This is a genomic window from Streptomyces sp. NPDC001415, from assembly GCF_053597395.1.
In genome coordinates, this window is the sequence record NZ_JBSFIE010000012.1 from 115,343 (window position 1) to 171,727 (window position 56,385).

The window sequence follows — 56,385 nt, forward strand, 5'->3', positions numbered from 1 at the left end:
TCTACCGAACCCGAAGCACTCGGCGCCGCCCTGCCCGATGCGGCCGCGGCATGGCAGACCGCGGTCGACGCCGTCTACCTCACCGACGCCCTCGTCGACCTCGCCGAGGACCTCGACCGCGGCCATGTTCCGCTGCCCCAGGAGGCCCTGGACGAAGCCGGCGTGCGGCCCGCGGACCTGTTGGACCGGCGCAGTACCCCGGCCTTCGAACGCCTGGTGCGTGACATGGCGGACCGGGCCCGGGCCTGGTTCGACCGCACCCTCCTTCCGCCTGTGCTGCACCCGGCCGTCGGTATCGCCCTCGGCACCTACACCAACCTGTACCGGCTCCGTCTGACCAGCCTGGCGCGTCACCCCGCCGCGCTGCTGCACCACAGGCCGGCACTGCCCCGTCCGGCCCGCATGCGGCTGCTGGCCCCCGCCCGCGCCCGCGCCGCACTGGCCTGCAGCCTGTATCCGTTCACCCTGACGGCCGGCCCGGCTGCCGCCTCCCTGCCGTCGCCGTCCGACCCGGTCCGCGGCCTGGCCGCAGAGGTGAAAGCACGTGCCGCGCAGCGCCCTCCGGTCACCGCACCCACGCCCCACCCATCCGGCGCCCGCCCACCGAAGGTGCCTGCCCCGGCCATGCCGCGCCACGTCGCGATCGTGATGGACGGCAACGGCCGCTGGGCCACCGCCCGCGGCCTGCCACGGACCGAGGGCCACCGCGCCGGCGCCGATGCCCTGATCGACATCGTCCACGGAGCCCTGGAAATCGGCCTCAAGTACCTGACCGTGTACGGGTTCTCCACCGAGAACTGGAAACGACCCGCCGCCGAACTGCAATCGCTGATGTACGAGATCCCGCAGGTCCTCAACCGCCTGCACGACGGCAGTCAGCCCCTGGACGTGCGCGTACGCTGGTCCGGACAAAGCTCCCGGCTGCCGGCCGACGTCATCGACACGCTCCTCGAAGCCGAACGGGCAACCAGCGACTGCACCGGACTGACCCTGACGGCCTGCGTGAACTACGGCGGCCGCTCCGAGATCACCGCTGCCGCGGCGCAACTCGCGCGCGAGGCTGTGGCCGGACACGTCGACCCGGCCTCAATCTCTGAGTACGCCTTCGCCCGCTACCTGCACGTCCCCGACCTGCCCGACGTCGACCTGCTCCTGCGAACCGGCGGAGACCAGCGCACGTCCAACTTCCTGCCCTGGCAGGCCACCTACGCCGAACTCCTCTTCCTCGACACTTTCTGGCCCGAAACAGACCGCCGCGACCTCTGGCGAGCAATCGAACAGTACGCACACCGCACCCGCCGCTACGGCACAATCCCCCGACCCCCCTCCCCGGCGCCCGCGTAGACAGCGTGACCCTGCCTGGTGTCGTGCCGGGGCGTCGTGCTGGTAAACGTCAGTGGACCCGCGCCTCCATCACCGGTACGCGGCCAGAGCCATCCAGGGCCCCGCGCATCAGGGTCCACGGACTGTGCGGGTCGCCCTCACCGGCCAGCACCAGCCGGCGCAGCGCATCGGCGTGGGCCACCCCTGCGCTATATGAATTGCGGATGAGGGTCGACGTCGCGTCCGGGTCACTCCACCACAACGCGAGGCACCCCCGGGGCACAGGGTCCGCAGCGCGGAGCGGACGGCGCGTGCGGGGTCGGTCCAGTGCCAGGACTGGGCGTAGGTGACGAGGTCGAGCGAGCCGTCGGCCAGCGGCAGCCGGATACCGTCGCCGCGCACCAGCGGGACGCCGGGCAGCTCGCGCCGGAACTGCGCCGCCATGCCGGCGCCCGGCTCCACGCCCACCACCAGGGCCCCGCGCTCCTGCAGACTGCGGGCGGCGATGCCTGTCCGGTGCCCACGTCGGCCACCGCGGCCCGGCAAGCCGCAGCCCGCTGAACTCCTCCACCGTCTCGAAAACAGCCGCGGGATACGACGGCCGGTGCACGGCATACGCACCCGCGTCCCGGCCGAAAGCCAGACCGCGTTCACGGGCAGGCAGCTCGTACGTCATGCACCGGCTATTGCGCAGACAGCCACCTCGGACCAGGGCGCTCCCTCGGCCACCGGCGCGGGCCAGCAACCAGGTGCCGGAAGGAATCACGGACGTACGCGATCTCCCGGACGCGTCCCGTCCAGCGGGCGACGGGCGGCGGGTGGTGTGGGCCGGTCTGGGTCGGTGGGGTTGGGGCTGGGGTTGAGGGCGGTGGTGAGGTGGCGGCGGAGCAGGGGGCCGAATTTCTGGTCGACCAGGCGGTTCAAGGCGGCGGCCAGCAGTAGGGAGAGGAGGAGTCCGAGAGCGATGGAGGGCAGCAGGCCGAGGCTGGGGAGGGTTTTGAGGATGCCGCGAGTGAGGGGTATGCCCAGGCTCTGGTGGACTAGGTAGAAGGGGTAGGTGAGCGCGCCCGCATAGACGAGGGCTCGCCACTTCAGGTGGCGCAGCGGGCCCGGGCCAGCCAGGGCGAGCAGGACGAGGAAGGCGGTGAGGACGGTGGCGCTGATGGGCCAGCTGGAGTTGGTGTGTGTGGCGACGCGGTCGTCCAGGACGGTCAGGGTGTAGCACCAGGCGAAGCCGGCCAGGAGCCACAGGAGCAGGTTGGGTCCGAAGCGGTGCATCAGGTAGAGCGCGATACCGGTCACGAAGAGTCCGGCGTACTGGCTGAGCAGGAACTCGTCCAGGACGGTGGAGTGCAGTTCGCGGCCGATGCAGGCCAGGACGAGCCAGAGGAAGCCGAAGGCTATGGCACGCCGGTAGGTCAGGCCGATCAGCAGCAGTACGCCCATGAGCAGGTAGAAGCGGGCTTCCACCCACAGTGTCCAGGCGACGCCCGCGGTGAAGTCCAGGCCGAGCGGGCTGGGGATCATGGTCAGGTTGCCGAGGGTGGTGCGCAGGTCGGTGGGCGCTCCCGAGCGCTGTCCGGCGAGCACGGTGACTGTCCCCATGACGACGATGATCAGGACGACGGCCCAGTACAGCGGGAAGAGCCGGGCGATGCGGGAGACGGCGAACTGCGCGGAGGTGCGGTCCCAGCAGCTCATGCAGATGACGAAGCCGCTGATCAGGAAGAACGCCTCGACGCCGAGCCAGCCGTAGCCGCTCACCGCATGGATGAGCGGTGCTGCCTGCGGCAGGTCGTATGCCTCGCCCCAGAAGCGGGGGGTCGGGGTGCCCAGGTAGTGGTAGGCGGCTACGGCGGCTGCCGCGAGCATCCGCAGCCCGTCGACCGCGGCCAGACGCCCGCCCCCGGCCGGCACACGGGAAGTTCGCTGTCTGACGGCTTGGACCAGCCGGGGCAGGATGCGGGCGGCTGGGGTGCGTACGGACACGGGGAGACTCCTGTGGCCAGGCGGCCGGTCGAAGAAGGCCGCCTTGTAGAGGGAACTGGGGAATGCCAAGGTCGGCATCGTCGGCCGTTCCTCGTCCGCGGGGGCGAGTTGCTCAGCTTCAGCTCCTGCGTCTTTGGGCATGGCGACATGGCCTCCTGGCGCAGGGGCTGAATGGGGCTGAAAAGAGAAGGAAGGAAGCGGAGGGTCAGATTCTGCGGCGCAGCAGCAGGAGCGTGGCGACGATGAGCAGGACGGCGAGGCCGCCGAAGAGGGCGGTGTCGATCCACTGGAACGCCCAGTAGTCGCTTACCGGGCTGGCGTCGTAGAAGCGGGCGACGTAGCCGTGCTGGGCCATGCACTGCCGCAGTTCAGGGCCGGAGGGATAGGCGCAATTGAGGACGTCCTCGCGTCGGCCGGAGGCGGTGAGCAGGCCGTAGTGGCCCGTCGACCATTTCGCTCCCATATCGGGCTTGGGTTGTGAGCCGGTGCTGATGTAGGTGTGGGGCGGCACGAGCAGGCGTGTCCGGTGCAGCCATTCGACGAGGGCGGTCAGCAGGGTGGTGGCCAGCAGTGTCAGGGCCATGCCGGACAGCACCCGGCGCACGAGTAGACCGGCCAGGGTGCCGGCGGACAGGCCGAAGAGTGCGGCGGCGAGGGTGCGCGGTCCGGAGCCGCTCAGCGCGACGGTCTCGTACCAGAAGACGCCGTAGCTCCGGTCGGCGGCCGGCTGCCACCACCAGGAGAACAGCAGGGCGAGGAGCCCCGAGATCACGACGGTGCCCGCGGCGGCCAGAGCGAACCGTCCGGCGAACCACTGGGCGCGGCTGATGCCCTGGGCCAGGACCATGCGGGAGGTGCCCAGTTCGCGGTCGCGGCCCAGCAGGGGTGCGCCCCAGAACACGCCGATCAGGACGGGCAGGGCGATGTTGAGCACGCCGAGCGCCTGAAGGGGTCCGACGTCCAGCTTCAGAGGCATGCCGTCGGCTCCGGAGCAGTACAGCGGGCCCGTTTCGCAGTGGTCGAACAGGCCGCTCTCCAGGCTGGACACCATCCCGGAACGGGAGAACACCGCTATCACAGCGGCAGCGGCCAGGACGAAGCCGGCGCACACCAGGAGCGTGCGCTGCTGGCGCCACGCCAGCCACAACGAGCCGTTCACGCCGCCACCTCGGCATTCCCGGAAGCGGTCCCACGGGCCTCGTCGCCGGCTTGGAGGTATCCGAGCAGGATGTCCTCGAAGCTGGGCTGTCTCACGCGCCAGGCGGCGTCGACCTGGCCGTGGCGGCGGATCAGAGCGCTGAGCTGCCTGCCGCTGGTGCGGGCGTGCACCACGGTGTGGTCGTTGAGGGATGCGGCCCCGTCGCGGTGTCCGGTCACCACGCTGTGGGCAGCGCACAACTCCTCGGCGTCCTCGCTCAGTTCGACGCGGCCGTCCCGGAGCATCACCACCCAGTCGCAGGTCTGCTCCAGCTCGGGCAGGACGTGCGAGGACACGACGATGCTCACCTCGCGCTCGGCGACCTCCGCCATCAAAGTGGCCATGATCTGCCGGCGCACCAGCGGGTCGAGTTCGGCCAACGGCTCGTCGAGCAGCAGCAGTTCGGGGCGCTTGCCCAGCGCCAGGGCGAGGGCCACGCGGGTGCGACGGCCCGGCGACAGCTCACCCACGCGGGCAGTGAGGGGGATGTTCCCCTCGGCCACGACGCGCTCGGCGGCGCCCTGGTGCCATGCGGCATTGAGCTTGCTGCCCATGCGCAGGGTGTCCGCCACGGTGAAGCGCGGGTAGAGGGGCTTGTCCTGGGTGAGGAGTGCGACCTTGCCGCGTGCCTCGGCCGTGCCCGGCACCGCGCCGAGAACCCGGACCTCCCCCGCGGTCGGGCGCAGCAGCCCGCCCGCCAGGTGCAACAGCGTGCTCTTGCCAGCGCCGTTGTGTCCGACGAGCGCGGTAATGCGGCCTCTGGGCACGGTGATCTCACAGTCCCGCAGGGCCCAGTCGCCCCGCGCGCGGAACCGGTGTCCCAGCCCCGTGGCACGCAGCGCGCACTGCGCGGTCGCGCCGGTCATATGTCCTCCTGAATGTGCTCCCGGTCGCCCGGGATCTGCTCATGTTCCTCAAGGGCGGCGGTGACCAGGGCGAGGATGTCGGCCCGCTCCAGTCCCGCCGCCCGCGCCCGTGCCGTCCAAGCGGCGAGCTCCCTGCGCAGCGGGGAGTCCTCTTGCACCCCCGGCCGCTCAAGCGACCGCCGCACATAGGTGCCGAGACCACGACGCGCCTCGACCAGACCCGCACGCTCCAGCTCGCGGTACGCCTTGAACACCGTGTTCGGGTTGATGGCAGTGGTCTCCACCACTTCCTTGGCAGTGGGCAGCTTGTCCCCCACCCGCAACGTGCCCATCCGCAGCGCCTGCTCGGTCTGCTGCACGATCTGCACATAGGCCGCCACCCCGCCGCCACGGTCTATCCGGTACTCAATCACGTCACCTTCCATGCTTTCACTAATCGAGTAGTGAAAGCATGGATAGAGGGGGCCACCAATGTCAAACAGCGGGTGGGGCTGCACCGGAGTCAGCTGCACCGGCCGACCTGGCCGGGCCGGCGCCGGGGGGCAAGGCCGTACTCAGCACGGCTGGGCCCGAGACACGGGCCGTGCTTACCGGCAGGCCGAGGCGTTGCGTGCCGACGTCGAGATGATGGCGGGCAGGGCTTGGGAGACCTGGAGGGCGTAGCCCTGTGCTGAGGGGTGGCAGCCGTCGTCGCTGAGGAGTTCGGCGGGCCGGGCGAGGAGGTCGTCGAGCGGCAGCTGGACGGTTTGACCGCCTGCCTTTTGCACGGCGGTGTTCTGGAGCCGGGCCAGGCGTTGGGAGCGGCGGATGGCGGTTGGGTGGGTCCAGGGGGGCAGGCCGGTGGCGGCCCGGTAGTCGGGGCAGGTGCCCACCAGGACCGACCAGCCACGGCGTGCAGGTCGGCGACGTGTCGGCCGAGCCTGCGGGCGGACCTGGGCAGGGAGAGGGGAAGGACGACGTCGTTGGCGCCGATCATGATGAGGGCTGTGCCGGGCGGGTGAGGAAGGCGGCGTTGCTGGGCCTTAAGGGACCAGGTGGTGGCGCCGGCGCGGGCTGCCACCTGGAGTTGGATCGGTTGGTCGAGTCCTGGGCGAGTTGGGTGGCGATCAGGGCGCCGACGGTGTGCTCGCGGCCGGTCACACCGACGCCGACGGCGAGCGAGTCGCCCAGGAGCAGCAGGTTGAGGGCAGGTCCGTCGTCGGGGCCGTAGCGGCCGCTGGGGTTGGGCACCCGCCATGCGTCGGGCCGGGTCGGCCGGGTCATCAGGAGGGCCATGTACGAGCGGACGGCGAGCGAGAGCAGACGTTTACGCAGACGGCGCCACCAGGGGCGGCGGGTGGGGGTGGTGTGGACGGGCAGCCGCTGCCATCCGAGTACTGCGCCGATCATCGCGACCAGTGCGGCGACGAGGGCTGCTCGTGACATACCTGTACAGAAGGCGTCGGTGGCGGCGTGGAGGAGGTCCGCTTGCCGACCGGACAGCGCCTGTGCTGGCGGTGCCATGCCGTGCGTGACGGCCGTCAAGGCGGCGGGAGCGTGCACCGTGTTGAGGGTGTTGTGGAGGCGGTCGGTGTAGGTCTGGGTGAGGACGGAGCCCTGGACGGCTACCCCGAGGGCGGCGCCGACCTGGCGGGTGGCGTCGTTGATGGACGAGCCGAGGCCGGCCTGTTCGGGTGGGAGGGCGGCCATGACGGATTCGGTGGCGGCGGCCGCGGTCAGGCCGCCCCCGACGCCGGCCACAGCTGGGAATCCGACCAGGTGCGGGTAGCCGGAGTCCGGTGTGGTGCGGGCCAGGAGAAGGAAGCCTGCGGCGACGATGGCCAGGCCCGCAACGACCGGCAGCCGTGGGCCGCTTCGGGTCATGAGCGGCACCGCCGCGCCTGCCCCCAGGGCCAGTCCTGCGGGCAGGGGCAGGGTGCGCAGCCCGGCCTGCCAGGGAGCACGAAGCGTTCTGGGCCATGGCCAAGCATCAGCTGGGTGACAGCGAGGGCACGACGGCCCTGGTCAGGGTTCTGCTGCTGCACCGCCATCAACAGCATGCCGACGTGTTGGCGGGACTTCGCGCCGCCGTCGAGCTGGGCACCTGCAGCGAGGATGTCGTCGCGCTGGAGGCCCGCAAGGCCGCCCAGGCGGCCGGCCGGGGCCCCACCGTCACCGCGACACCAGCCTCTCCGGCCCCACCAGAGCCGCCCGGACCGGAGCCGCCGCAGGTCAGCCACCTCACCTCGCGCCGCCTGGCCCAGCCGCTGCCTACTGACGGCCGACCCCCGCCCCGCCTGGAGCAGTGGGACGAGCTGCTGCACCTGCGCCGGAAGGATTCGCCATGACCACCGCCCACCACACGCTGACCGCCCAGGCCTCCGACGCGGCGATCGACACCGCCTGCCGGATGCTGCGGCTGCCCACCATGCGGGCCCAGGCCGCCGACGCCATCGCGCGCGCCGAACGCGAGGGACTCTCCTACGCCGGGTTCCTCGCCGAGCTTTTGATGGCCGAGTGCGAGGACCGAGACCGTCGCAGGGCCGAACGCCGCATCCGCGCCGCACCCTTCCCCCGCGATAAGTCTCTGCGGGAGTTCGACTACACCGCCAACCCGAATGTCACTTCGGCGGTCATCCACGGCCTCGCCGGCTGCGAGTGGATCGCCAAGGGCTACCCGCTCTGTCTGATCGGGGACTCCGGCACCGGAAAGTCGCACTTGCTGATCGCACTGGGCACCGCGGCCGCGATGGCCGGCTACCGCGTCCGCTACACCACCGCCGCGGCCTTGGTGAACGAGCTGGTCGAGGCCGCCGACGACAAACAGCTCGGCAAGACCATCGCCCGCTACGGACGCGTCGACCTGCTCGAAATCGACGAGCTCGGCTACCTCGAACTGGACCGCCGGGGAGCCGAGATGCTCTTCCAGGTTCTGACGGAAAGGGAGGAAAAGAACAGTATTGCCATCGCCTCGAACGAGGCGTTCACGGGCTGGAGCAAGACCTTTACCGACCCCCGTCTTTGCGCGGCGATCGTGGACCGGCTCACCTTCAACGCCACCCTCATCGAGACTGGCACGCAGTCCTACCGCTTCGCCCGCACCAAGGCCCGACAGGAGAAACCCGGTATGCAGCCTTGAGCCCGACAACTGATGCCGGGCCCGCGCACCTTGGGGTCACGGCGTCAGCTTCGCAATGTGGCCCAGGGCCACGAGACCGATACCGATGACGAGAAGTGACGGCGAGCCGGCACTCCAGCTGGCCACCATGAAGAGGGCGCCTGCACCCCACAGGCGAGGGTGACGGACCCTTCGTTGGAGCCATCTTCCTGGCATCCGGCCGAGAAGCAGTCCATGCACGCCGATGCTGGCCCAGGCAACCGCCAGCACCAGCATTGTGAGCAGCATGGCTATCGCCAGTGCACCGAACATGATCAGCCCCCTGAGTCGCAGTGGTTCCTATCCAACCCGAGGGCCTCGGACGCATCATCACTAGCCCCTGAAACGGTCCCACTGCAGGTCGCCCCCCGGGGCCGCTTAGTGGTCAGCTCCGTAAATCCTTCGGGGGTTGATCACGCTCCCGGCGCGACGGAGGATTCTTCCTGGTGACCGGTGGTGTGCCGGTCGAGTCTGGCCAGCAGATCGTCCAGGTCGGAGGCGGTGACCTTCCACGGGAACGGCTGTGCCGTGGCGTTGTAGCGGTCCTCGAAGGTTCGGAGCCGGTCCCCGACCTCGGTGAGGTCGGGGAAGTAGTTGGGCGAGACGACCTTGCGCTGCACGACGGAGAAGAAGATCTCCACCTGGTTCAACCAGGAGGAGTGCACTGGGGTGTGGACCATGACCACGTTCGGGAATCCGGCGGTCAGCCGGTCTGCGGCCTTCTTCCCGCGGTGGGAGGAGCCGTTGTCGACGATCCAGAAGACGCGCTTGGCGCTGGCGTACGGTTCCTGGCTCATGACCTGGGCGGCCAGGGCCATGAACGGGTCGATACCGGTCCGAGCCTCGGTGCGGCCGAATACCTTGGCCTGGTGGACGTCGTAGGCGACCAGGTAGGCCAAGGCGCCGCCGCGTCCGTAGGTGTGGTTGACCCGCATGGCGCGGGCCTTGCCGGGAGCGAGGGTGGGGTGGCAGCGGCAGCGGGCCTGGATGGAGGTCTTCTCGTCGGCGCTGATGACGTACTCGTCCTCGCCGAGGGGTTGGCCCTGCCAGGTGCGGGCGTACAGGTCCAGCACCCGGGTGGCCTTGGTGCGGAAGCCGGAGTCGGTGATGAAGATCCAGGAGCGGTGCTGCCAGGGCTTGAGCGCGTCCTCGGCCAGCCAGCGTCGCACGGTGGAGGGCGACACTGCGGTGACGATCTGGCGGGTGATGGCCTCGCGGGCCAGTTCCGGGCACGACCAGCGTGAGAGCGGCACTCCGGTCTCGGCGGGCAGCCGGCAGGCCAGCGCCTTGACCTCGGTGGCCTGCAGCGGTGTGAACGAGGCGGGACGGCCGCAGCGTTGACGGTTTTTGAGCCCGGGCAGGCCCGCCTGAGCAAACCGGCCACGCCAGCGGCGCACGGTGTCCAGGTGCAGCCCCGTCTCCCGGGCGATGCGCGCGTTGGAGCGTCCGCGCGCGGCGTGCAGCACCACCTGCGCACGCACCCGCAGCCGGTGCTCGGTCTTGTGGCCGTAGGCCATCTTCTTCAACCGCATGCGGTCGGCGGCGCTCAGGGCTATCGGGCAGGCAGTGCGGACGGGCATGGCGGCGAACCGATCGGCTGAAGTGGATCACTGGCAAGCCACAGCCTGCCCCGCCCGCCGCGGGGACGGCCGATGCTCCTGTCCTGTTTCAGGGCCGGTAGATGCACTCCGCCAGCGTCGTGTGCTTCTTCCAGCCCAGCGTCTCGTACAGCGCGCGCCCGGCGTCGGTCGCGCCGAGAACGCCGAGGACCGCGCCTGCCTCCAGGGCGTGGTCGGCAAGCGTACGCATCACGAAGTTGCCCAGCCCGCGCCGCCGATGAGCCTTCTCGGTCATCACCCGGTCCACGACCACGGCTTCCCCGAGGGATGCCATCTGCCCCTGGGCCGCCTGCTCGCCCGCCGCGTCCAGCACCCGAGCGTAGGTGACGGCCCCAATGGCCTCCACGGTCACGGTGTACCCCTCAGGCGCGACCGGGTCCGTGGCCATCAGGTCAACGGCCATCAGATGGCCGGTCTCCTCCCAGGCCACCACCCACCCCGGGGACAGCCAGGACTCGATCTCCTCCGGCTCCGCGGGCATCTTCATCCAAGTCCGCGGCACGGACACCGAGGCCGCGGCGCTGCGGACCAACGACTCCTCGGCCTCGGGCAGGACATGGCGTCCCACTTCGTCGGCGTTGCCGGCCACTTCGATATAGAACCCCCACGGCTTCGCGACAGGCGGGGGCGTCCGCCGGGACACGGCCCAGCCCGCCACCCAAGTCCTGACTATGTCCGCAACCATCAAGCCCTCCCGAAGCTGCGGCCGCACCAACGGCCAAGTAATAGACAGCACTCGGGATCACACATTACGTTGCCGTGCAGCCCGCGGCATCTGTTTTGCCCGGGTGCAGCTCCTGAAGACCGGGGTCAACCCCCGAAGGACTTCCGGAGCCGACCACTTAGCGACGCCAGATCATCGCCGATTCCACACCAAATGGGGCCAGTTGAAGTCGCCTCGGTGGGGCCGCTAGTGAACGCCCTAGCCAGGCGAACAGGTCCCCAGGATGGCGATGCGCCGCATGCTGACGGACACGTCCTGCCCCGCGGGTTATCTGCCCGCTGCGCAGGTGTCAGACGAGAGCTCGTGGGAACCCGTCCCGGCGTGGGGCTCCCACGCGGTGCCGCCCGGACTCCCGCCTCGGGCGGCACCGCATGGTCGAGACGGCCCGGCTGCACTCAGAAAGGGGGAGCCGTGCGCGGTCGGGCCCGCACACTCAGCATGCTCCCCAACTCCCCACACGTACAGACAGGTTGCACACGAAGCGTGAACGACCCAAACCCTCCTGAAACACCAGCGCACCCCCTGGAGCAACCGAGGTCCAAGAGGCTTCACAACGTGACCGGACCTCCGGTCTCTCCCGGCACCGACCAGACGACGCCGCCCCCACGGACACCGTCCATGTACCGGCGCAACAACACGCGCGCTCGCGCACCGACCACATCGCGCCGGTACGCGAAAAGTACGGTCCAGGTATTCCCCGCGTGCCGCCCACAGCTCGGCCACCGCGGATGAGCACGTCGAGGATGCCTGAGCTTCTCCGCTCGACGGCGATCCCGTGACGACCGTCTACGAACTGAGAGTCGCACGGCTGGTCCACCACGAGAGCGTCCATCTCGACGGCCTGCTCCATACCGGCCGCACGCGGACCGGCACGGCCCCCGCTGCCGACTCACCGAACGGTCCGTTCAGAACATCATTTCCGACCTCGAACCCGGCGGGTACCTCAGCCGCACCCGCGAGGGGCGCTCCAACAAGGCGCAGTCGCCACGCTCGGGGTGAAGTCGGCCCCACTGAGCTCCTCTGAGCTCCTCGTGACCTCAGTCGGCTCGATGCTGTTCCTCCACACCGCCTCCGACCTGCGCGGCTATGCGCAGGCAGATCGCGGGAAGCTCGGGAGCACTGCGCACCCAGTCCCCGGGGCCGACACCGGCCACCACCCCCGCTGCCCACAGGGTCGCCAAAAGGCGGGTGGCCAGATCGCGCTCTACACCGGTGACTGACGGAGCCTCGCGCCGGACAGCGACGGTCGCCTGCTCGATCAAGGAGGGCTCCAGCAGCCAGCGGATCCCCGCCCCGGCCTCCACCAGGAAGCCGGAATAGATCGCCATGAAGATACGCGCGGTGTCGGAGTCATTCTCCAACCCGGCCCGGGCCTGCTCGGTGAACTGGGCCACCAGGCCCAGATGGTCGCCCAAATGACTCGACGGAGTATCCCGGCCCCGCCGCCGGCCATTGACCATGTCGGCACCCTCCCGTCCGGCTCGGAGGTCAGGACGTCGTCCGCCCCGTCTCGGGCCGGTCCCGTCCCCGACCCGCGGTGTCGTCGCCGGCCAGAGCCTGTTCCACCGCGTCATGGACCGACAGCACCCCGTCCAGACCCACAATGCGCAAAACCGCACGAGGCCACCTGCGGGAGGCCACCACCCGCACCGCAACCCCACACTCGGCGGCTTGTTGCCGGAAGTCATCCAGCACCGCGACCCCGGCCATGGTCAGGAACGGAGCAGCCGCCCAGTCCACCACCACCGCGGACAGCCCGTCCCGCGAAACGAGGCTCAGCAGGGTGCGGCAGATGTCACGCAACTCCTGGCGCAGCGGTTCAGCATTGCCGATGTCCACTTCTGCGGGCATCTCCACTATCAGGCACCCCCGCCTGACGGACGTTTGAAGCGTCATCGCGACCGCCTCCATACAGCCAACTCGACTACAGACGACGCCACTTCAAGGGCACATCAGCAGTATGCCCAGCCGGTGGCCGGGCTTCACCCCACTCCACCCATCCCGCGAACCGAAACGTTCAGCCACGCCTCCGGAACAGGAACTCGACCACCACGTGGCCCGACACTCATGTTTTCGCCGCATGCCCCGGGGCACCCGGCCACCCATGGAGAGGCCCCCGCTTGATCACGCCTGGTTGCGCGGAGCTGCCTGCGTCGGCGAGGACCCCGAGCTGTTCTTCCCGGTCGGCCGGGCCGGCCCGATGCTGACCTAGGTGGCGGCCGCCAAGCGTGTCTGCGGGCGCTGTCCGGTCAGCCGCCAGTGCCTGTCGTATGCCCTGAACTCGGGTCAGGCAAGCGGCGTGTGGGGCGGCCTCGCCGAGGAAGAGCGGGCCCGGCCAGCACGCGGTTGACGGCCAGGAGACTCGCGGCCCGGGCGAGGCCCCGGCCCAGGTTGGCGGCGACGAGGCCGCGCGCGGCGCGGGGATCGGCACGCCACGTCGGCCGGAATCCGAAGGCGAGGAGCCGGGGCAGCTGTCTCAGTACGGTGCGCAGGTTCAGGGCCAGATAGGCCTCCTCGTGCTGGGACCAGCCAGTGTCGTAGCGCAAGGGGCCACCGGACAGGAGCTGTTCGGACTCCGAGGTCGCTGCGCGTCCCGGTCGGGCGCGGTGGCCGTGCGGTCGTGGCGTGGTCGGCGCATGCGGGGTCAGCCGGTGACGGAGGCGGCGGTGAACACCAACGCCGGGTAGGCCCCGATGAAGGCGAAGACGAACGTGGTGAGCCCCATGGTGAACGCGATGCCGAGGTGCAGGGCCGCGCCCGCGGCGAGGAGCCCCCAGCGCGGGGGACCCGGCAGGACGAGTGCCAGCCAGAAGGTGACCTCCAGCAGCATCACGCCCCATGCCATGAGGGCGCCCACCAGGGGGTGGGACCGCAGGAACGCGGCGATCGTGGGCGAGCCGTAGGAGTCGGTGGAGAGGATCTGGGCGAGGCAGGAGCCGTCGCGCCAGCTCGGCGAGACCAGTTTGGCCACCCCGGCGATGAGATAGCTCAGGACCAGCTGGCCGGTGAGGAAGGCCAGGAAGAGCCGGCCCACCGTGCCGCCGACGGTCAGGGTGGCGGCGGCGGTGAGCAGGGCTAGGGCCGCCATCTGGTCCGCTCCGTCGGTGCCGTAGTCGTTGCGGTGCAGGCCGAGGAGCAGGGTGGTCAGCAGGACGCAGGCCAGTACTGCCGAGCCGGGTGCGGACAGCGGGGCCACGACCGGGGCTGCGAGTCCGGCGGTGCACTGCACCGCGAGCACCGCCCAGTAGCGGTCCCGCACGAAGAGCGCGCGCACCGCCGAGGGGCAGCGGTGCGGGTAGGCGCCGACCACCGCCCACGCCAGAGCGCCGCCCTCGCCGAACTCGTGGCGCTGCCGCAGGTCGCGGCCGGCCGACACCGCGAGACCCGCGCCGCACACGGCCAGGATCGCGCGAGCCGTCTCGGTCTCGTTCAGCATGGAGTCCCCTCCCGCGCAGCGCTCGGGCTCGGCTCGCAGGGTGCCACCGCGCCGTCCGCCGCGCCTTTGAGGCGGTGCACGGCGGACACGAAGACCACCTCGGGTTCCTCGTCGCGCCGGCTCGCGTGCGCGACGACGAACTCGAAGCTGACGGCGGTGGCGTCGTGCGGCGCGGTGGCCGCTCTGTTGAGGAGGAGCAGATACGGCGTGCTGATCATCAACCGGGCGTCCCTGATCCGGGCGTCGGGCTCCTCCTCCCAGCCCGCGGCCGCCCGCCGCAGCAACTGTGACGCCGCGTCGAACAGCGCCTTGCCGGGCCTGCCCCTCGCCCCTCCTTCCGGCAGGACGAGACGCAGCGGGCCGACGGTGTCATTGGCGAGGATGTCCCGGTACATCAGCACCTTGTCCTTCGTCGCCGGATTGGGCGCGAAGAACGTCCAGGCGGGCAGGAGCGGCGCGAACCAGTCGGGGACGTGCCGCCGGGCCGTTTTGCCGATCCGGGGCAGCGCCGCCACCACGGTCAGCAGCAGCCACGCCGCCAGCACGACGGCTACCAGGAGGGAGACCACGGGGCGGTCCGCTAGTAGGAGAAGTGGCGCCGGCGCGTGGTGAGCAGATCTGCCACCGAGGCCGCGGGCCCGCCCGGCTCGCCCGCGATCTCCGTGATCTCGCTCTCCGAGAGCGTCGTCGTGCTCTCGTCCCGGGCGTATCCCCCACGCGCGTGCTTCTCGCGGACCGCTTCCTGCGCCGCCCGCCCGATGCCGTCGGTCAGGGCGTCCATCGCGGTCAGGGTCTGACACGGCTGGGGCCTCCCCATGTGGACGTGGCGCTGCTCGGGGTCCATGCCGTCGAGCAACTGCCGCTCCAGACGCGTCAGGTGGGGCGCCCGGCGCATCAGCAGGTAGGTGGCGCGGACCGCGGGGGCGCCACGGCCGGTGTGCTCGACGATCCCGAAGTCGGTGTCCCGGATGGGGCCGCCGGTGTAGGGGAAGGTGAGCGTCCTGAACGGGACTCCTTGCGGCAGGGCCAGGTCGCGCACCATCACATGCCCCGCGCAGACCAAGTCGAAGGGGATCGACGCGGCTACCAACTCGGCACCATTTTTGGGGCGTTGGGGAATGGGGGTGTCCCGGACGGCCTTCCAGTCGCCGTCGAGGGCCGCCGCGCGCAGCTGTTGCCACTCGGGCGCCGAAACGTCGCCCACATAGATCACCACGGATCCCGCCGGCGGCAGCAGGCCGCCGTCCGTCACCCCCGCGGCGTCGGGCGGCACGGTCACCACCTGCACATTCTTGACCGCGGCCGCCGTTGTCGAGGCAAGCATCATGCCGTCTCCTGTCCCAGGCCGAGCCCGAACCAGCGCCGGTCCGGGGCTGGTCGCTGTGAATTCGCTGTGAACCCGGCGACCAGTCTTACGGGGCGCCCACGCCCTCGACACCCCCCGAATATTGGGGGGTTGGCGCGTGCTTTCGCACCGCCTTACCTGAGTTGCGTACGAGTGGAGAGGCCCGGCAGTCCGGGCGGAGGCACCACTGGACCGAGGAAGCGAGGAACGGCCGACATGGCTGAATCGAAGCGGGACATCAGGGAACCGGGATCGCACCAGCCGAACAGCCCCTCCCGGAGCGCCTATCTGCGCCTCCTCGCGCTCCACCGTGCGGGGCAGCCTGTGGCGCCGGAGGCCGCCGAGGAGGCCGGGCAGCGGCCGGAACGGCTGGAGCGGCAGGCGATCGTCGACGAGCTGCGGCCCCCGGTACGCATGTGGCCCGACTACCCGGACTTCTGGGTCGAGAGCCCACGCGGCGGCGGCCCCTGGCACGAGCGGTTCGGAGACAAGGGGCCGCGCCGCTCGGGACTCGTCTCCCGCCGCGGCGGCCAGGAATCGGCACCGGCACCGAGCCGGCTGAGTGTCAGCGAGGCGTATCTGCGGCTGAGGCTGGCGCTCGGCGCCGAGCCCGCATGAGCGTCGACGTCTCCCCGGAGCGGGGAGAAGTAGGGGCGGGGGCGCCTGAGCCGGCGCCGCCCTACCTCCAACTCGTCGTCAAGGTCTCGAAGTTCTGCAATCTGCGCTGTCGCTACTGCTACGAGTTCCCGTCCCTCGGTGACCGGACCGCGATGACGGTGGCGCAGGTCAGAAACATGATCCGGCACGTCGGCGAGTGGCTGTCCGACCAGCCGGGCAGAACGGCGGACTTCGTGTGGCACGGCGGCGAGCCCCTGCTGATGCCCCCGGACTTCTACCGCGAGGTCAAACGGGCCCAGGAGGAGTTCCTGGAGCCCGCCTCCATTCCGTACGGCAACTCCGTCCAGACCAACCTCTATCGGCTCACCGACGAGGACCTCACCCTCATGAAGGACGTCTTCGACGACGTGGGCGTCTCGGTGGACCTCGTGGGCGGCCAGCGGGTGAACGTCGCCGGCCGTCAGGCGCAGCCGCGGGTCCTCGCCCATATGCAGCGCCTCATGGACGAGGGTCTGAACTTCGGGTGCATCACCGTGCTCTCCCGCTCCACGGCCCCCCATGTCGCGGAGATCCACCGCTTCTTCGAGGACATGGACCTGGGCTTTCGGCTCCTGCCGATCTACCGGACGGGCTACCCGGGACAGCAGGCGGTGCACGAACTCGCGGCGGAGGAGATCGTCGACGCGTTCAAGACGCTCACAGACCGCTGGCTGATCTCGGACAGCTTCATCAACGTCGAGCCCATCGAAGGCTATGCGGCTCAGGTTGTCCACGCCCTGTCGGGCGCGGACAACCGCCGTTACTACGACAAGGAGCTCTCGGAGACCATCCTCGTCATCGACACGGACGGTTCGGTGTACTCCAACGGCGACGCCTACGATCCGGCGCTGTGCCACGGCAACATCTTCACCCAGTCACTGTCCTCGACGCGCCGCTCCGCCTCCTTCGCCGAGGCGCTGCGCCAATCGCGGCAGCGGGTCCGCGAAACCTGCACCGGCTGCCGCTTCCACGGCTCCTGTTCGGGCTTCTTCGCCGCGGAGTCCACGCCGGAGCAGCGGTGGCGGGACCCCGCGACCGGCCTGTCCGTGTGCGGGGTGGTGCTGCCCGTGCAGGAGTACATCGAGGAACGGCTCACGGCGCTCGGACTGGTGGACGACGTGACCCGTCGGCTCGACCGCGCGCTGCTGGAACGGCGGGCGCTGGACTGAAGTACCGGGCACGAGAGAACCGGCGGTCGGCACTCGGGGCAGGATCTCCGCGAGAGCACGGTCCTGCCCGGCGCGCCGACGTGTGCTACTGCCGCAGCCCGGCGATGAGTTCCTCGCGGCCGCCCGTGCCCGTCTTGCGGTAGACCGAGCGCAGATGGCCGGAGACCGTGTGCGGGGACATGCCGAGGAGCCGGGCGATGCGCTTGGTCGCGAGGCCTCCCATGAGGCACTCGACGATGGCCTGCTCGCGCGGTGTGAACCCGTACCAGACGAAGATCGCCGGTAGGAGCTGGGAGGCCGGGGCGGACTGGAAGGTGATGACGATGTCCCCCTCCTCCCCCTCCTTGCCGTCGAGCAATTGCGCATGCACCGCGACCCACCCCCCGTGGGTCGGGATCCTGCTGAGCGCGGTGGCGCGGGTGCGCCGGGTGAAGGACGTGATGCCCCAGAGCAGATGGGGCAGTTCGTCGTCCTTCGCCGGCGGGGTCTCGGGGAGGAACTCGTGCAGCCAGGTGCGCGCCGTCGACGACATGCCCTTGATCGTGTCGTCCGGGCCGATGACGATCACGCCGGGGAACAGCCCGCGCCGGCCCGGGCGCAGCGGCTTCCCGGCCACGTACTGCCGCAGGGCGGCAGCGAGCGGGCCCGCGAGCCGCTCGGCGCACCGGGCCTCCGCCGCCGAGAACGGCGGGCCGTCGTCCCCCCGCAGCAGGACCAGGCCGCCCCACACCCTGCCCCGCAGGCTCAGTGCGAGGGCCAGCTCACTTCCGGTCCCCTTGGACGGCCGGAAGTCGTGGTGGAGGCAGCCGACGCCGGTGAGCGGATCGAGGCCGGCCAACGTGTAGCCGTCGTGCGGCAGGAAGCGCTCCAGCCGGCAGGAGAGCTCAGTGGCAAGCTCGGCGACGGTGGTGGCCCGGGCCGCGGCGGCCAGCAGGCCGTGCCGGAACTCTTCCGTCTGGGTGACGCTCCCCCGGGCACCAGGCATACCCCACTCCCCCGGATTCCGGGATTCCCGCGTCCCGCGGGAGTCGCTCCGTATAGCTCTCCCGCCCTGCTCGGCCCATGCGCCGCTCCACTCATGTGGGCGACGCCGGATCAGGACAGCTTCCCGGTGACCTCGACCCGGAAGGTCAAGTGAAAGGTGCGTTCTGCCTGATCCTCGCCGCGACCCAATGCTCTGCCGCCGACAGGCCTGGGCACGGGCAGGGCCTTCGGCCGCTGCGGGGCCGCCGGGGAACGGGCGAGCCCGCGTCGGCATCCAGGGCGGCTGGTCAGGGCCGTCCCGGGGCTCCATGGCAAGAGCCGTCGCGGCTGGAAAACGCCCCATTGGGTTTGCGGATCAGGTCGGCCGGGTTCTCACTGGGCCGATCGCCAAGATCGTTCCTTTTGGCGTGTTCGTGGAACTTGCCCCACACGTCATGGGATTCCTTCACCTCGCAGAGCTGACTGACGAGCCCGTCGAGACCCCGGATCAGCTTGTCGATGAAGGCGAGCTGATCACGGTGGAGGTCACTGAGGTCGACCTCCAGCGTCACCGGGTGCGGCTGGGCGCCGCTGGCGGCGCGGACAGAACTTGGCGCAGCACCGAGGGCCTTGGACCTTCGGGGAACTGGGGCCAGGAGGACTGACAACTCACGGTTGATCGCAAGAAGCGTGACCGCGTGGTGCCAACCAGCGTGTCCCACCGACCAGAAACCACCAGCTCGCCGAATCCCACCGGTTCCAACTAACGTGTCCAGGCTCACCTGCTGATCCGGTGCGGGGCCGGGATGCTCCGCCGGTACAGTCCGATCATGCCGCGCTTGGTGGACGTCCCGGGGTACATACGCTTTTGGACCGCCTCCGCAGTCTCAGCCTTCGGCTCACAGATAACAGGGCTCGCGCTGCAGATCCTCACCGCCGTCACGTTGAGTGCATCTGCCACAGAGGTCGGCCTCGTCAACGCTGCCCGCTGGGTTCCCTATCTGCTCTTCGGTCTCGTGGCAGGGGTGCTTGTGGACCGTTGCCGGCGCAAGCCGATGATGGTGGCCACGGATCTCGGCAGGGCCGCTCTGCTTGGTGCGATCCCCTTGCTGTACGCATTGCACCGGCTCAGCATCGCTGCCCTATGCGCGTGTGTCTTCGCCTTCGGGGTGCTCTGCCTGTTCTTCGAGGCGGCCAACCAGTCCTACGTGCCACGGCTGGTGCCCAAGGAACTCCTTAACGCGGGATACGCCCGCATGGAACAGGCCAACAACGTAGCGGGTTCGACGGGTCCGCTGATTGCCGGCGTGCTGATCAAGTTCGTCGGCGCGCCGCTTGCTGTGCTGGTGGACGCCGTGTCCTACCTGCTGTCCGGCCTGCTGCTCACGTCGGTACGGGCTCACGATCCTGTTCCTGACCGAGACGCGCGGCGCAGTCTTGGCAGCGAGCTGCGTGAGGGGGTGGCCTGGGTCTACCGCCATCGGACGCTGGCGTCCATCGCGCTGACCTCGCACGCGATGCTTCTCTTCAACAGCGTCGTGAGTACGGTCTTCGTGGTCTATGCCCTGCGGGAGCTGAAGATCGGGGACTTCGGCCTGGGAGTGACCTACGCCTGCGCGGGGCTCGGTGGGGTCCTGGGTGGCGCACTCTCGGGCCGGGTGGCGCGAAGACTGGACGTCGGTGCCACCTTGATCGCGTTCCGCCTCCTTGCCGCCATCGGCTGGCTGCCGCTGGTCCTGGCCGAGCGTGGACCGTGGGGGCTGCTCTCGGTATCACTCGCCTTCTTCGTGGTGTCCTTGGCGATCTCGATCGAAAGCCCGGTGGAGATGAGCTATCGCCAGGCAGTGACACCCGACCGGCTACGGGGGCGCATGAACGCCACGATCCGCTCGTTCAACTGGGGGATGGTAGCGGTCGGGGCGCCGGTGGGTGGGTTGCTCGCGGATCAGGTCAGCTATCGGTTCGCATTGTGGCTGGGGCTGTCTGGAGCCGTCGTTCAGGCACTCGTGCTCGCCGTGTCCCGAACGCGGGAGGCGCGCGCCGCCGATGAAGTCGAGTCTTTCGCGGCTGCCTGAAGTCGGAGCGGTGCGGGCGCACCGGGCCCCACCTCAAATAGCACGCCTCCATACAGCTCCGTGACGAGGCCGAGGCCGCAGTGGCGGCCAACTATCTCTGAGCGAAATGGCCAACTGTCTTTGAGCCCAGGTCGGTCACCAGCGGCCTTGCCGCCGCTTCTGGCCAGCTATCGCTGAAGGTCACACTGGCCATTGGGATAGCAGGGGCAAGGCGGACGGCTCCCCCCCCTTCGGCCCCAGCAAGGGCTGATGCTCCACGGCCGCCGGATAGGCACGACCGTCCTCGTCGTTCCAGCAGGCCGGACAGCGGTGGCGCCAAGCCGGGCAGCCGTGCGCAGGTGTCCTTGCCTGGCAGCTGAACTTCCTTGCTCGCTACACCTTCGCGCTGGCCTCGGTCGCCGCGATGGTGCACCTGGAGCGCGGGGTAGAGCGCGAGGCGCCCCCGCCTTCGGCGGACTCGCCCACCGGCCGTGGCGGGCCCGGCGGACGGAGGCCGTGCTGCTCGACACGGCCCCGACCGCCGAGACGATCGAGCGGGCGGTGGACGCCGAGTCGGCCGACGCGGTCCCCTGCGCCACAACGCCTACGAGGTGGAGCTGGCCCGAAGCCTTGCCTGGGAGGTCCTCGAATCGCTCGTCGGGGTCCGCCGCCCGGCCCGGCCTGAAGGGCGGCTCCCGGATCGGACGCACCGGAGTGCGCCCGATCCGGTCTCGGGCCTCCGCGTCAGTGGCGGTAGTGGTCCGACATGGTCGGCGGGGCGTTGTGGGTCGCGAACGTGCCGAAGGAGACGCGGTCTCTCCGTGCCTGTAGGCGGCTCGCCTGTTCGATGAGCAGGCCCTCGGCGTTCTCGGTGCGGCTCTTACCGTGCCGCAGGAGCGTGACGATGAGGAACACGGCCCCGCCGACGAGCAGTCCGAGTAGTACGTAGAACGTGAGCACAGGTGATCGCCCCTCCGGTGGCCACGGCGAAAGCGATCCGCCGCGGCGGGTCGCATGACGCGCAGCCAACGAAGCGCAGCCGACCGCGCGAATGGCACGCGGCCTCTCAGGACCCTACTCGGCACTAGCAGATGAACAAGCGTTTTCCGCTTCGCTCAGCGCCTCGCCGGGGTACGGGGACGGCATCCGGCCACTCCGCCAAGTCGTGCCGGTTGCTCACCGGGCCGGGCCACAGGGCCAACGCGGCCCCAGAGGGCGGCTTGCTGCTCACTGGCCGCGAACCGCGCGGTCGGCGCCGAAGGGGGCGAGGAGTCGAGCCTGCCCCTGCAGAAGATGCCGGTCGGGGGGCGGCCGTCGACGAGGATCGTGCTGCGGGAGATCAGATCGCGGGACACCGTGACGGTGACGGCGAGACGGTCGAAGTCGGCGGCCAGGACGGTTTCGATGCCCCTGTCCGCAGCGAAGCGGACGAAGCGTACGGCGGTCTCGTCACCGTTTCGCCAGCACCAGCAGCGTCATCACCCTCCCCGAAGGCGAGCAGGGCCTCGGCGAGCCTCGTCGATCGATCCCGTCGCCTGCTCACCGAGAAGCAGCAGAGCCCGCTGCCGAACATCGGCCGGAAATTGCCCGAATGCGCGCCCACTCATCGCTCGTCCCCCTTGGGCCTGGTCCCGCCATCCCCCGTGGAACCGATCAACGACGCGTCATACAAGGGGCGTTGAGCCGTATGAACAACCAGGTCAGCTACTTCTGCGGGGTCAGGGAGCGGCGGGTCACGAGGGCCGGCGACCGGGCACTTCACGGCCCGCGCAGTCTCACGGCCGCGGCCCGCTGCTGAGGGCGCGTCAGGTGCTGGACGTGGCCGATGCTTCGCAAGGGTGCCGTTGGATGGGCCGAATGGGCCACTCGCATCGCGGACCGGCTTGGTCCGGCTTCGTATGGGAGGGAGCCGCGCGCCAGTGCCGCGGGACCTCTCTCCGACAGGACTAGCCATGCAAACCTGGTACGTACGCACCCTCTACGTCACCGGCGACCCGGCCAAGCTCGATGGTGTGCTCGACGCGCTCCGCAGCGAGGCCCCCGGGCTGCTCAGCCAGAACCCCGGGTACCACCGTTTCGGACTCTTTGCGGACCGCGAGATCGGCAAGATCCTGATGGGCTCGTGGTGGGAGAGCGAGAGCGCCCGGGCGGAGAGCGACACTCGGCTGCGCGAGCGCCGCCTGGAGCTGCTCGCGCCCTTCGCGGACACCGTGACCGCCGACGACTGGGAGGCCGTGTCGTACACGCCCGCGCCCAAGGTGGCGCCGGGCATGTGGATGCGCACCGGGTACGTGGAGTTCGACCCGTCCGACGCGCCCGCGTACCGGCAGACCTTCGAGGAGCTGGGCCGTCCCCAGCTGGAGGCCCTCGACGGCGCGGTCAGCGCGACGCTCTTCCTGAACGCTGCGGCGGGACGCGCGCACGTCGGGGCGATGTTCCGCGACAAGGGCGCGCTGGTTGCGACGCGGGGGCCGCAGTCGGCGATCCGCGGCGAGTCCCTCAAGAAGCTCAACGCCACGTTGCGGTGCCTGGAGGAGTTCGAGCTGATCATGGCGCACCGGCCGCAGGGTTAGAGCTCCGCCGGACGTCTGGAAGCGCCAGGCGGCCACCACCCACGCTGCCGCTCCCCCGGCACCCCGGCCGGAGCCCCTCTCCAGGCCGGCTCCCGTGGCACCCGGGTGCCGGGCGGGCGGCTACGGCGTGCGGCGATATCAAGCCACCGAATGCGGTCACCGGCCGGTGGATTCCGCCTCAAAACCGAGCACGAATTGCACACAACCCCTCTACATATTGTCTCCGGTGGTCTAAGTTGTCCGTGCTTCAGCTGCTCAGGTACGAGACGGCCATTGACGAACCGTTAATGATCTATAGATCCGGCGCCACAGACAGCCCAGCCAGCAATCGTGTCCCCCGCGCCAAACGTGGGGGGTGATCATTTCTCGGAGCCCGACAGGGTGCCTTGGGTGCGGGGAGCACCCGAGGTTTCGACGGGTTCCGCCGGGGTGGGTTGTTCACGGGGCACCGCGATGGCCGGGATGTCATTCGGGGGGCGGGGGCCTCCCGAGGGGAGAGTGCGGGGAGGCGGGGGCCTCCCGGGGGGAGGAACGGTGTTGGACGAACACGTCGAACCACTGGTGACCTGGGGGGTCCTGTGCGGCAGGGGGAATTAGTCAGCCCGTTTCCGTCGGCGCGAAGACATCCGGCGGACGGGCCGATCAGCCGGCCCGCCATCGACTGGGAGCAGAGGTATCGCCGTACCGTGATCACCAGCGATACCGCGGCAACCGCCATTGTGGTGACGGCGACCGGCAGCTTCTTCGGGGTGCGGGACGCGGCCAACTGGCACGAGAAATGGGGAATTCTCGCCTTCGGCACCGAACTGCTGGTGCTGTCAGTTCTTGCGGTGAGCCGGGCATGGGCTCCGGCCGTGCTCGGCCAGGGCGCCGAGGAATTCCGCCGGCTCGGCCGCTCATTGTTCACGGCGGTCGTCGTATTGGCGCTCGGCGGTATCGCTCTCACCTCGCGCAACATCAAACTCTGGATCTTCGTCGCGATCCCCGCAATCGCGCTCGTCACCATGATCGAGCGATATCTGCTGCGCCTGTGGCTGCACAAACAGCGGAAAGAAGGACGGTGCCTGCGTCCGGTGCTCGCTGCCGGGAGCCCGGCCACCGTACGCGACCTGATCACCCGAACCCGTAAGTTCCCGCACCTCGGCTGGCGGGTGGACGCGGTGTGCACGACCGGCGGTCTCGGGCTCGACGGCGGCCGACTGGACGGGGTGCCGGTCGTGGGCCGGCTGACGGACGTCGCCGACCACGTCCGCCGCGACGGCTACCGCGTCGTCGCGGTCACACCGCACCCGCACTGGTCACCGGACCGGCTGCAGCGGCTGGCCTGGAACCTCGAAGGCAGCGACGCCGAGATGGTCGTGGCGCCCGTCCTGATGGAGGTGGCCGGCCCGCGGCTGCACGTCGACGCGGTGCTCGGAATCCCGCTGCTGCGCGTCACCATGCCGACCTTCACCGGCGGCCGCCGTGCGGTCAAGGAGGTCGTCGACCGGATGGGCGCGGCGATCCTGCTGATGCTGTTCGCGCCGCTGATGGTGCTCGTCGGCCTGCTCGTCCTGGTGGACAGCCGGGGTGGGGCGGTCTACCGCCAGCGCAGGGTCGGCAAGGACGGCCGCGAGTTCACCATTCTCAAGTTCCGCACCATGGTCGCCGGGGCCCACCAGGCACGTGCCGAGCTGGCCGACCACAACGAGGGCGCCGGCCTGCTGTTCAAGCTCCACCGTGATCCGCGGGTGACCCGGGTGGGAGCGGTGCTGCGCCGGTACTCGATCGACGAACTCCCGCAGCTTTTCAACGTACTCACCGGATCGATGTCGCTCGTCGGGCCGCGGCCTCCGCTGCCGGAGGAATCCGCCGCGTACGGCCCCGACATCCGGCGGCGGCTGCTCGTCAAGCCCGGGCTCACCGGCCTGTGGCAGATCAGCGGACGCAGCGACCTGCCGTGGGAGGAGGCGGTCCGCCTCGACCTGCGGTACGTGGAGGACTGGTCGCTCGCCCTGGACACGGTGATCTTGTGGAAGACGCTGCGTGCGGTGCTCTACGGCCAGGGGGCGTATTGATGCGCGGGAGTCGTCGTCCGGCCGCCGCGCGGGACCGCAGGCCAAGAGGGCCTGCCTGGGGGAGGAACGGGTCATGAGGGTCAGCGTTTTCGGGCTCGGCTACGTGGGCTGCGTGTCCGCCGCGTGCCTGGCCGGCATGGGGCACGAGGTCATCGGAGTGGACGTGAACCAGGTGAAGGTCGACCTGGTCAACGACGGCAGGGCCCCGGTGGTCGAGGAGCGGATCGGCGAGCTCATCGCCAAGGTCGTACAGAGCGGAGCGTTACGCGCCACCGGCGACGTCCGCGAGGCGATCATGGGCAGTGAGGTGTCGCTGGTCTGCGTGGGCACGCCTTCGGAGCCCAACGGCAGCCTGTGCACCACCTACTTGGAGCGGGTCACCGAGCAGATCGGCGCCGTGCTGGCCGAGCGCGGCGGGCGGCAGACGATCGTGTTCCGCAGCACCATGCTGCCGGGCACCTGTCTGAACCTGCTGGTGCCGATCCTGGAGAAGTACGTCGGCGGCACGGCCGGGGTGGACTTCGGCGTCGCGGTCAACCCGGAGTTCCTGCGCGAGGGCACGAGTGTGCGGGACTTCTTCGATCCGCCCAAGACCGTCATCGGCGAGCTCGACCCGGCGAGCGGCGATGTGGTGGCGGCGCTGTACGAGGACTTGCCGGGCGAGGTGTTCCGGGTGCCGGTCCCGACGGCCGAGGCGATCAAATACGCGGACAACGCGTTCCACGGCCTCAAGATCGGCTTCGCGAACGAGCTGGGCGCGGTGTGCCAGGCGCTCGGGGTGGACTCGCACCAGGTGATGGACGTGTTCCTGGCCGACCGCAAGCTGAACATCAGCCCCGCCTACCTGCGGCCGGGCTTCGCTTTCGGCGGCTCCTGCCTGCCCAAGGACTTGCGCAGCCTGGTCCACGCGGCGCGACGGGCCGACGTCTCTGTGCCCATCCTCGCCCACGTGCTGCCCTCCAACTCCGACCATTTGCAGCGCGCGGTGGACCTGGTCGAGCGCACCGGCAAGCGGCGCGTGGGCCTGTTCGGTCTTTCCTTCAAGCCCGGCACCGACGACCTCCGCGAGAGCCCCCTTGTCGAGCTGGCGGAGAGACTCTTCGGCAAGGGGTACGACCTGCGGATCTACGACCCCAACGTGAACCTCTCCCGGCTGCTCGGCGCGAACCGCGAATACATCGACACCCGGCTGCCGCACCTAGCGCAGCTGCTCGCTGAGTCCGTCGGCGAGGTGCTCGAACACGCCGAGGTGTGCCTGGTCGGGAGCAGGGATCCGGCCGTCCTTTCGGCACTCCCCCATGGCGACGGCCCGGTGATCGTCGACCTCATCCACCTTCCCGACGCCGAGGCGCGCCGGGCCGAACCGGGGTACGTGGGCCTTGCTTGGTGACACATCGTTCGGTGAGAAAGGCAGCCTCGGGCACGGCCGTCGCGCGCTGATCCTGGTGGAGAACCTGTCGGTGCCGTTCGACCGGCGGGTGTGGCAGGAGTGCACGACGCTGCGCGACGCGGGCTGGGAGGTGCACGTCATCTGCCCCCGGGGGACGACACGGGACACGGAGCCGGAGACCGAGATCGACGGGGTGCGGATCCACCGCTATCCGTTGCGCGCGGCCACCGGAGGCCCGGCCGGCTACCTGCGGGAGTACGGAACGGCGTTGTGGCACACGGCCCGGCTCGCCCGGAAGGTCGGCCCGGTCGACGTGGTCCACGCCTGCAACCCGCCGGACCTGCTGTTCCTGCCGGCGCTGCGGCTGAAGCGGCGCGGCGCGCGGTTCGTCTTCGACCAGCACGACCTGGTACCGGAGCTGTATCTCTCCCGGTTCGGCCGCGGCGAGGATCTGCTCTACCGCGCCGTGTGCGCGCTGGAACGGCTGACCTACCGGGCCGCGGACGTCGTGCTCGCCACGAACGAGAGCTACCGGGACGTCGCGGTGCGCCGCGGCGGCCGGCGGCCGGAGGACGTCTTCGTGGTGCGCAGCGCGCCCCAGACCGACCGTTTCCAACCGGTCCCGCACGAGCCGGAGTTGAAGCGCGGCAAGCCTCATCTGCTGTGCTACCTGGGCGTGATGGGACCGCAGGACGGTGTCGACTACGCCTTGCGGGCCCTGGCGAAGCTGCGCGACGAGCTGGGGCGGACGGACTGGCACGCCGTGTTCGTCGGCTCCGGCGACGCCTTCGACGCGATGGTGGAGCTGTCCCGGCGGCTCGGGCTCTCCGAGCAGGTGCAGTTCACCGGGCGCATTCCGGACGCCGATCTGGTGCGTTATCTGTCCACCGCGGACGTGTGCCTCTCCCCCGACCCGCGCAACCCGCTCAACGACGTGTCGACCATGAACAAGGTCCTGGAGTACATGGCGATGGGCCGGCCGATCGTCTCCTTCGACCTCCGGGAGGCGCGGGTCTCCGCCGGTGACGCTGCCGTCTACGCGGCCGCCAACGACGAGGCCGAGTTCGCGGGGCTCATCGCGCTGCTGCTCGACGATCCGGAGAAGCGGGCCCGGATGGGCAAGATCGGCCAGGAGCGGATCGGCGGGCAGCTGTCCTGGCGGAACTCGCAGGCGTCGCTGCTCGCCGCCTACGCCTCTGTCTGTCGTGACCGCGCTCCGGTGGCGGCCGGCGACCCGGTGCGGACGGGGTGGAGGCCGCGCCGTTGAGCGATGACACGATACGGCTGGCCACGGTCGGGCGGATTCTCCGTCGGCGCTGGCGGCTTCTCGCCGTCCTCACCGTGGTGGGCGCGCTCGTCGGCTACGGCACCTCGATGCTGTTTCCGCCGCGGTACACGGCGTCGGCATCGGTCCTGCTGCCGGGGCAGTGGGAGGAGCGTGCGCTGCTGACGCAGGCGGAGATCGCGAAGAGTTCGGCGGTGGTGGACCGCGCGGCCGCCGCGCTCAACTGGCCGGGGGTCAGCGTCGGCGAGCTGGCGGACCGAGTGAGCGCCACGACCTCCGACGGAAACATCATCAAGATCTCGGGCACGGCCGGCACTCCGGAGCGCGCGCAGCGGCTCTCCGACCAGTTGGCCAAGGAATTCGTGACGTTCGCCGCGCGGATCGCGGGCGACAGCACCAGCACCGGCACGGCCACCGGGCCCGACGCACTGCGACAGCAGGTGGCGGACACCAGCCGCCGCATCACCGACCTGGCCAACGCCGCCAATCCCGGGCAGACCGTGGAGAGCGTGCAGGCCCGCACCGAGCTGGAGAAGCTGCGCACCACGCTGCAGGAGGCCATGAAGAAGCTGGACCAGACCGACCCGGCGGCCAACAAGGGCGGCATGGTCGTCATGGGGCCCGCGGCCCGGCCGACCGGCGAGGCACCGCCGACGAGAACGCAGCTCGTCGCCGCCGGGGCGCTGTTGTTCTTCCTGCTCACGGTCATCGGCCATCTCGCCGCCGCACGGATGAACCGCCGGCTGCGCACCGAACCGGAGATCGCCGCGGCACTGGGGTCGGTGCTGCTCGGCACCGTCGACGTACCTCGTGAACGTCGCCCCGCACACCGGCCGAAAGGCATCGGCACGCGGGCCCGGTTCCGCCGGCTGCTCGGCATCGACACCCGGTGGGACATGCCGACCCCGCGGATGTCCGGCGACGAGGCCGAAAGACGCATCCGCTACCGACGGGTGTGCGCTCGCCTCCGGGACCAACTGCCGGCTCCCCGGCGGCTGTTGGTCGTCGTACCGGACGGCGACGAGATCGCCCGCCGGGCCGCCGGACAGCTCGCCGCCGAGGCCAAGAGCGGTCCTTCCCCAAGCTCTTCGAGCAGGGAGTACCCCACGCTGCGGGTGGTGGGGGTCTCGGTGTCCCGGCCGATGGTGCCGGACCGCGGCACCGAGTCCGGGGCCCTGGTCGTGCTCAGCCCGGGCGGCTGGACCGCGGAGCAGCTCGCCGGCGTCGCCGAGGCGTGTGCGGACGCAGGGCATGAGGTCGTCGGTTTCGTCGCAGCCGGCGCGGTGCGGACCCGTCCGACGCGGCCCGCCGGGCATGCTCCGGACCAGGCCACTCCGGCGCTGGCGGTAAGCGGTCACCAGAGCGGAGGTTCTGTGTGACGACGAGCGACACACCGGAGTCGTCGGCCACCGCTCCACTGCTTGACCTTCAGGCGCTGGTGGTGGCGGTACGCAGACGCCGCCGCCTCTGGTGCTCCATGGCGCTGCTCGGGCTACTGGTCGGCGCGGCGATAGCGGTGCTGCGCCCGCCGCCCCCGACCGCGGTGACCAAGGTGCTGGTCGCGCATCAGGCGGACCAGCCGAACGACCCCGGGACGCTGATCCGTACCGATGTCGCGCTGCTGGGTACCACGCGGATTGCCGGCAAGGCCCTGCAGGCCCTCAAGTCCCCTGAAAAACCGGAGGACTTCATACGGGACTACCGAGGTACCGGCCTGACCAACAACCTGCTGCAGATCGAGGTGACAGGTGGCAGCGACGCGGAGGCGGTGGCCCGGTCCAAGGCGCTGGCCGATGCGTTCGTCGCGGACCATGTGAGCCGGATGCAGCAGGCCGCGGCGGCCGAGGCCAAGGCCCTGCTCGACCAGCGTGACCGCATCCAGGACGACCTCGCCCAGGTCAACAAGGCGATCGGGGACCGGTCGCCGGGGAACGACCCGAAGGCGTCGGCGAGCATCGAGTCGCTCTTCGCCCGCCGGGCCGAACTCACCTCGCGGATCACCGACTTCGACCAGCGCGCCGCGGAGGCGCGCACCGGCACGCCCAGGCTCATCGCCGGCACGCAGATCGTGGACGGCCCGCGCACGGTGGCGCACTCCGTGCCCAAGACCGCCGTCACCGACGCCGCGATCGGCCTCGTCCTGGGGCTCGTCCTCGGGCTCGCGGTGGCCGCGGTCGGCACGGTGGTGGCGGACCGTCCCGTGCTGCGCCGGGAGATCGCGGCGAACCTGGGCGCCTCGGTCATCGCGGAGGTGCGCCACACATCCCGTCGGTCCGCAAGGCTGTGGCGGCGCGGACGGAACCCGGCGGCGCGCGAACGGCTCACCGCGACCCTGGCCCGCATTGTGCGCGCCTCCGCGGAACCGGTGTCGCTGCTCGAACTGGGCTGCGCGCGCAGCGCGTGCGCGATCGCCCTGGACCTCGCCGAGGCGCTGGCCACGGACGGGCCGGTGGTGATCGTCGATGGGCTGCCCGGCCTGCGGCTCGCCGACCGCCGCCGGCAATCAGGTGGCCCTGCCGTGGTCAGCGCCGAGCGGGCGGCGGTGGCGCATGAGGAGTGCCGGTTCGGCGTCGGCTCGGTCGCGCCCGGAACGGCTTGGACCGACCTCCAGTGCCTCGGCACGCAGACCGTGCTCGTCGTGCGTGCGGGGCACGCCAGTGCCGCATGGCTGCACACCGTGGCGCGCCAGCTCGCGGACCTGAGGATTCCGGTGATCGGCGTGGTGCTGATCGACCCCGATCCGCGCGACCGGACCGACGGCACGCTGTGGGACGGGCCGCACACCGCGCTGCGCGGCCACGGCGAGCGGCTGGCACGGCAGAACGACGGGGGTACTCCCCCAGCTACCGCTGGGGGCACCCCCACCCACGCCGTCAAGGCAGTGGGGGAGGAACGGCGGCGCACGGAACGGCTGCCTATGGGGGCCTCACGGGTCCCGGACAACGACCAGGAGGCGCGGTAGAACATGTGCGGCATCGCAGGGACTTACCGATGGCCGGACGGGAAGGCCGTGACCGACCGGCTCACCGACACCGTCGCCCACCGCGGTCCGGACGGGGCGGGCCGGTACGACCACCCCGCCGGTGACGGCGAAGTGCACCTCGGGCACCGCCGACTGGCCATCATCGATCTGTCCGGGACCGGCGCCCAGCCGATGGTCTCGGGCGGCCTCGCCCTGACGTACAACGGCGAGCTGTACAACGCGCCCGAGCTGCGTGCCGAACTGGCGGCCGCCGGGGTGCGCTTCCGCGGTACCTCCGACACCGAGGTGCTGCTTGAGGCCTGGCGGCGCTGGGGCACGGACTGTCTGCCCCGGCTGCGCGGCATGTTCGCGTTCGGGATCTTCGACGAGCGCACCGGTGAACTGGTGCTCGCCCGCGACCAGTTGGGCATCAAGCCGCTGTTCCTGCTCCGGCGCGGCGACGGCCTGGTGTTCGCCTCCGAGCTCAAGGCGCTCGCGGCGGTGACCGGCGGGTCGCTGGAGGTGGACGACGCGGCCTTGGTGGCGTCGCTGCTGTACTACTGGGTGCCGGACTCTCGCTGCGCGTTCCGCGAGGCGGAGAAGCTGCCACCGGGAAGCTGGCTGAGGTGCAGGCCCGACGGCAGTGTGGAGCGCGGCCAGTACTGGAACCTGAAGGCCGTCGCAGCCGAGGGCCGGGACCGGGCTCTGCGCGGCGAGCGGCCGGACCTGGCCGCCATCGTCGAGGAGTCGACGAAGCAGCATCTGCTCTCCGACGTACCCGTGGCGACCTTCCTCTCCGGCGGCCTCGACTCCAGCTATCTGACCGCGCTTGCGGCCCGCCACCAGCCCGGGATCTCCGCCTACACGATCGGATTCCGCGCCGAGGACGCCAAGTTCGAGGCCATGCCCGACGACCTGCGCTACGCCCGGCAAGTGGCCGAGCGGTTCGGCGTCGACCTGCACGAGATCGAGATCGCTCCGGACGTGCTCGATCTACTGCCGCGGATGACGTACCACCTGGACGAGCCGATCGGCGATCCCGCCGCGATCAACACCTTCCTGATCTGCTCGGCCGCCCGCGAGGCCGGGGTCAAGGTGATGCTCTCGGGGATGGGAGCCGACGAGCTGTTCGCCGGGTACCGCAAGCACCTGGCCAACCTGCTCGCCCTGCGCTACCAGCGCATCCCGCGGCCCCTGCGGCGCGGGGTGTCCGCGGCCGTGGACCGGCTACCGGTCGCCACCTCCCGCCGGGGGTACCGGTCGGTGCGCTTCGCGAAGCGGTTCCTCTCCTTCGCCGGTCTGCCGGAGGAGACCGCGTTCCGGCGCAGCTACACCATGTACGACCGGGACGAGCTGCTCGCCCTGGTCAACCCGGACCTGGCCGGGACGGTCGACGACGTGCTGACCGAGCACGCGGACGTCTACCAGGACAACGACCTCGACGACTTCGTCAACCGCATGTGCCTGGGCGACGCCCGGATGTTCCTGCCGGGACTGAACCTCACGTACACGGACCGCTCCAGCATGGCCGCGTCGACCGAGGTGCGGGTGCCGTACGTGGACGTCGAGGTGGTCAGGGCGGCGTTCGCCGTGCCCGGGGATCGCAAGATCGTCGGACGGCAGGGGAAGGCTGTCCTCAAGGAGGCGGCCGCCTCGATCCTGCCCCGGGAGATCGTGTACCGGCCCAAAGGCCTGTTCAGCGCCCCGCTGCGGGCCTGGATGAGCCGGGATCTGGCACCGCTGGTCCGCGAAGTGGTGCACGACGGCGTGCTCGTCAACTCCGGGCTCCTGCGCCGTGACGCGCTGGCGCGCATGGTCGCCGAGGACGCCGCCGGGCAGCGGGACTTCTCCAAGCATCTGTGGCACGTGCTGACCCTTGAGTACTGGTATCGCGACGCGACCTCTGGGTCCGGTCAGAGCACTCGGTTAACGGCTTAGGAATTCAGAGGAGTTTGGGTGAAACAGGTCGTGCAGAACTACAAGAGCGGCGAGCTGGCGGTGCTCGACGTGCCGGAGCCGGGGTGCAAGCCGGGCGGTGTCCTGGTCCGCAGCGCCTACTCGCTGATATCCACCGGTACCGAGCTCATGAAGGTGTCCGAGGCCGGCATGTCGATGCTGGGCAAGGCCCGCTCCCGGCCGGACCAGGTGGCCAAGGTCATGCAGAGCGTGGCCACCAACGGAGTGCCCGCCACCTACCGCAAGGTGATGGGCAAGCTGGACTCGTACACGCCGCTGGGCTACTCGCTGTGCGGGGTGGTCGAGCAGGTCGGCGCCGGGATCGACGACGTCAAGGTCGGCGACCTGGTGGCCTGCGCCGGCAATGAGCACGCGTTGCACGCCGAGCTGAACTGGGTGCCGAAGAACCTCTACACCCCCGTACCGGACGGCCTCGCGCCGCGCCACGCGTCCTTCGGCACCGTCGGGTCGATCGCCATGCAGGGTGTGCGCCGCGGCGAGCCGCAACTCGGCGACGTGGCCCTGGTCATCGGGCTCGGTCTGATCGGGCAGCTGGTGGTGCAGCTCCTCTCCGCCTCGGGGGTCCGCGTCGTCGGGGCCGACCCCGACCCGGTGCGCTGCGAGCTCGCCGAGCGCCTGGGCGCCGCGGCCTGCGGCGATCCCGCGTCCCCGGCCGTGGAGGCCGCCGTCGCCGAACTCACCGGCGGGCACGGCGTGGACCAGGTGTACCTGGCCGCCGGCGGCGGCAGCAACCAGCCCGTCGAGCTGGCCGCCCGGCTCTGCCGGGACCGTGGCCGGGTCGTCGACATCGGCAAGTGCCGCCTGGACCTGCCGTGGAACGCGTACTACGAGAAGGAACTCGACGTCCGGTTCTCGCGCTCGTACGGCCCTGGGCGCTACGACCCGGAGTACGAGCTCGACGGGCGGGACTATCCGATCGGCTACGTCCGCTGGACCGAGCGCCGCAACCTGGCGTGCTTCCTCGATCTCCTCGCCCGCGGCCGCGTCGACGTGGAGCCCCTGGTCTCCCACATCGCCGAGTTCGACGACGCCGTCGAGACGTACCGGCGCCTGAAGGACGGCGGCCTGAAGGCCGTCGCGGTGCTGTTCCGCTATCCCGGACACGCGGTGGAAGCCGAGGCTCCGGCGGTGGCCGTTCCCCCGGTGAACGTGCAGCGGAGTCCGGCCCGTGCTGCCAGGACGCCGGTACGCCTGGCGTTCGTCGGCGCGGGGAACTACGCCACGTCGATGCTGCTGCCGCACCTGACACAGCGCGACGGCGTCGAGTTGTCCACCGTCGTCACCACGACGGCGCTGTCCGCGGCCAACGCGAAGCGGAAGTTCGGCTTCGCCGAGGCGACCACCGATCTCGACGCCGTGCTCGCCGACAAGTCCATCGACGCGGTGTTCGTGGTCACCCGGCACAGCTCGCACGCCGAACTGACCCGCAGGGCACTCCTCGCCGGCAAGACGGTGTTCGTGGAGAAGCCCCTGGCCCTCACCGAGGACGAACTGGCCGGCGTGCTCGCGGCGGTGGAGGAGTCCGGCAACGACCGGATCCAGGTGGGCTTCAACCGCCGCTTCGCACCGCTGCTGCAGGAGGCCAGGAAGCGGTTCGGCGCCCGGACCGGTCCGGCGAGCCTGCGCTACCTGGTCAACGCGGGCCGCCTGCAGCACGGCAGCTGGTACCTCCAACAGGGCACCGAGGGTTCGCGGTTCGCCGGCGAGGGCGGGCACTTCGTCGACACGGCGAGCTGGCTGCTCGGAGCCGACCCGGTCTCGGTGTACGCGGTCGCCACGCCCGGCAACGAGGACCTTCAAGTCGTGCTGCGCTACCCGGACGGGTCCACCGCCACCATCAGTTACGTCACCACCGGCTCGGCCGGCTTCCCCAAGGAGACCCTTGACCTGGTAGCGGACGGCAAGGTGCTGCGGCTCGACGACTTCGTACGGGCCTCGGTGTACGGGCCGAAGAAGTGGGTCAGTTCGCGGCTGCCCAAGGGTCGGGACAAGGGGCAGAACGCCGAGCTGGCCGCGTTCATCAAGGCCGTGCGGACCGGCGGGCCGATGCCCGTGCCGCTGGAATCCCTCGTCGCCACCACGTCGGTCACCCTCGCCGTGCAGGCCGGCCTGGCCGGTGGTGCACCAGTGACGTTGGCGAGGGCTCGATGACTGTGATCTCGGGGAGTCCGGGCTGGTACCTGCGGCGGCTTTCCCGGATGGGGCCGCGGGAGGTCGGCGGCCGGGTGGGCGACGCGGTGCGCAGGCGGCGGTGGCGGTCGGCGCTTCCGGAGGGTCCGCGCGTGACCGGCGCCCGGTTCACGGCGGTACTGCCCGCCGGGACGCTCGCCGCGATACCTCCGGACGCCGCGAAACGCCTCGTCGCCGAGGCGGACCGGCTGATGGGCGGGCACGCCGAGTACTTCGGGGTGGTCCGCGACGACCTGGCCGACCCGGACTGGTGGTACGACCCGAAGACCGGGCGCCGGGCTCCGTCCGGTTACGCCTTCGACGTGCCGTACCGCGACGAGGACGCGGTCGGGGACATCAAGCAGATCTGGGAGCCGTCCAGGCATCAGTACCTCACCGTGCTCGCCGCCGCCTACGCGATCGGCGGGGACGAGCGGTACGCCGAGCGCGTGGCCGAGCACCTGCGGTCGTGGTGGGCGGCCAACCCACCGCTGCGCGGAGTGCACTGGATCAGCGGCATCGAGCTGGGCATCCGGCTGCTTTCCTGGGTGTGGGTCCGCCGACTGCTCGACGGCTGGCCGGGCGCGGCCGGGCTTTTCGAGGGCAACCCGGTGGCGGTGAACCAGATCTGGCACCACCAGCGCTGGCTGGCCGCCTTCCCCAGCCGGGGGTCCTCGGCGAACAACCACGTCATCGCGGAGACCGCCGGACAGTTCGCAGCGGCCTGCGCGTTCGGATGGTTCCCCTCATCGGCGCGCTGGCGGTTCGGCGCGCTGCGGTCACTGGAGCGGCACCTGCGCGCCAACACCTTCGCATCCGGCCTCAATCGCGAGCTGGCCACCGAATATCACGGACTTGTGCTTGAGCTCGGCCTGGCCGCGGTGGCCGAGGCGGATGCCGCCGGCGTGCCGGTCCCCGCGTCCATCCGGCTGGTGCTGCTGCGGATGACCGACGCGCTCGCGGCCGTCGTGGACAACCGGTTACGGCCACCGCGTCAAGGGGACGCGGACGAAGGGCACGGGCTGGTCGTGGACGGCACGGGCACCGACCGCTGGGGCTCGCTCCTGGCCACCGGGGACGCCGTGTTCGGCCGGCTCGCCTGGTGGCCCGAGGTGACCGGCACCGATGTACGCACGCCGCTCCTTGCCGCGCTCATCCGCCCGTACCCGAAGAACGGAACCGCACCGTCCGTCGCCCGCCCGGCAAGCCGGCCGGCCCACTTCGCCGACGCGGGCATGACCGTCCTGCGCGGTCCAGGAGGGATCTGGTGCCGCTGCGACGGTGGTCCGCACGGCTTCCTGTCCATCGCCGCGCATGCCCACGCGGACGCGCTGTCCGTGGAGGTGCGGCACGACGGGGTCGACGTGCTCGCCGACCCGGGGACGTACTGCTACCACGGGCAGCCCGAGTGGCGACGGTACTTCCGGTCGACGCTGGGCCACAACACCCTGCAATTGGACGGCGCTGACCAGTCCGTCTCCGGCGGCCCGTTCCTGTGGACCCGGCATGCCCGCAGCCGCGTCCTGGTCGCGGACGCATCCGATGAGGGCGTGGCCCGCTGGTGTGCCGAGCACGACGGTTACCAGCCTTCCGTGCACCGCCGCCGGGTGGAACTGACGGCCTCTACCCGGGAGTTGAGGGTGGTCGACGACGTGCGCGGCCCGCGCCGGGACATGCGCCTGGCGTTCCACCTCGGCCCGACGATCACCGCGGACCTGGTGGGGAACCGGGCACAGCTCACCTGGACCCGGGACGGCGAGGACCGCTCCGCGGTGCTCGACCTGCCCGGGCAGCTGAGCTGGCGGGCGCACCGCGGCGAGAGTGACCCTCCGCTGGGCTGGTACTCCCCCGGATTCGGGCGCAAGGAACCCACCACCACGCTGGTCGGCACCGGTTTCGCCGACGGCGCGGAGGAGTTCATCACCGTACTCAGGTTCCACGGCTAGGGGGGCGCGTGGGGATCACAAGGCGGCACTGGGCGTTGGCGGCGGCACCGCCGGTGCTGGTCCTGCTGGCGGCGACCGGCTGTACGAGCACGTCGGACGCCCCGGCGGAGCCGACCCGTACGCCATCCGCGTCCGGCGCGCCGTCCACGACCGCGGCCCGGGTGTGCGCCAAGCCCGCGACCGGGCCGACAACGGCGCCGGCGGGTACGGTGACGGTCGACCCCGCGGTGGTCGGTGACCTGGCGGCGAAGACCAAGAGCAGCCCCCCGAACACCACGTTCTGGCTCCGCCCGGGCAAGCACACGCTCGAACCGGACCGCTACGCCCAGGTCATCCCCAAGGAAGGGGACAGCTACCTCGGTGCGCCGGGGGCGGTACTGGACGGCCGGAAGACCAACCAGTACGCGTTCGGCGGCGCCGCCCGCAACGTCACCATCCGCTATCTGACCGTGCAGGGATTTGTCGCGCCTGCGGACGAGGGCGTGGTCAACCACGAATCGGCCGACGGGTGGGTGATCGAGCACGCGACGATCCAGGACAACTCCGGCGCCGGGCTCATGGCCGGTGCCCGCCAGCAGGTCCGCGCCAGTTGCCTGCGCGGCAACGGCCAGTACGGCATGAACGCGTACAAGGCCGGTGCCCCCCTCACCGGCCTGGTGGTCGAGGGCAACGAGATCGCGGCCAACAACACCGACGACTGGGAGCGGCGGAAGCCGGGATGCGGCTGCACCGGAGGCGTCAAGTTCTGGGCCGTCAACGGCGCGGACGTACGCGGCAATTGGGTGCACGACAACCATGGAACGGGGTTGTGGGCGGACACCAACAACAACGACTTCCTCATCGAGAACAACGTGCTTGAGGCCAACGACGGTGCCGCGCTGATCTACGAGACCAGCTACAACGCGGTCATCCGGAACAACACGGTCCTGCGGAACAACTGGGTCGAGGGCCGCAAGTACGCCGACCGTGGCGACACCTTCCCTTATCCGGCCGTGTACGTGTCGGAGTCCGGCGGCGAGCCTAGGATCAAAGCCCGCACGGACAAGATCGAGATCTCCCGGAACGTCCTGGAGAACAACTGGTCCGGGATCACGCTGTGGGAGAACGCGGACCGGTTCTGCAACAGTCCGGCCAACACATCCTCCGGCGACTGCACGCTGCTGGTGCCGAAGTCCGACCGCTGCGCGAAGCCCGCGATCGCCGCCGCACCCCTGTACACCGACTGCCGGTGGAAGAGCCAGCGGGTGGACATCCACGACAACCGCTTCGTCCTTGACCCGTCCGTCGTCAAGTGCGCGGAGAAGTGTGACCGCATGGCGGTGCTTGCCAACTACGGCACCTACCCCGACTGGTCGCCGTACCAGGGCGAACGGGTGGCTGAGGCGATCACCCTCAAACAGAGCAACCGCTGGCACGACAACGTCTACGTCGGACCGTGGAAATTCGTCGCCCACGACCCGAGCCGGGTGCTCGACTTCGGACAGTGGCAGGGCGCGCCGTACCAGCAGGACGCGGGCAGCACCCTCGCCCCGCGGGCCGGTGGTTGAGATGGCCGGGAACCCGATGCACGGTGGGCTGCCGGGCGGAGCGGACACGCCGGGCACGCGGTCCGGGACCGAACCGCACCGGGTCGGCCCACCCAGGGCCGTCGGCATCGTCTGGGGGCTGCTGATCCTCAACACGCTCGGTTCAGCCGGGGCGCAGACCATCGTCCCGCTGCCCCGCTCCCTCATCCAGTTGGTCACCATGGGTTCACTGGTCGGCGCGTTCGCTCTGGCGCTCGCACTCAATCTCCGGCTGCGTATCCGAGCCAGCGCCTTCTTGTTCCTGCTCACGCTGCTGCTGGTGCCGAGCGTGATCTCCAGTGCGCACCTGGAGTCCGGGTTCGGCGCGCTGTTCCGGTGCACCCGGCTGGCCCTCTTCATCGGCACGCTGTGGCTGCTCAGCCGCTGGTGGGACGGCGGTCCGACGTTCGTCCGGCACCACATCCGGATGTACTTCGCGGTGCTCGGGTCGGTGGCCGCCGGTCTGGTCGTCTCCCCGGGCGCGGCCATGCCCGGCCTCTACGGCGGCCGGCTTGTCGGCGCGTTGTGGCCGCTCACGCCGCCGCAGATCGGGCAGTACGCCGCGGTGATCATCGGGCTCACCGTGCTGCTCGTACTGGGCCACCGAACCGACAGGACCAGTGCGGCCGTGGTCATCGTGCCGTCACTGATCCTGCTCGCGCTGACCCATACCCGGACGGCCACGCTCGGCCTGTTCATCGGGCTGACGCTGGCGATCGGTTCGCTCGTCCTGACCAGCGCCGCGGCCCGCCGGTTCTTCACCTGGGCGGTACTGGGCGCCGCGGTGGCGGCGGTGGCGCTCGGCTCCCTGCTGCAAACCTGGTTCCTGCGCGGGCAGAGCCAGGAGAACTTCTCCAGCCTCACCGGCCGGGCCAAGGTCTGGGACGCCCTGCTTGCGGCGCCCCGGACGGCCTTGGAGCAGTGGTTCGGCGTGGGCCTGGGCGACAAGTCGTTCGGCGGGCTGCCGATCGACAACAGCTGGCTGGCTGTCTACAACGAGCAGGGTCTGACCGGCATCGGGTTGGTGGCGGCAGTCATCATCGTCCTCGCCGGCGTCGCGTTGCTGCGGCCACCGTCGCTGTCGAGGGCCTGCGCGATCTTCCTGGTCAGTTACTGCGCGATCGCGTCGTACACCGAGGCCGGGCTCGGTGACGCCTCGCCGTATCTGCTGCATCTGGCCGTGGCCGCCTCGCTCCTCGCGGCACCCGCCGCGGCCGCTCCCCCTTCGCCGCCCGAAGTCCCCGCACGACGCATGCCTCGATGGGCTCGCAGATCGGAGGTGACCTGAGCATGCACATTCTCGTGGTGCACAACCGCTACTCCTCGGCGCAGCCGAGCGGGGAGAACAAGGTCGTCGACCAGGAGGTGGCGCTGCTGCGCGCGGCCGGCCACCGGGTCGAGGTGTTCGAGCGGCGCAGCGACGACATCGCCGCCCGGTCCCTGCCGGGCAAGGCGGCGGTGCCACTGCTGGTGCCGTGGAACCCGGCGGTCCGCAGGGAACTCGCCGTCCGCCTTCGCGCCGGGCGGCCGGACGTGGTGCACGTCCACAACGTCTTCCCGCTCCTGTCGCCGGCGGTGCTTGCCGCCTGCGCCGACGCGGGGGTGCCCGCCGTCGCCACGCTGCACAACTACACCCAGGTCTGCCCGCCCGGCACGCTGCAGCGGGACGGCCGGCCGTGCACCGAGTGCGTCGGGTCGGCGCCGTTGCCCGCCGTCCGGCACGGCTGTTACCGCGACTCCCGCCTTGCCACGGTGCCGCTCGCGGTCAGCCTGTCGGTCAACCGTCGGCGGTGGTGGTCCGGCGTGGAGCGGTTCTTCTGCATCTCCGCGGCGCAGCGCGACGTCCTGGTGCGGGCCGGCATGCCGGCCGAACGCCTTGCGGTGAAGCACAACTTCGTGCCGGAGCCGGGCACTTGCCGAACAGGTGACGGCGAGCATGTGCTCTACCTCGGCCGGCTCGCGGAGGCCAAGGGCGTACGGCTGCTCATGGCCGCGTGGGACGAAATCGCGGCGGGTGGTGGGGCGGGCGTGCCGCTCGTGATCGCGGGCGCGGGGCCGCTGGAGCGCGAGGTGACCGCCTGGGCGGCGGGCCGGGACGACGTGCGCTACGTCGGCCTGTACGACACGGCCCAGTGCCAGAAGGCCATCGCGCGGTCGGTCGCGGTGGTGGCTCCCTCGACGTGGCTGGAGGCGTTCGGCTTGGTGGTCGTGGAGGCGATGGCGGCCGGGGTTCCCGCCGTTGCCGCCGGTCACGGCGCCTTCGTCGAACTCGTCGAGGACGGGGTGACCGGGCTGCTGCACCGGCCGGGCGAGGCGGCCTCGCTCGCGTCCTGCCTGCGCCGCATCACGGCCGAGCCGGACCGCAACCGGGAGATGGGCCGGGCGGCCCGGCGCCGTTACGAGCAGGGGTTCAGCCCGGCCGTCGGCCTTGAGCGCCTGGTGGAGGGGTACCGCACCGCGATCGCGGGTCGGTCCGGCGGCGGGGACAGCGCGCCGCCGGTAGGGAACGGAAACGCTGGCTCGCGGCGGGGCACCCGCGCGAGCAGGGATGGGGGCAGTAGATGACACGATGCCGACTCTGCGGCTCGGCGGCGCTGGAGAGCGTCGTCGACCTGGGGGCGACCCCGCCGTGCGAGAGTTTTCTCGCCGCGGACCAATTGGACAAGCCTGAGCCCGCGTACCCGCTGCACTTGCGGGTCTGCACCGACTGCTGGCTCGCGCAGATCCCACCGCTGATCACCCCGGAGGAGACGTTCAGCGAGTACGCGTACTTCTCCTCGTACTCGACGTCCTGGGTGGAGCACGCGCGCACGTTTGTCGCCGACGCGGTACAGCGGGTGGGTCTCGACGCAAAGGGCTCCGACGCCTTTGTGGTCGAAGTCGCGAGCAACGACGGGTACTTGCTGAAGCACGTGGTGGACCGGGGGATCCGCTGCCTCGGCATCGAGCCGTCGGTGAACGTCGGCGCCGCCGCTCGGGACAAGGGCGTGCCCACGCTGACCGAGTTCCTGAGCCCGGAGACCGGCTCGGCCGTCCGCGCCGAGCACGGCCCGGCGGACCTGGTCGTGGCGAACAACGTGTACGCGCACATCCCCGACGTGGCCGGGTTCACCGGGGGGCTGCGCGCCCTGGTCGCCGACGACGGCTGGGTCTCCATCGAGGTGCAGCACCTGCTGACCCTGATCGAGGAGAATCAGTACGACACGATCTACCACGAGCACTTCCAGTACTACACGGTCGCTTCCGCGATGCGGGCCCTTGCGAGCGGTGGACTCTCCCTCGTAGACGTCGAGTTGCTCCCCACGCACGGCGGCTCCATCCGGCTGTGGGCCCGACCGACCGAGGTGGCGGGCGAGCCGACGCAGCAGGTGGCCGACGTGCTGGCCCGGGAAAAATCCGCCGGGCTGCAAGAACTCTCCGGGTACACCGAGTTCTCCGCCCGGGTGGCCAAGGTGCGCCGGGACCTCCTGAAGTTCCTCATCGATGCGGCCGAGCGCGGTGAGACGGTCGTCGGCTACGGCGCCCCGGGCAAGGGCAACACCCTGCTCAACCATTGCGGCATCCGGCCCGACCTGCTCCCGTACACGGTCGACCGCAACCCTTACAAGCACGGGAGGTTCACCCCGGGCACCCGCGTCCCGATCCTGCCGCCCGAGCGGATAGCCGCCGACAAGCCCGACTACGTACTCGTCCTCCCGTGGAACCTGCGGGCCGAACTGGTCGAGCAGCTGTCCTTCATCCACGACTGGGGCGGCCGGCTCGTCTTCCCCATCCCGGAACTGAGCATTGTCGAGGTCAAGCCGTGAAAGTCGTTCTGTTCTGCGGTGGTTATGGGTTGCGGATGCGCAGCGGAGCCTCCGACGACATGCCCAAGCCGATGGCGATGGTCGGCCCGCGGCCGCTGATCTGGCACGTCATGCGCTACTACGCGTACTTCGGGCACACGGAGTTCATCCTGTGCCTCGGGTACGGAGCCCACCACATCAAGGACTTCTTCCTCAACTACGAGGAGACGACGTCCAACGACTTCGTGCTGCGGGGCGGTCGGACCGAGTTGCTGTCCACCGACATAGCCGACTGGACGATCACGTTCGCGCAGACCGGCATCGAGTCGCCGATCGGGGAGCGGCTTCGCCGGGTGCGGCACCATCTGGACGGCGACGAGATGTTCCTCGCCAACTACGCGGACGTGCTCACCGATGCCCCGCTGCCGGAGATGATCGACCGGTTCGCCCGGCGCGACGCCGGTGCGTCGATGATGGTGGTGCCGCCGCAGTCGTCGTTCCACTGCGTGGACCTGGGCGAGGACGGCCTGGTGGGGGGCATCACCGCGGTGAGCGACATGCCGCTGTGGGAGAACGGCGGCTACTTCGTGCTCCGCCAGGAGGTCTTCGACCACATTCCGGAGAACGGGGACCTGGTGGCCGACGGCTGCGCCCGACTGGCCAAGCAGGGCCGCCTTGTGGCACACCGGCACCGCGGCTTCTGGAAGCCGACCGACACGGTGAAGGAGCGGGCCGCGCTCGACGACGCGTACGCCCGCGGCGACCGGCCGTGGGCCGTGTGGGAGCGCGACGGCATCGGAGCGCGCGCGTGATCCGGCTCGGGGCCGGGCCCCTGGACCGGATCGTCGCGGTGGGGGCGCACTGCGACGACATCGCCATCGGCGCCGGCGGCACGCTCCTTGCGATGTGCCTCGCGCGGCCCGGTGTCCGCGTCGACGCGCTGGTGCTCTCCGGCGGCGGCAGCGAGCGGGAGGACGAGGAGCGGGCGGCGCTCGCGGGTTTCTGCCCCGGTGCCGAACTGCGCCTGACCGTACTGAAGTTGCCGGACGGCCGGATGCCCGCGCACTGGGAGGAGGCCAAGGCCGCGGTCGAGGAACTCCGCTCGCAGACCGAGCCGGACCTGGTCCTCGCACCGCGCACCGATGACGCGCACCAGGACCACCGCGGCCTGGCGAAGCTGGTGACCACCGCGTTCCGCGACCACCTCGTGCTCGGTTACGAGATCGTCAAGTGGGACGGCGATCTCGGCCGTCCGGCGGCCTACCAGCCGCTGTCACCGGAGACCGCCGAACAGAAGGTGCGGCTGCTTCAGGAGCACTATCCCTCGCAGCGGCACCGGCCCTGGTACGACCGGGAGGCCTTCCTCGGCCTTGCCCGGATCCGCGGCATCGAATGCCACACGCGCTACGCCGAGGCGTTCGCCGTCACCAAACTCACGCTCGACCTGGGCACTTCCACTGTGGGGGACTGAACTTTGCGCGTACTGCTCACCGGACACCAGGGCTACCTGGGCACCGTGATGGCCCCGGTCCTCATGGCCGCCGGACACGAGGTCGTCGGCCTCGACGCCGGCCTGTTCGCCGACTGTGTCCTCGGGCCGGCGCCCGCGGACCCGGCGGGACCTCGCGTGGACCTGCGCGACGTCACGGCCGACCACGTGGCCGGGGTGGACGCCGTGATCCACCTGGCCGCGCTCTCCAATGACCCCCTGGGTTCGCTGGCGCCGCAGCTCACCTACGACATCAACCACCACGCGTCCGTACGTCTCGCCCGCCTTGCCCGCGATGCCGGAGTGCGGCGCTTCCTGTACGCGTCGACCTGCTCGGTCTACGGTGCCGCCGGCGGTGACGAGCTGGTGGCCGAGGACGCCCCGCTGCGCCCGGTGACGCCGTACGCGGAGTCGAAGGTGCGGGTGGAGGACGACCTGCACGCGCTGGCCGACGGCGACTTCAGCCCGGTGTTCATGCGCAACGCCACCGCCTTCGGCTTCTCACCCCGGCTGCGTGCCGACATCGTCCTGAACAACCTGGTGGGCCACGCGCTCCTGTCCGGCGAAGTCCTGGTGATGTCCGACGGCACGCCCTGGCGCCCGCTGGTGCACGCCGCCGACATCGCACGGGCCTTCACGGCCGCGCTGACCGCGCCGCGCGAAGCGGTGCACGACCGGGCGTTCAACATCGGCAGCGAGGTCAACAACGTCACGGTCGCCGAGATCGCCGAGCAGGTCGCCGAGGCGGTGTCCGGCTCGAAGGTGGTGATCACCGGGGAGACCGGTGCCGATCCGCGATCGTACCGGGTGGACTTCTCCCGGTTCCGTGCCGCGGTGCCCGGCTTCGACTGCGAGTGGACGGTGAAGCAGGGTGCGCTCGAACTCGCCGACGCCTACCGGAAGTTCGGCCTGAACCGGGAGGACTTCGAGCGACGCTTCACCCGCCTCGCCGTGCTGCGCGCGGCGTCCGACGCGGGCGCCGTCGACGAGACCCTGCGGTGGCGCCGATGACCTCTGTCGGCGAGGAGATGCATGCCCTGGTGGAGCGGCTGCACCCGCTCTGCCGCAGCATCACCGGCGACGGGGTGCGCGCCACCCTGGACATCGTCGGCGAGTACGTCCCGCTCCAGGTGCATGAGGTGCCGACCGGGACGCAGGTGCTCGACTGGACCGTGCCGCAGGAGTGGAACATCCGGGACGCGTACGTCGCCGACACCGCGGGCAACCGGGTCATCGACTTCGCCGCGTCCAGCCTGCACGTGCTCGGCTACAGCGTGCCGGTGTCGAGGACCATGCCGCTGGCCGAGCTGCGCGCACACCTGCACACCTTGCCGGACCACCCCGACTGGGTTCCGTACCGCACCAGTTACTACCAGCCGGAATGGGGGTTCTGTCTGGCCCAGGCGACCTTGGACGCCCTTCCGGACGGCGAGTACGAGGTGCTCATCGACTCCACGCTCTCGGACGGCCACCTCACCTACGCCGAGCACGTGATCCCGGGCCAGGTCCCCGACGAGGTGATCGTCTCCTGCCACACCTGCCACCCGTCGCTGGCCAACGACAACCTGGCAGGCATCGCGGTGGCGACGTTCCTGGCCCGCGCGCTGGCGGAGCAGACCCCTTACTACACCTACCGGTTCATCTACGCGCCCGGCACCATCGGGGCGATCACCTGGCTGGCCCGCAACGCGGAGCGGATCGAGCGCGTGAAGCACGGGCTCGTGCTGGCCTGCGCCGGCGATTCGGGCCGGCTGACGTACAAACAGAGCAGGCGCGGCGACGCGGAGATCGACCGGGTGATGCGGCACGTCCTTGATGCCTCCCAACGCCCGCACCGCGTCACCGAGTTCACTCCGTACGGCTACGACGAGCGGCAGTACTGCTCCCCCGGGTTCGATCTCGGCGTGGGCTCGCTCAGCCGGACCCCGTATGCCGGCTACCCCGAGTACCACACCTCGGCCGACAACCCGGGCTTCGTCTCTCCGGGGGCGATGGCGGACACCCTCGCGGTGTGCCGCGAGGCGTTCGCGGTCCTCGACCGCAACCGGCGGTACGTCAACCTCAGCCCGTACGGGGAACCGCAGCTGGGCCGACGCGGGTTGTACGACTCGCTCGGCGGCCGCAGCGACGCGAAGCAGGCTCAGATGGCCATGCTCTGGGTGCTCAGCCTTTCCGACGGCGAGCACAGTCTGCTTGATGTCGCCGAGCGGGCCGGGCTGTCGTTCGACACCGTCGCCGGCGCGGCCGACGCCCTGGGCGCCGCCGGGCTGATCAAGGCATGACGCCGATGACCACCGAGGAGGAGAAGACGTCGGCACCGGCCGGATCCGCCCGGCGCGCCTTCGCCGGCCGGCTGTCCTGGGGGCTGGCCGACCAGGCGGCCTCCAGCATCAGCAACTTCGCGGTGGGGATCTACGTGGCGCGCTCGCTGGGGGTGACCGCGTTCGGCGTGTTCAGCCTTGCCTGGGTGACGTACGGCGTGGTGCTGAACGTCTCCCGCGGCCTTGCCACCGATCCGCTCGTGGTGCGCTTCAGCGGCGTGCCGGACGCGCCCTGGCGCGGGGCGGTGGCCCGGTCGTCGGGTACCGCGCTCGGGGTCGGCGGCGCCATCGGCGCGGTGTGCCTGGTGGCCGGCCTCGCTCTCGGCGGCAGCATGGGGCCCGCGTTCGCCTGTCTCGGCGTCATGCTGCCGGGGTTGCTGCTCCAGGACGCCTGGCGGTACTCGTTCTTCGCCGCGGGCATCGGGCGGAAGGCGTTCGTCAACGACCTCGTGTGGGGCGTGACGCTCGTCCCCGCGATGGTGGTGGCGGCCCGCGTGGGCAGCGTGGCCGCCTTCGTGCTCGCCTGGGGCGGGTCCGCCGCCGTGGCCGCGGTGTACGGCTGCGTCCAGTCCGGTATCCGGCCCCGGGTGACCGGAGCGCGCCAGTGGCTGCGTACGCACCGCGACCTGGGCTACCGGTACCTGGTCGAGAACACCTGCGTCAGCGGCGCGAGCCAGCTGCGGGCGTACGGGCTCGGTGCGATCGTCGGGGTCGGCGCGGTGGGTGCGGTCCGGGGTGCCGAGCTCCTGCTCGGCCCCTTCCTCGCCGTGCTGATGGGGCTGTCCCTGGTCACCGTCGCGGAGGCGGTACGGGTGCTGCGACGGGCCCCGCACCGCCTCGGCGCGTTCTGCCTCGTCCTTGGCGGCGGGCAGGCCGCCGCCGCGCTGCTCTGGGGCGCGGCGCTGCTGCTGATGCCGGACCGGCTCGGCGAGCTCGTACTCGGCGATGTCTGGAGCTCCGCCTCGGGGCTCATCGTGCCCGCCGTGCTCGGCGTCGCGGGCGCCGGCCTCGGCACGGGCGCTGCGGCCGGGCTGCGCGCGCTCGGCGCGGCCCGGCTCAGCCTGCGCTGCCAACTGTTCGCCTCCGCCTGTTATGTCGGCGGCGGGCTCGGCGGGGCGGCCGTGGCCGGCACGGTCGGCTCGGCCTGGGGCGTCGCCGCCGCGACCGTCTGCGGCTCGGCCGCGTGGTGGCTGCAACTGCGGTCCGCCCTGCGCGAGCGCCACCGCAACCCCATCCGCGAAGTGAGGACGCCATGACCGCCCATCCCCGGCTGAGCATCGGCCTGCCCGTGTACAACGGCGAGGAGTACCTCGCCGAGGCCCTCGACGCCCTGCTCGGCCAGACCTACGAGGACTTCGAGCTTGTCATCTCCGACAACGCCTCGACCGACGGGACGCAAGTCGTCTGCCGCTGGTACGCGGCGCGCGACTCGCGCATCCGGTACCTCCGGCTGCCCCGGAACATCGGCGCCGCACCGAACCACAACTACGTGTTCACCGAGTGCCGCGGGGAGCTGTTCAAGTGGGCTTCGCACGATGACCTGTACGCCCGTGACCTGCTGCGTCGCTGCGTGGAGGCGCTTGACGAGCGGCCGGACGTGATCCTCGCCCACTCCGGTCAGGCGGTCATCGACGGCGACGGCCGGGTGAAGGTCCCGTACGAGTACGGGATCGCCACCGACTCGCCGCACGCGCCGGAGCGCTTCCGCAGTTTCCTGTTCGAGCCCGGTGGCGACGACTTCTACGGGGTGATGCGGGCCGACATGCTGCGCCGGGTGCGGCCGCACGACAGCTATCACCACGCGGACCGCACGTTCGTCGCCGAGATCGTCCTGAACGGTCCGTTCCACCAGGTGCCGGAGCTGTTGTACTTCCGCCGCGACCATCCCACCCGCGCCGAGCGGGCGAATCCCGGCAAGCGCTCCCGGTGCGTCAACCTGGACCCGCGCCGGGCAGGCCTGCTTCACCCGACACCCCGGCTGCTCGCCGAGTACGTCTGGGGCTTCGCCTCGGCGATCCGGCGGGCGCCGTTGTCCCCGGCCGACCGGCGGGCGTGCTACCGGCACCTGGCCGCCTGGATGACCAGCCGGGTGCGGCCGGGCGCGGGCGAGCGGGTCGAGGACCGCGCCCCGGTCGATCCGGGCCGGATCACCGTCTCCGTCGACGCCCTCGTCGCCGGGCGGGAGAGCCGTGAGGGGACGCAGGCATGACGCCCGTGCGCGTCGGGGTGTTCGGCCTGCTCGGCTCCGGCAACCTCGGCAACGACGGGTCGCTGGAGGCCGTGCTCCATTACCTCCGCGCCGAGCACCCGGAGGCGGTCGTGGACGCGCTGTGCGGTGGACCCGAGGTCGTCGCGGCCCGGTACGACATCCCGGCGACGCGGCTGCACTGGTACCGCGGGGAGTACCGGACCGCGTCGCGTGCGGGCGCGATCGCGGCGAAGGGCCTGGGCAAACTCGTCGACGCCGGCCGCACCGCCGCCTGGGTGCGCCGGCACGACGTGGTGATCGTGCCGGGCATGGGCGTCCTGGAGGCCACGCTGCCGCTGCGGCCGTGGGGCTTCCCGTACGCGCTGTTCCTGCTCTGCGCGTCCGGGCGGCTGTTCGGCACCCGGGTCGCGCTGGTCGGGGTCGGCGCCGACGCGATCCGCAACCGGTCGACCCGGGCCCTGGTGCGCTGGTCGGCGCGCCTTGCCACGTACCGGTCGTACCGTGACGACCTGTCCCGCGACGCCATGCGGACGATGGGCGTGAACACCGCACGGGACGCGGTCTGTCCGGACCTCGCCTTCTCCCTGCCGGCACCGCAGGCGAGCCCGCCCTCGGATCCATCGGGCCCGGTCTGTGTCGGCGTCATGGACTTCCACGGCGGTGACGACGACCGAGCGCGGGCCGAGGAGATCCACCGACGCTACCTCGACGGCACCATCCGGTTTGTCCGCACGCTGGTCGAGGACGGCAGGCCGGTCCGGCTGGTCACCGGAGACGAGTGCGACGCACCCGTGGTCACGGCGATCCTCGACGCGGTCGACTCGCCGCTGGTCACCGCCGCCGAGGCGGCCTCGCTTGCCGACCTGATGAAGGAGATGGCGGCCGCCGACACGGTCGTGGCGACCCGGTACCACAACCTGATCTGCGCGCTGAAGGTCGGCGTGCCGACGCTCGCCCTCAGTTACGCGGCGAAGAGTGACGCGCTCATGGAGAGGATGGGCATTGTCGCGTACTGCCATCCGGCCCGTGAGGTCGACGTCGATCAACTACTGTGCCAATTCCGGGCGTTGGAGCGCCGGTCGGCCGCGGTCCGGCAGACGCTCGCCGAGCGGAACCTGACCGTCGCGCGGCAACTCGCCCACCAATTCACCGCCTTGACCGCGGCCCTCTTCCCGGCGGCCGCACACGCCCAACCCCCTGCCGACGCCCTGCGGGAGACCTCATGAAAGCGACCGAAGTCCCGGAGATCGACGGGGCGTACCTGTTCGAGCCGACACCGTACGCCGACGAGCGCGGCTTCTTCTGCCGCACCTTCGACGCGGAGGTGGTGCGCGCGGTGGGTCTCGACCCGAACGCCTTCGTGCAGGACAGCGTGTCCCGCTCGGTCCGGGGCGTGCTGCGCGGACTGCACCTGCGCTCCGGCGCCGGCGAGGCGAAGCTCGTCCGGTGCTCGCACGGGAAGATCTTCGACGTCGTCGTGGATCTGCGGCCCGGCTCCCCGACCTACCGCAACCAGGCCTTCTTCGAGCTGTCCGGCGAGACGCAGGTGACCCTGTACATCCCGGCGGGGTGCGCGCACGGCTTCCAGGCGCTGACCGAAACCGCCGACACCTCGTACCGGATCGACCGGCCGCACGACCCGGCTGAGGACGTGACGATCGCCTTCGACGACCCGGAGCTCGCGATCCCCTGGCCGCTGCCGCCCGCGTTGATGTCCGAGCGGGACCGGAAGGCGCCGAGCCTCGCCGAGGCCCTGAAGCAGAAGGAGAGCTGAAGTCACCGTGGACACCGAAGAGTTCAGCCTGTCCCGGTCGCGGGCGGCGAACGAGCGGCTGCACGCCCTGATCCCCGGGGGCGCGCACACCTACGCCAAGGGCGACGACCAGTATCCCGAGAACCTGGCCCCGGTCATCAGCCACGGCCGCGGCGCCCATGTGTGGGACATCGACGGCAACCGCTACATCGAATACGGCTCCGGCCTGCGGTCGGTCAGCCTCGGCCACGCGCACCCGCGAGTGCTGGAGGCGGTGCGCCACGAACTCGACCGCGGCAGCAACTTCGTACGGCCGTCCATCGTCGAAGTCGAGGCCGCGGAACGCTTCCTGGCCACCGTGCCGACCGCCGAGATGGTGAAGTTCGCGAAGAACGGCTCCGACGTCACCACCGCCGCGGTGCGCCTCGCCCGCGCCGCCACCGGACGCCCGAGGGTGGCCATCTGCGCTGACCACCCGTTCTTCTCGGTCGACGACTGGTTCATCGGTACGACGCCAATGTCCGCCGGTATTCCGGCAGCGACCACCGAGCTCACCGTGGCCTTCCCGTACGGGGACCTGGCCGCGACGGAGGAGCTCCTGACCCGATACGAGGACGAGATCGCCTGCCTGATCCTCGAACCCGCCGGTCATGTCGAGCCCCCTCGCGGGTACCTGTCCGGCCTGCGCGAACTGGCCGACCGGTACGGCTGCGTGCTGATCTTCGACGAGATGATCACCGGCCTGCGCTGGTCGGAGGCGGGCGCCCAGGGTCTGTACGGCGTCGTCCCCGACCTCTCCACGTTCGGCAAGGCGCTGGGCAACGGATTCGCCGTCTCCGCCCTGACCGGGCGCCGGGACCTGATGGAGCACGGCGGGCTTCGCCACTCCGGCGACCGGGTGTTCCTGCTGTCCACGACGCACGGCGCGGAAACGCACTCGCTGGCCGCCGCGATGGCCGTGCTCACCACGTACGTCGATGAGGGCATCACCGCGCAACTGCACGCGCTCGGCGAGCGGTTGGCCGCCGGTGTCCGTGAGGCCGCGGCCGGCATGGGCGTCGGCGACCACGTCGTCGTCCGGGGCCGGGCCAGCAACCTGGTCTTCGCCACCCTGGACGGGAACCTGCAACCGTCGCAGCGGTACCGCACCCTGTTCATGCGGCGGCTGCTCGCGGGCGGAGTGCTGGCCCCGTCGTTCGTGGTGAGCAGCGCGCTCAGCGACACCGACATCGACCGCACCGTCGACGTGGTGGCCCAGGCATGTGCGGTGTACCGGAAGGCACTGGACGCCGGCGATCCGACGCCCTGGCTGGGCGGACGGCCGGTGAAGCCCGTGTTCCGCCGCCTGGCGTGATGTGACGTGGTGTCAGCGGCGCTCCCGTCGACCGGCGTCGGCCGCCCGGTCGACCAGCCACGCGGTCGCCGGTATCACCGCCAGCGCGGTGCACCAGCCGCCGAGGACGTCGGTCGGGTAGTGCGCGCCCAGGGCGACCTGCGCCCAGCCCATGGCGGCGCCGGCAACCAGCGCCGCGGCGAGCACGAGTAACGCGCCGGCCGTCCTGCCGAGGCCGAGCCGACCGGTCGCCAGCAGCGCCAGCACGAGGGCGAGCGCGGTGGCGAAGGCGGTGTGCCCGCTGGGGTAGGACAGGTTGTCGTCGCCGTGGATGGTGCGCCCCACCAGGTACTTGAGCAGCGTCGCCGCCACCACGGTGATGCCGACCCCGGCAACGACGAACGCGGCTGCGCGTGGACGCCGACGCAGCAGGCAGCCCGTCACGACGGCCACCACCAGCATCGACGATCCGGCGGGTTCCCCCAAGAAGTCCATGGCCAGAGCGACGTACCGCCACGGTGGCCGCACACTGTCGGCCGTCGGCCGGATGATCCACCTGTCCACCGCGCCCGGCTCGCCGTCGCCGGCGTACAGAATTCCGATCACGACGACCACCAACGCGGCGAGCGCCGCGATCAGCCCGAGCGGCGCACGCAGCGACGAGGGCAGCACTGCGGGCGCCGGCCGGTCGGTCATACGCCCACCGCGTCCGGTCGGCCTGCGGCGGCTTGCCGCGATCGGCACAGGCGATATGTGCGGTACCTGCGATACACGGCGTTCCGGATGCCGACTTCTTGAGGCGGGGTGAGGGCGCGGCCCTTCATCCGACCGATGGGCAGCGATGAATCAACGGCTGACAAAGGGCAGGTCACTGAACGGCGGATCGGCCTGCTGGGGCGCGTCACCAGTCATCCTCCAACAGCCATGGCGGTGAGACCGTCGCGAGCGACTCCCCGAAGTGCCCAACTAGTGCGTCCGAGTTGGTGACCAGCACCCGTTGTTCGCGCCACGTCCCGAACGCCGTCCTCTTTCCGCAGATGGCCAGACGAGATCATGTGCACGTCCACCGTATGACAAGAGGGTCCGCCCCAACACCCAACTCCCCCCAGAATTCTGGCTATTGCCAAAGCAGTACGGCAACGCCGACGGCTGGGAGGCGAGACACTCGATACCGAGGAGAAACTCGCGCTCCTCGTCGAAGAGTCCCTATTCCGTAGCCATCCGGTACCAACTCGTGTTGACCTTGTCGGCCATGTCCGGGGCGTCGACATCAGCGATCTCTTCGGGACGGGAGTCGAATCGACGGTGCTCGGGGCGGGCACTCGCAGGCCCGTATCCCGGTGGCCGAGGGGCAGCGGGACTTCGCCTCGGAGCCGCTGCACGAAGTGGCTGGTGGGGCTGCCGGATCGGCGGCCCCAACCACGGTGTGCCGGTCCGGCAGCCCAAGAGCACGGCATCGACGGGCGTCCGCGGGCTCCCGGAGGGGCGGGGCAGTGGGGGCCGTGCCCGCACCGGGCGGTCAGGGGTATTGGCGGGTGAGGATCGTCCAGTCCTCATCCGCTCGGCCCAGCACCAGACGGCTGTCACTCTCCCGCTGCCGGGCGAGCGCGGTGAAGATCGGCTCCCGCCCGGGGCGCGGACGGGCGGGGCCGCGTTGACGCAGGGGGGCGCGGGCCTGGCCGGCGTTCCGCGGCAGGGCGAACCCCTCGCGGGCGACGTCCATGACGTCCTCGGGAGGGCCTGCCGTCCCTCGGGCGCGCGGCGGACGGCGAGCTCGGCGGCACCCCGGGCAAGATGGCTGCGCGTTCGGCGGCGTCGAGGGTGCGGCCGTTGAGCGCGGCCAGGACCTGCCGCCACAGCGTCACAGCCCGCTCCATCGGGACGTGGTTCAGGTGCGGCGGTGCGACGTCTCTGCAGGAAGACCGGCATCCGCCTCGGCGGCTTTCGCCACGTTGCGGGCCATTCCGCCGAATACGACGGCGTGGAACGGAGAGATGCTCCACCAGTAGGCGTGGCCGAGCAGTCCACGTGGGTGGAAGATCGCCCTTTGGCGGTACCGGGTCCGTCCGTGCTCATCGCGTTGTGCAGTCATCTCCAGCCATGCGAGACCGGGCAGCCTCATCTCCGCGCGCAGGCGCAGCAGCTGACCGGGAACGATCTCTTCGACTCGCCAGAAGTCCAGCGAATCGCCGACGCGCAACCGGTGCGCGTCGCGGCGGCCGCGTCTGAGGCCCACTCCCCCGACCATCCGGTCGAACCAGCCGCGCAACGCCCAGGCCAGCGGGAAGGAGTACCAGCCGTGGTCCCCGCCAATCCCCTCCACCACTCGCCACAGGGCGCCTGTGGACGCATCGACGGTGCGCTGGCGGATGTCGGTGTACAGACTGCCACCTGCCCACTCGGGGTCGGTGGGCAAGGGATCGCTGGGCGCGCCGGGTACGGAGGCATTGGACCAGCGTGTGACGACCTGGGCCTCACGGACTCGCTTGAGGGCGAGTCCGAGCGCCTCATCGAAACCGAGCGGAGCCCCCTGCATGTCCGGCACATATCGCGCGATGTCGTGCTCGTCGCAGACCACTTCGTGCCGTAGCGACTCTGCGAGGGGCCTGGCGATCGACGGGGGCACCGGGGTTACCAGGCCGATCCAGTGGCTGGAGAGCCTGGGCGTGAGCATGGGCACCGGAAGGATCAACCGGTGCGGAAGGCCGGCAACCTTCGCATACCGTTCCATCATGTCGCGGTAGGTCATGATGTCCGGGCCGCCGATGTCGAAAGCGCGGTTAACTTCACGGGGCATGCCGGCGCTGCCGACCAGATAGCGCAGGGCGTCCCGGATGGCGATGGGCTGGATGCGGCTGCTGACCCAGCTGGGCGTGACCATGACTGGTAGGCGTTCAGTCAGGTACCGGAGCATCTCGAACGAGGCCGAGCCTGAGCCGATGACGACGGCGGCGCGCAGCACCGTGGCCGGCACTGGAGAGGCCAGGAAGATCTCGCCCACCTCCGCGCGTGAACGCAAGTGCACCGACAGGTCCTCGACCGGGACATCGGCGGGGACGAGCCCGCCCAGGTAGACGATCCGCCGTACTGCGGCCGTCGCAGCCGCGTCAGCGAAAGCGCGAGCGGCCCTGCGGTCGGTCTCCTCGAAGCCCGAACCCGCGCCGAGCGCATGCACCAGGTAATACGCAACGTCGATGCCGCGCAGCGCGTCGACCACGGAAGCCGTGTCGGTGACGTCGCCCCGGACAACCTCCACCCGTCCGACCCACGGATGGTCGCGCAGCTTTTCGGGAGACCGAGCCAGGCAGCGCACTTGGTAGCCGGCCTCAAGCAGCGAGGGCACCAGCCGGCCGCCGACGTACCCCGTCGCACCGGTCACCAGACACCGCAGGGCCGGAGCCGCAGCGCGCTCCCGCGTATCTCCTGAATCCATCCCGACACCTGCTCTCTATGCCCGTCCGGCAACAAGACCCTCACCGCCGACGAAATCTACGGTGGCATCCGTACTCCGGACAGTGAGACACGGGCCTCGGTTGCGCAGCACACCGTTCCCGCGCACGACCGCCTCCTCCTCCCAGCAGCCGGCCCTCGCCGCTGCCCATCACGTGCAGCTGCCCTTCAGGGTCGCCGAGTGGGGCAAGTTCCGCACACCGAGCCGCGTGAGCGGTTGGCCGTAACCTTCCCGGGCACCCCGTCTTCCGTTCTGCCCCGGACGGTGTGGCATCTGCCAGGCGGCGGGCCGGTCATCCCCGTCGCTGCTGATCTGCGGCGGGGCGCGCACCGCGAGATGGCATCCACCAACGCGTCGAATGATCTGCGCTTCCAGGACCTCGTCCTGGGTCGAGACCACGGGCAACCGACCATGCCCGACGCCCACCGCGAGAGACCAGACCGACGCCCACGACGCCCGCAGTGGTCGCGGACGCGGCCCGCACGATGCCGCACACCCTGCGCTCGCTCCGCGACGGCACCCTCTACGAAACCCGAACACCCCGCCTCACTTGATGAAAGACATAGAGGCCCCCCGGGCTCGCCCGTCAAGATGTCACCGCCCACTCATCCGGGCGTGGCATCAGCACCGCGGAGACCACGGACTTCGACGAGGCCATGATGTCGGCCAGGAATCGGCGGCGACCGACGCCGAGTCGGCGCAGCGCCGGGCCGTGGTCGGCGGCCACGATCCCAGACACCCCGAGCAGCAGCAGTCGCCACAGAGCCATGCTCGGGCGCCGTACCGCGCTGGGCAGTTCGGCAAGGGAGGCGTGCAGCCGCTCGCAGTGGAAGGGGACGTGCCTCTGCTCATCGGACAGGATCCGCGCCGCCACATCGCTGGTGAGCGGGTCCTCGGTGCCGTCGCGCAGGGCACGGTAATAGCGCAGTGCCACCACCTCCGCGATCATGAGCACCAGCAGTTCCGTGCGTAGACCCATCAGGCGCCTCAGCCGTACGAAGACCGTGTCGCTCCAGTGCCCGGCGAGCGTCGGCACTCCCCCGACGGCCAACAGCCGGGCGAGCAGCCGGGCGTGGTTCTGCTCCTCGGCGATGAAGAGCCGGACCGCGTCCGCGTAGTCCGGGTCGCCGGCCTGGTCGGCCTTGGCGCAGAGGTTCGCGCCGTCACCGTCCTCGCCAACCTGGAAGCGCTGAACACTGGCCCACACGCTCGGATGCAGCGTCGCGCCCAGCCCCCAGTCCGGGTCGCCTTCGGCACGCCTGCGCTCGCGCTCGTCCTCGAACCGCCGTGTCCACTTGGCGAATTCCGTGGTACGCATCCGACCTCCCCTTGCCCGAACACAACGGCTGCGCCCAGGAGAGAGGGAGACGCCTGCGACCACCAGATCGTTCCCCCTGTGGTGAAGATCCGGTGGGGGGCAGCGACCGCCTCGCCCGCCATGACGAGCCAGGTGGTGCGGCAGGGCCTCCTCTCGGCCACGGCCGCCTGCCGGGCCGCGCCCGTTCTTCCTCAAGCTCGCGCAGCCGTTTGCGCAACGCGGCGACTTCCGCCGAGTCCGGTGTCGGCGTGACCGACGGGGCCGTCGAAATGGGCACCGAAACGGCGTCCGTCGGCGGCCCGTATCCAGTTCTGCAGCGGCTC

52 protein-coding genes and 2 pseudogenes (1 of these 54 running past the window's edge) are annotated in these 56,385 nt (G+C 70.7%); 32 read left to right on the forward strand and 22 right to left on the reverse strand.

All coding sequences use genetic code 11. The features are described from left to right. Window positions 1–1,344 carry the 3' portion of a polyprenyl diphosphate synthase gene (gene uppS / locus ACWC2B_RS18610; protein ID WP_450717781.1) on the forward strand. Its footprint begins 528 nt before the window's first position, so the window shows 1,344 of its 1,872 coding nt (coding positions 529–1,872); the start codon falls outside the window, past its left edge; its stop codon occupies window positions 1,342–1,344. Window positions 1,345–1,452: 108 nt separating this feature from the next. Here the strand turns inward: uppS and ACWC2B_RS18615 are convergent, their stop codons facing one another. The 7 genes from ACWC2B_RS18615 to ACWC2B_RS18645 all read right to left on the reverse strand — a co-directional run bounded on the left by ACWC2B_RS18615 (window position 1,453) and on the right by ACWC2B_RS18645 (window position 7,299). After that, a complete protein-coding gene (locus tag ACWC2B_RS18615; RefSeq protein ID WP_450717955.1) occupies window positions 1,453–1,938 on the reverse strand; it encodes a class I SAM-dependent methyltransferase in 486 nt (161 codons plus the stop codon). 147 nt (window positions 1,939–2,085) lie between these two features. Next, window positions 2,086–3,312 carry an acyltransferase family protein gene (locus ACWC2B_RS18620; protein WP_450717783.1) on the reverse strand — a complete coding sequence of 409 codons (1,227 nt, stop codon included), beginning with the start codon at window positions 3,310–3,312 and terminating at the stop codon, window positions 2,086–2,088. Between the two features lie 205 nt (window positions 3,313–3,517). Continuing rightward, window positions 3,518–4,471, reverse strand: a complete 954-nt coding sequence (locus ACWC2B_RS18625; RefSeq protein WP_450717785.1) for a transporter — start codon at window positions 4,469–4,471, stop codon at window positions 3,518–3,520. Further along, complete coding sequence (locus ACWC2B_RS18630; RefSeq protein ID WP_450717787.1) at window positions 4,468–5,376, reverse strand: ATP-binding cassette domain-containing protein; 909 nt, start codon at window positions 5,374–5,376, stop codon at window positions 4,468–4,470. The genes ACWC2B_RS18625 and ACWC2B_RS18630 overlap by 4 nt, the downstream gene beginning before the upstream one ends. Next, entirely contained in the window at window positions 5,373–5,801 is a 429-nt protein-coding gene (locus tag ACWC2B_RS18635) for a GntR family transcriptional regulator (protein WP_450717789.1), read from the reverse strand. Before ACWC2B_RS18635 ends, ACWC2B_RS18630 begins: the two co-directional genes overlap by 4 nt. 162 nt (window positions 5,802–5,963) lie before the next feature. Then, the gene (locus ACWC2B_RS18640) at window positions 5,964–6,248 is read right to left on the reverse strand and encodes a hypothetical protein (RefSeq protein WP_450717791.1); all 285 of its coding nucleotides are present in this window, start codon (window positions 6,246–6,248) and stop codon (window positions 5,964–5,966) included. A gap of 100 nt (window positions 6,249–6,348) precedes the next feature. Then, on the reverse strand, window positions 6,349–7,299 hold the full coding sequence (locus ACWC2B_RS18645) for an MFS transporter (protein ID WP_450717957.1): 951 nt from the start codon (window positions 7,297–7,299) through the stop codon (window positions 6,349–6,351). A 35-nt stretch (window positions 7,300–7,334) separates the two neighbouring features. On the opposite strand from ACWC2B_RS18645, the gene ACWC2B_RS18650 reads away from it, so the two are divergent. Beyond that, the gene (locus tag ACWC2B_RS18650; protein WP_450717793.1) at window positions 7,335–7,703 is read left to right on the forward strand and encodes a hypothetical protein; all 369 of its coding nucleotides are present in this window, start codon (window positions 7,335–7,337) and stop codon (window positions 7,701–7,703) included. Then, window positions 7,700–8,494 carry an IS21-like element helper ATPase IstB gene (istB, locus tag ACWC2B_RS18655; RefSeq protein WP_450717795.1) on the forward strand — a complete coding sequence of 265 codons (795 nt, stop codon included), beginning with the start codon at window positions 7,700–7,702 and terminating at the stop codon, window positions 8,492–8,494. The genes ACWC2B_RS18650 and istB overlap by 4 nt, the downstream gene beginning before the upstream one ends. A gap of 36 nt (window positions 8,495–8,530) precedes the next feature. Here the strand turns inward: istB and ACWC2B_RS18660 are convergent, their stop codons facing one another. The 3 genes from ACWC2B_RS18660 to ACWC2B_RS18670 all read right to left on the reverse strand — a co-directional run bounded on the left by ACWC2B_RS18660 (window position 8,531) and on the right by ACWC2B_RS18670 (window position 10,816). Next, window positions 8,531–8,785 (reverse strand): hypothetical protein, encoded by a 255-nt coding sequence (locus tag ACWC2B_RS18660; RefSeq protein WP_450717797.1) that lies wholly within the window; start codon window positions 8,783–8,785, stop codon window positions 8,531–8,533. Window positions 8,786–8,925: 140 nt separating this feature from the next. Then, the gene (locus ACWC2B_RS18665; protein ID WP_450717799.1) at window positions 8,926–10,092 is read right to left on the reverse strand and encodes an IS630 family transposase; all 1,167 of its coding nucleotides are present in this window, start codon (window positions 10,090–10,092) and stop codon (window positions 8,926–8,928) included. A gap of 88 nt (window positions 10,093–10,180) precedes the next feature. After that, window positions 10,181–10,816 carry a GNAT family N-acetyltransferase gene (locus tag ACWC2B_RS18670; RefSeq protein ID WP_450717801.1) on the reverse strand — a complete coding sequence of 212 codons (636 nt, stop codon included), beginning with the start codon at window positions 10,814–10,816 and terminating at the stop codon, window positions 10,181–10,183. A gap of 918 nt (window positions 10,817–11,734) precedes the next feature. On the opposite strand from ACWC2B_RS18670, the pseudogene ACWC2B_RS18675 reads away from it, so the two are divergent. Continuing rightward, window positions 11,735–11,827, forward strand: a pseudogene (locus ACWC2B_RS18675) (ArsR family transcriptional regulator); the annotation flags it as partial. 65 nt (window positions 11,828–11,892) lie between these two features. On the opposite strand, the gene ACWC2B_RS18680 reads toward ACWC2B_RS18675, so the two are convergent. Both ACWC2B_RS18680 and ACWC2B_RS18685 read right to left on the reverse strand, forming a co-directional pair. Further along, window positions 11,893–12,249 carry a hypothetical protein gene (locus ACWC2B_RS18680; RefSeq protein ID WP_450717803.1) on the reverse strand — a complete coding sequence of 119 codons (357 nt, stop codon included), beginning with the start codon at window positions 12,247–12,249 and terminating at the stop codon, window positions 11,893–11,895. 94 nt (window positions 12,250–12,343) lie between these two features. Next, the gene (locus ACWC2B_RS18685) at window positions 12,344–12,766 is read right to left on the reverse strand and encodes an STAS domain-containing protein (protein WP_450717805.1); all 423 of its coding nucleotides are present in this window, start codon (window positions 12,764–12,766) and stop codon (window positions 12,344–12,346) included. 193 nt (window positions 12,767–12,959) lie between these two features. On the opposite strand from ACWC2B_RS18685, the pseudogene ACWC2B_RS18690 reads away from it, so the two are divergent. Then, window positions 12,960–13,205, forward strand: a pseudogene (locus ACWC2B_RS18690) (WhiB family transcriptional regulator). Here the strand turns inward: ACWC2B_RS18690 and ACWC2B_RS18695 are convergent. From ACWC2B_RS18695 to ACWC2B_RS18710, 4 genes are all read right to left on the reverse strand, one after another. Then, window positions 13,105–13,401 carry a hypothetical protein gene (locus ACWC2B_RS18695; RefSeq protein ID WP_450717967.1) on the reverse strand — a complete coding sequence of 99 codons (297 nt, stop codon included), beginning with the start codon at window positions 13,399–13,401 and terminating at the stop codon, window positions 13,105–13,107. The pseudogene ACWC2B_RS18690 and the gene ACWC2B_RS18695 sit on opposite strands and share 101 nt — an antisense overlap. Window positions 13,402–13,499: 98 nt before the next feature. Next, window positions 13,500–14,291: a hypothetical protein gene (locus ACWC2B_RS18700; protein WP_450717807.1), complete on the reverse strand. Its 792-nt coding sequence runs from the start codon at window positions 14,289–14,291 to the stop codon at window positions 13,500–13,502. Continuing rightward, the gene (locus ACWC2B_RS18705; RefSeq protein WP_450717809.1) at window positions 14,285–14,860 is read right to left on the reverse strand and encodes a hypothetical protein; all 576 of its coding nucleotides are present in this window, start codon (window positions 14,858–14,860) and stop codon (window positions 14,285–14,287) included. Before ACWC2B_RS18705 ends, ACWC2B_RS18700 begins: the two co-directional genes overlap by 7 nt. Window positions 14,861–14,871: 11 nt before the next feature. Beyond that, on the reverse strand, window positions 14,872–15,618 hold the full coding sequence (locus ACWC2B_RS18710; RefSeq protein WP_450717811.1) for a hypothetical protein: 747 nt from the start codon (window positions 15,616–15,618) through the stop codon (window positions 14,872–14,874). 234 nt (window positions 15,619–15,852) lie between these two features. On the opposite strand from ACWC2B_RS18710, the gene ACWC2B_RS18715 reads away from it, so the two are divergent. Then, complete coding sequence (locus tag ACWC2B_RS18715; RefSeq protein ID WP_450717813.1) at window positions 15,853–16,254, forward strand: hypothetical protein; 402 nt, start codon at window positions 15,853–15,855, stop codon at window positions 16,252–16,254. Further along, window positions 16,251–17,462, forward strand: a complete 1,212-nt coding sequence (locus tag ACWC2B_RS18720; RefSeq protein WP_450717815.1) for a radical SAM protein — start codon at window positions 16,251–16,253, stop codon at window positions 17,460–17,462. Before ACWC2B_RS18715 ends, ACWC2B_RS18720 begins: the two co-directional genes overlap by 4 nt. Before the next feature lie 85 nt (window positions 17,463–17,547). Here ACWC2B_RS18720 and ACWC2B_RS18725 read toward each other — a convergent pair whose 3' ends face one another. After that, a complete protein-coding gene (locus ACWC2B_RS18725) occupies window positions 17,548–18,447 on the reverse strand; it encodes a LuxR C-terminal-related transcriptional regulator (protein WP_450717817.1) in 900 nt (299 codons plus the stop codon). A 307-nt stretch (window positions 18,448–18,754) separates the two neighbouring features. Here ACWC2B_RS18725 and ACWC2B_RS18730 point away from each other — a divergent pair, with 307 nt between their 5' ends. The 3 genes from ACWC2B_RS18730 to ACWC2B_RS18740 all read left to right on the forward strand — a co-directional run bounded on the left by ACWC2B_RS18730 (window position 18,755) and on the right by ACWC2B_RS18740 (window position 21,310). Continuing rightward, on the forward strand, window positions 18,755–19,090 hold the full coding sequence (locus ACWC2B_RS18730) for a S1 RNA-binding domain-containing protein (RefSeq protein ID WP_450717819.1): 336 nt from the start codon (window positions 18,755–18,757) through the stop codon (window positions 19,088–19,090). A 165-nt stretch (window positions 19,091–19,255) separates the two neighbouring features. Next, window positions 19,256–20,500 carry an MFS transporter gene (locus tag ACWC2B_RS18735; RefSeq protein ID WP_450717821.1) on the forward strand — a complete coding sequence of 415 codons (1,245 nt, stop codon included), beginning with the start codon at window positions 19,256–19,258 and terminating at the stop codon, window positions 20,498–20,500. A 249-nt stretch (window positions 20,501–20,749) separates the two neighbouring features. Further along, window positions 20,750–21,310: a hypothetical protein gene (locus tag ACWC2B_RS18740; RefSeq protein WP_450717823.1), complete on the forward strand. Its 561-nt coding sequence runs from the start codon at window positions 20,750–20,752 to the stop codon at window positions 21,308–21,310. Here the strand turns inward: ACWC2B_RS18740 and ACWC2B_RS18745 are convergent. Continuing rightward, window positions 21,224–21,439, reverse strand: coding sequence for a hypothetical protein (locus ACWC2B_RS18745; RefSeq protein ID WP_450717969.1), 216 nt, complete (start codon window positions 21,437–21,439; stop codon window positions 21,224–21,226). The two genes, ACWC2B_RS18740 and ACWC2B_RS18745, sit on opposite strands and share 87 nt — an antisense overlap. A 992-nt stretch (window positions 21,440–22,431) precedes the next feature. Between ACWC2B_RS18745 and ACWC2B_RS18750 the strand changes: the two genes are divergently transcribed. The 22 genes from ACWC2B_RS18750 (at window position 22,432) to ACWC2B_RS18855 (ending at window position 51,314) form a co-directional block, all read left to right on the forward strand. Further along, window positions 22,432–23,052 carry an antibiotic biosynthesis monooxygenase gene (locus tag ACWC2B_RS18750; RefSeq protein WP_450717825.1) on the forward strand — a complete coding sequence of 207 codons (621 nt, stop codon included), beginning with the start codon at window positions 22,432–22,434 and terminating at the stop codon, window positions 23,050–23,052. A 578-nt stretch (window positions 23,053–23,630) separates the two neighbouring features. Continuing rightward, window positions 23,631–25,109, forward strand: coding sequence for a sugar transferase (locus tag ACWC2B_RS18755; protein ID WP_450717827.1), 1,479 nt, complete (start codon window positions 23,631–23,633; stop codon window positions 25,107–25,109). A gap of 73 nt (window positions 25,110–25,182) precedes the next feature. Further along, on the forward strand, window positions 25,183–26,499 hold the full coding sequence (locus ACWC2B_RS18760; protein WP_450717829.1) for a nucleotide sugar dehydrogenase: 1,317 nt from the start codon (window positions 25,183–25,185) through the stop codon (window positions 26,497–26,499). After that, the gene (locus ACWC2B_RS18765) at window positions 26,489–27,766 is read left to right on the forward strand and encodes a glycosyltransferase family 4 protein (RefSeq protein ID WP_450717831.1); all 1,278 of its coding nucleotides are present in this window, start codon (window positions 26,489–26,491) and stop codon (window positions 27,764–27,766) included. Before ACWC2B_RS18760 ends, ACWC2B_RS18765 begins: the two co-directional genes overlap by 11 nt. Further along, the gene (locus ACWC2B_RS18770; protein ID WP_450717833.1) at window positions 27,763–29,163 is read left to right on the forward strand and encodes a Wzz/FepE/Etk N-terminal domain-containing protein; all 1,401 of its coding nucleotides are present in this window, start codon (window positions 27,763–27,765) and stop codon (window positions 29,161–29,163) included. The genes ACWC2B_RS18765 and ACWC2B_RS18770 overlap by 4 nt, the downstream gene beginning before the upstream one ends. After that, a complete protein-coding gene (locus tag ACWC2B_RS18775; RefSeq protein ID WP_450717835.1) occupies window positions 29,160–30,746 on the forward strand; it encodes a Wzz/FepE/Etk N-terminal domain-containing protein in 1,587 nt (528 codons plus the stop codon). Before ACWC2B_RS18770 ends, ACWC2B_RS18775 begins: the two co-directional genes overlap by 4 nt. Window positions 30,747–30,749: 3 nt before the next feature. Next, window positions 30,750–32,684, forward strand: coding sequence for an asparagine synthase (glutamine-hydrolyzing) (gene asnB / locus ACWC2B_RS18780; RefSeq protein ID WP_450717837.1), 1,935 nt, complete (start codon window positions 30,750–30,752; stop codon window positions 32,682–32,684). Window positions 32,685–32,702: 18 nt separating this feature from the next. Then, the gene (locus ACWC2B_RS18785; protein WP_450717839.1) at window positions 32,703–34,874 is read left to right on the forward strand and encodes a bi-domain-containing oxidoreductase; all 2,172 of its coding nucleotides are present in this window, start codon (window positions 32,703–32,705) and stop codon (window positions 34,872–34,874) included. Then, complete coding sequence (locus ACWC2B_RS18790) at window positions 34,871–36,838, forward strand: alginate lyase family protein (RefSeq protein WP_450717841.1); 1,968 nt, start codon at window positions 34,871–34,873, stop codon at window positions 36,836–36,838. Before ACWC2B_RS18785 ends, ACWC2B_RS18790 begins: the two co-directional genes overlap by 4 nt. A gap of 8 nt (window positions 36,839–36,846) precedes the next feature. Then, the gene (locus ACWC2B_RS18795; protein ID WP_450717843.1) at window positions 36,847–38,385 is read left to right on the forward strand and encodes a right-handed parallel beta-helix repeat-containing protein; all 1,539 of its coding nucleotides are present in this window, start codon (window positions 36,847–36,849) and stop codon (window positions 38,383–38,385) included. 1 nt (window position 38,386) lies between these two features. Then, a complete protein-coding gene (locus ACWC2B_RS18800; RefSeq protein ID WP_450717845.1) occupies window positions 38,387–39,691 on the forward strand; it encodes an O-antigen ligase domain-containing protein in 1,305 nt (434 codons plus the stop codon). Between the two features lie 2 nt (window positions 39,692–39,693). Continuing rightward, entirely contained in the window at window positions 39,694–40,968 is a 1,275-nt protein-coding gene (locus ACWC2B_RS18805) for a glycosyltransferase (RefSeq protein WP_450717847.1), read from the forward strand. Further along, complete coding sequence (locus tag ACWC2B_RS18810) at window positions 40,965–42,209, forward strand: class I SAM-dependent methyltransferase (protein WP_450717849.1); 1,245 nt, start codon at window positions 40,965–40,967, stop codon at window positions 42,207–42,209. Before ACWC2B_RS18805 ends, ACWC2B_RS18810 begins: the two co-directional genes overlap by 4 nt. After that, on the forward strand, window positions 42,206–43,000 hold the full coding sequence (locus ACWC2B_RS18815; RefSeq protein WP_450717851.1) for a glucose-1-phosphate cytidylyltransferase: 795 nt from the start codon (window positions 42,206–42,208) through the stop codon (window positions 42,998–43,000). Before ACWC2B_RS18810 ends, ACWC2B_RS18815 begins: the two co-directional genes overlap by 4 nt. Continuing rightward, window positions 42,997–43,659: a PIG-L deacetylase family protein gene (locus ACWC2B_RS18820; RefSeq protein ID WP_450717853.1), complete on the forward strand. Its 663-nt coding sequence runs from the start codon at window positions 42,997–42,999 to the stop codon at window positions 43,657–43,659. Before ACWC2B_RS18815 ends, ACWC2B_RS18820 begins: the two co-directional genes overlap by 4 nt. A gap of 3 nt (window positions 43,660–43,662) precedes the next feature. Continuing rightward, complete coding sequence (locus ACWC2B_RS18825; protein ID WP_450717855.1) at window positions 43,663–44,688, forward strand: NAD-dependent epimerase/dehydratase family protein; 1,026 nt, start codon at window positions 43,663–43,665, stop codon at window positions 44,686–44,688. Then, complete coding sequence (locus ACWC2B_RS18830; protein WP_450717857.1) at window positions 44,685–45,959, forward strand: DUF4910 domain-containing protein; 1,275 nt, start codon at window positions 44,685–44,687, stop codon at window positions 45,957–45,959. The genes ACWC2B_RS18825 and ACWC2B_RS18830 overlap by 4 nt, the downstream gene beginning before the upstream one ends. 5 nt (window positions 45,960–45,964) lie before the next feature. After that, window positions 45,965–47,254, forward strand: coding sequence for a hypothetical protein (locus tag ACWC2B_RS18835; RefSeq protein ID WP_450717959.1), 1,290 nt, complete (start codon window positions 45,965–45,967; stop codon window positions 47,252–47,254). Beyond that, window positions 47,251–48,207, forward strand: coding sequence for a glycosyltransferase family 2 protein (locus ACWC2B_RS18840; RefSeq protein ID WP_450717859.1), 957 nt, complete (start codon window positions 47,251–47,253; stop codon window positions 48,205–48,207). The genes ACWC2B_RS18835 and ACWC2B_RS18840 overlap by 4 nt, the downstream gene beginning before the upstream one ends. Then, window positions 48,204–49,433, forward strand: a complete 1,230-nt coding sequence (locus ACWC2B_RS18845) for a polysaccharide pyruvyl transferase family protein (protein WP_450717861.1) — start codon at window positions 48,204–48,206, stop codon at window positions 49,431–49,433. The genes ACWC2B_RS18840 and ACWC2B_RS18845 overlap by 4 nt, the downstream gene beginning before the upstream one ends. Then, entirely contained in the window at window positions 49,430–49,981 is a 552-nt protein-coding gene (gene rfbC, locus ACWC2B_RS18850) for a dTDP-4-dehydrorhamnose 3,5-epimerase (protein ID WP_450717863.1), read from the forward strand. The genes ACWC2B_RS18845 and rfbC overlap by 4 nt, the downstream gene beginning before the upstream one ends. 7 nt (window positions 49,982–49,988) lie before the next feature. Then, on the forward strand, window positions 49,989–51,314 hold the full coding sequence (locus tag ACWC2B_RS18855) for a glutamate-1-semialdehyde 2,1-aminomutase (protein WP_450717865.1): 1,326 nt from the start codon (window positions 49,989–49,991) through the stop codon (window positions 51,312–51,314). 12 nt (window positions 51,315–51,326) lie between these two features. On the opposite strand, the gene ACWC2B_RS18860 is transcribed toward ACWC2B_RS18855, so the two are convergent. The 4 genes from ACWC2B_RS18860 to ACWC2B_RS18875 form a co-directional block, all read right to left on the reverse strand. Further along, window positions 51,327–51,989, reverse strand: coding sequence for a phosphatase PAP2 family protein (locus ACWC2B_RS18860; RefSeq protein WP_450717867.1), 663 nt, complete (start codon window positions 51,987–51,989; stop codon window positions 51,327–51,329). An 823-nt stretch (window positions 51,990–52,812) separates the two neighbouring features. Then, entirely contained in the window at window positions 52,813–53,016 is a 204-nt protein-coding gene (locus tag ACWC2B_RS18865; RefSeq protein ID WP_450717869.1) for a hypothetical protein, read from the reverse strand. A gap of 165 nt (window positions 53,017–53,181) precedes the next feature. Continuing rightward, window positions 53,182–54,726, reverse strand: coding sequence for an SDR family oxidoreductase (locus ACWC2B_RS18870; RefSeq protein ID WP_450717871.1), 1,545 nt, complete (start codon window positions 54,724–54,726; stop codon window positions 53,182–53,184). 604 nt (window positions 54,727–55,330) lie between these two features. Next, window positions 55,331–56,062 (reverse strand): ferritin-like domain-containing protein, encoded by a 732-nt coding sequence (locus ACWC2B_RS18875; RefSeq protein ID WP_450717873.1) that lies wholly within the window; start codon window positions 56,060–56,062, stop codon window positions 55,331–55,333. Window positions 56,063–56,385: the final 323 nt, after the last annotated feature.

What these genes read in the sequence shown, in the direction of transcription:
- ACWC2B_RS18750 (WP_450717825.1), top strand. Translation starts at nt 22,432, where the DNA reads ATGCAAACCTGGTACGTACGCACCCTCTACGTCACCGGCGACCCGGCC.
- ACWC2B_RS18615 (WP_450717955.1), bottom strand. Translation starts at nt 1,938, where the DNA reads ATGCCGTGCACCGGCCGTCGTATCCCGCGGCTGTTTTCGAGACGGTGG.
- istB (WP_450717795.1), top strand. Translation starts at nt 7,700, where the DNA reads ATGACCACCGCCCACCACACGCTGACCGCCCAGGCCTCCGACGCGGCG.
- ACWC2B_RS18715 (WP_450717813.1), top strand. Translation starts at nt 15,853, where the DNA reads ATGGCTGAATCGAAGCGGGACATCAGGGAACCGGGATCGCACCAGCCG.
- ACWC2B_RS18845 (WP_450717861.1), top strand. Translation starts at nt 48,204, where the DNA reads ATGACGCCCGTGCGCGTCGGGGTGTTCGGCCTGCTCGGCTCCGGCAAC.
- ACWC2B_RS18740 (WP_450717823.1), top strand. Translation starts at nt 20,750, where the DNA reads ATGCTCCACGGCCGCCGGATAGGCACGACCGTCCTCGTCGTTCCAGCA.
- ACWC2B_RS18700 (WP_450717807.1), bottom strand. Translation starts at nt 14,291, where the DNA reads ATGCTGAACGAGACCGAGACGGCTCGCGCGATCCTGGCCGTGTGCGGC.
- ACWC2B_RS18805 (WP_450717847.1), top strand. Translation starts at nt 39,694, where the DNA reads ATGCACATTCTCGTGGTGCACAACCGCTACTCCTCGGCGCAGCCGAGC.
- ACWC2B_RS18630 (WP_450717787.1), bottom strand. Translation starts at nt 5,376, where the DNA reads ATGACCGGCGCGACCGCGCAGTGCGCGCTGCGTGCCACGGGGCTGGGA.
- ACWC2B_RS18835 (WP_450717959.1), top strand. Translation starts at nt 45,965, where the DNA reads ATGACCACCGAGGAGGAGAAGACGTCGGCACCGGCCGGATCCGCCCGG.
- ACWC2B_RS18670 (WP_450717801.1), bottom strand. Translation starts at nt 10,816, where the DNA reads ATGGTTGCGGACATAGTCAGGACTTGGGTGGCGGGCTGGGCCGTGTCC.
- ACWC2B_RS18860 (WP_450717867.1), bottom strand. Translation starts at nt 51,989, where the DNA reads ATGACCGACCGGCCGGCGCCCGCAGTGCTGCCCTCGTCGCTGCGTGCG.
- ACWC2B_RS18660 (WP_450717797.1), bottom strand. Translation starts at nt 8,785, where the DNA reads ATGTTCGGTGCACTGGCGATAGCCATGCTGCTCACAATGCTGGTGCTG.
- ACWC2B_RS18800 (WP_450717845.1), top strand. Translation starts at nt 38,387, where the DNA reads ATGGCCGGGAACCCGATGCACGGTGGGCTGCCGGGCGGAGCGGACACG.
- ACWC2B_RS18725 (WP_450717817.1), bottom strand. Translation starts at nt 18,447, where the DNA reads ATGCCTGGTGCCCGGGGGAGCGTCACCCAGACGGAAGAGTTCCGGCAC.
- ACWC2B_RS18830 (WP_450717857.1), top strand. Translation starts at nt 44,685, where the DNA reads ATGACCTCTGTCGGCGAGGAGATGCATGCCCTGGTGGAGCGGCTGCAC.
- rfbC (WP_450717863.1), top strand. Translation starts at nt 49,430, where the DNA reads ATGAAAGCGACCGAAGTCCCGGAGATCGACGGGGCGTACCTGTTCGAG.
- ACWC2B_RS18875 (WP_450717873.1), bottom strand. Translation starts at nt 56,062, where the DNA reads ATGCGTACCACGGAATTCGCCAAGTGGACACGGCGGTTCGAGGACGAG.
- ACWC2B_RS18810 (WP_450717849.1), top strand. Translation starts at nt 40,965, where the DNA reads ATGACACGATGCCGACTCTGCGGCTCGGCGGCGCTGGAGAGCGTCGTC.
- ACWC2B_RS18735 (WP_450717821.1), top strand. Translation starts at nt 19,256, where the DNA reads ATGCCGCGCTTGGTGGACGTCCCGGGGTACATACGCTTTTGGACCGCC.
- asnB (WP_450717837.1), top strand. Translation starts at nt 30,750, where the DNA reads ATGTGCGGCATCGCAGGGACTTACCGATGGCCGGACGGGAAGGCCGTG.
- ACWC2B_RS18650 (WP_450717793.1), top strand. Translation starts at nt 7,335, where the DNA reads ATGGCCAAGCATCAGCTGGGTGACAGCGAGGGCACGACGGCCCTGGTC.
- ACWC2B_RS18730 (WP_450717819.1), top strand. Translation starts at nt 18,755, where the DNA reads ATGGCAAGAGCCGTCGCGGCTGGAAAACGCCCCATTGGGTTTGCGGAT.
- ACWC2B_RS18760 (WP_450717829.1), top strand. Translation starts at nt 25,183, where the DNA reads ATGAGGGTCAGCGTTTTCGGGCTCGGCTACGTGGGCTGCGTGTCCGCC.
- ACWC2B_RS18790 (WP_450717841.1), top strand. Translation starts at nt 34,871, where the DNA reads ATGACTGTGATCTCGGGGAGTCCGGGCTGGTACCTGCGGCGGCTTTCC.
- ACWC2B_RS18840 (WP_450717859.1), top strand. Translation starts at nt 47,251, where the DNA reads ATGACCGCCCATCCCCGGCTGAGCATCGGCCTGCCCGTGTACAACGGC.
- ACWC2B_RS18865 (WP_450717869.1), bottom strand. Translation starts at nt 53,016, where the DNA reads ATGGACGTCGCCCGCGAGGGGTTCGCCCTGCCGCGGAACGCCGGCCAG.
- ACWC2B_RS18635 (WP_450717789.1), bottom strand. Translation starts at nt 5,801, where the DNA reads ATGGAAGGTGACGTGATTGAGTACCGGATAGACCGTGGCGGCGGGGTG.
- ACWC2B_RS18665 (WP_450717799.1), bottom strand. Translation starts at nt 10,092, where the DNA reads ATGCCCGTCCGCACTGCCTGCCCGATAGCCCTGAGCGCCGCCGACCGC.
- ACWC2B_RS18870 (WP_450717871.1), bottom strand. Translation starts at nt 54,726, where the DNA reads ATGGATTCAGGAGATACGCGGGAGCGCGCTGCGGCTCCGGCCCTGCGG.
- ACWC2B_RS18710 (WP_450717811.1), bottom strand. Translation starts at nt 15,618, where the DNA reads ATGATGCTTGCCTCGACAACGGCGGCCGCGGTCAAGAATGTGCAGGTG.
- ACWC2B_RS18720 (WP_450717815.1), top strand. Translation starts at nt 16,251, where the DNA reads ATGAGCGTCGACGTCTCCCCGGAGCGGGGAGAAGTAGGGGCGGGGGCG.
- ACWC2B_RS18685 (WP_450717805.1), bottom strand. Translation starts at nt 12,766, where the DNA reads ATGGAGGCGGTCGCGATGACGCTTCAAACGTCCGTCAGGCGGGGGTGC.